We start from the raw sequence: 57671 nt of genomic DNA on the forward strand, positions 1-57671 counted from the left end.
CTACCTTTTTTCAAAAAAAAGGAAATGAAATTATATCTATATAAGCTTAAAGTTTTATTAGGTGGAAGAAAAGAGAAAGTGGGAGGTGGGTAGTAACAAAAAAATAATAAAAACTTTCAGTATTAATTCACAGTTTATAGATATTCAAACAATATCAATTATTTTTCTGTATTTTAATTGCTATAGAAAAAGTATAATGATATCTTTTGTATTATTTTAACTTATAACATTTAAAACTATGTTTTGGAATTCTTTGATTTTCTGGTGGTAGTTTCATATAGTCACCATAATATTTTTTAAATGTTCATCATAACCGTTCATACAAGAATATTTTTTGTTTTCAAAATAAAGCTCAACTACACCACTAAAATACTTTTTATGCATAATAGAATTATCCCATCCTGAACATTCACTTATAAACAAAGCAATATTTTCACAATTTTTACTTGTATATTTTAAACGCCAATTTTTTAATATTTTATCAATTTGTCTATCAAGACAATCGGAACAATAAAGACAAATTTTCTTCATAAAAGCAAATTCTTCTGAGCGTTTAATAAAAGATCTAGTAAGTTTTCTTAAAAATTTTATTTTTTTGCAGTTTTACGAATTAGATCAATGTCATTTGGTACAAAGTCATATATAAAAATATCTAAAAAAAGAGGACATCTTTTATAATCACGATCTTCAATTAAATAATCCTTATTATAAATCTTTGCAAGAAAATAAAAATATTTACAATTTTTATCATAAAGATTTTCTAAGTAAATATTTTCAGTATTTTTCCAATATCTTACAAATTTTTCATATTCATCATAATACATATAAATATCGATATCATCATCCCAAGGGATAAATCCTTTATGTCTTGCGGCTCCGATAAGAGTTCCACCACCTAGAGAATAAACAATGTTATATTTTTTACAAAAATCATCAAAACACTCAAGTAATTTTACTAAAGATTTTTTCTGTTCATCTAAACTTATTTCTTGCATTTATTTAAAATCTCCTCATATTCTTTCAAAGTATCCATTTCATAACAATTTCGAACCTCTTTTGCTTGTATTTTAAGATTTAAAATCGAATCTGAAACTATATTATCCCAATACAATTTTTATCTAATAAATAAATGGGTTGCAAAATTTTTTTTAAATTTTCTTTTATTTTGACACAGTCATTTAAACAAAAATAAGAAATTCCAAGTAAAGCAAGTCCATTTGATATAGAAGTATCAATATGTGTGATCAAATTATCTTTGCATGTAACATACCATTCACCCTTAGTATTTCTTGGAATACAATAATATGTACTTAATATTTGTTTTTCTAAAAAAATATTCTCATTTAAAACTACATCACAATCAATTACAAAACTATCGCTAAAAAAATCACTTGCCTTATAAAAATCATAATTCTCATTAAAAATCAATTGCACACCATATTTTTTCCAAATATTTAAATTGTTCCTTTAAATATCCCACCACTATATAAATTTCATTAATTCCAGCTTCTTTGAGATAAACAATAGTTCGTTCTATATTTGGAACACTGCAAACTTTAAGCATGGCCTTGTGAGTTGTTTTTGTTAATTCTTGAAATCTACTGCTAAAACCAGCAACTAAAATAATAGCATTCAATTTTTCTCCTTTTTTGACCATAAAACCAAATTTATTCCTATAAAAATCAAAACAACTAAAATAATTTGTTTCAAATTAAATTCTTTTTGTATCAATGTAATTCATATTATATAAGAAATATTTAGCATCATAGCTTTTATTATGCCAATATTTGCGATGGTAAAATAATACAAAAAGTAAGATAGTGACCAAGCAAAAATAAGAAAAGATAATAAAATAAAAAAAATCAAATGAAGTTGATTCTAAAGAAACAAAAATCAAATTTTGAGTTAAAATTAGCATTGCATATCCAAAACCAGCGCCTGTTTGTCTTGCATAATAAACACTTATAGTTGGCAAACTCTTCAAAGCAACAGAGCTCAAGATTAATTCTACTCCCCATGAAAGAGCACATAAAAAAGCTGAAATAAACCCTAGAAAATTAAGATTAAATTGGTCAAAATACAAAAAAACAATGCACAAAAAGCTAAAAATATACCAAAAAACCTAATAAATTTGGTTTTTCTTTTAAAAATATAAATGCCAATAAAGTTGCAATCACAGGATATAAACTCGTAATAGAAGAACTAATACTTAATCCTATTATAGAAATTGCATTAATATGGCAATACATAGCTATAGGTCCTGCAAAAAATGGCAATATAAGTTTTTTGTCAAAACTAAAATATTTGTTTAAAAAAAGATAGAAAACTCAAAAACAACCAAGGAATAAATTCTATACAAAAAAAGCAAAACAAAAACTATGTGAGAAGAGTTTGTAAATTTATTTGCAACTTCTATATAAAAAAGACCAGCAAGTGCCCAAAAAAAGCCTGATAAAATTCCTGAAATAAAACCTATTTTATTCATTTAAAAATTTAATTTGATTAATTTTTCATAGGCTCGATTGATTCTTATAAAGCCATAATCTCCATAAAACTCACCATTTTCTTCTTTTAAGGCCGTCCAAAGAGTCCATAAAACATCGCAACAAAAAGCATAAAATCCAAATGTTTCTTTTCTTTTTGAGTAACACTACGATTAAAATAATTTCTAAAAATACTTTTGCTAATTCATCATTTAACCTACTTTCTGTTATAAAATTTGCAAGCTCCCACAATGGATCATTTTTTCCTGAATATTCCCAATCAATAAAATATATTTTATCTTTAACCAAAATATTTTCAGGAACAAGATCATTATGGCAAGGATAAAAACGGATTGGTTGTTTTTGAAAATATAGGGCAATTGTATTGAAAGCTTCTAAAATATAATTCATTTTTTCATGATACTTATAAAAAATATCTTTTTCTTTTAATAAAGAAAAATATTCTTCATAAATATTAAAAATATTTTTAAATTCCAATTTACTCTCGTGAAATTCTTTAAGCTTTAAAGCAATTTGCCTTAAAATATCTTTATTTGCTATGCTTCCAAGATTAAGCGCATATGAGTCATTTAAAAATTTAGTGATTTTAACTCCAGTTATCTCATCAAAATAAACACTTTCTACACTAAATTTATTTTTACTTACCAAATTATCATTATATTTTTCATAACTTCTATTAACAAGTCGATTTGTTTTTAAGTTTGCTAATCTTAAACAATATAGCTCTAAATTAACTTCATGGATAATGATTATAAGATAATTTTGATTCGTCATCACACCAATTTTTTCTATACTATAAATTTTTATCTCTTGGGATGTTAAAAATTTCAATCAAAATATTTTCTATTTTTTTCATATATTTGCCTATATTTCACACCAATATTAATTTTATTTACTATAAAAAATGTTTTTGAAAACAAAAATTTTATCAAAATATTTTAAAAACCTGTAACTATACAGATTATACTACTTATTTTAAAAATTAAACTTTTATAAATATTATATGAACTGTTTTTAATTTTATATAATTTTTTCATTTAAATTATAATAATTTTTTTATATAAAAAACATATTAGACTGAAGTAAAAATATGGTGCGGATGAAAGGACTTGAACCTTCACGCATTGCTGCACCAGATCCTAAGTCTGGCGTGTCTGCCAATTTCACCACATCCGCTAAAGTGGTACGCTCAAGAGGATTCGAACCTCTGACCTACGGCTTAGAAGGCCGTTGCTCTATCCAGCTGAGCTATGAGCGCATAATAATGAAGTATATCAGGCAATGTGGTGCGCCCGATAGGAATCGAACCCATAACCTACAGATCCGAAGTCTGTCGCTCTATCCAGTTGAGCTACGAGCGCTGATGGGGTGAGTGATGGGAATCGAACCCACGACCCTCAGGACCACAATCTGATGCTCTAACCGACTGAGCTACACTCACCATTTATATAAATGGTCGGGGTGAAAGGATTCGAACCTTCGGCCCCTTGGTCCCAAACCAAGTGCGCTAACCAGACTGCGCTACACCCCGATGTATTAAAAATAAAAGCGATATTCTACATAAAAAAAATTTAAAAGTCAAGATAATCTTGATGTCAAAAAGACATCAAGGTATTAAGATTTTGCTTTTTTTGAAGCAATGATATTTAAAATTTCAACCACGAGTGAAAAAGCCATCGCTGTATAAATATAAGCTTTGTCTATATGTATGTCAAAACTTTCGCAAACTAAAACAGCACCAATTAACACTAAAAATACTAATGCTAAAATTTTTATACTTGGATATTTTTCAACAAAATCAGAAATTGGCTTAGACGCAAAGAGCATAACCATCACTGCTATAATCACTGCTATAATCATTATTTCTATATCTTGAGCAATTCCTACAGCTGTAATAACACTATCTAGTGAAAATACTATATCTATAATAGCAATCTCTGCTACTACTATCCAAAGCTTATTGCTTATTTTGACATTAGCGTGATTTTCTTCTTTATGAGAAATATGCTCTTTAATTTCTTTGATTGATTTAAAAATCAAAAACAATCCACCAAGCAATAAAACCAAATCTCTACCAGAAATTTCATTACCCAATACACTAAATAAAGGCGTAACAAGCTTCATTACCCAAAATAACGAAAATAGTAACAATATCCTAGTAATCATCGCAAAAGCAAGACCTAAAATCCTACCTTTATCTCTATATTCAGGTGGTAATTTGCTTACTAAAATAGCTAAAAAGATGATATTGTCTATACCTAAAACAATCTCTAAAGCTGTTAAGGTAAATAAAACAATCCAAGCATCAATGCTAAAAATCCATTCAAACATTTATCTCCCTTGAAAATAAAAATTGTAATTATAGTAATGAAAAATTAATCATTTTCAAAAATTTTTCTAATCGCTAAAGGCAAAAGCTCAAATTCTAAAGAATGAATTTTTTCTTCAAATTCTTTTAAAGTCAAATCATTTTTTTCAAAAGCTTTTTGCGCTATTATAATGCCACCATCAAGTTCTTCATTTACCCAATGAACGCTTACTCCAGCTACTTTCATATCGCTTTCATAGCTTTCTTTAATAGCATTAGCACCCTTAAATAAAGGCAGTAAAGATGGATGAAGGTTTATGGCTTTAATTTGCTGAGTAAATACAGGGCTTAAAATTCTCATAAAACCCGCTAAAATAGTCAAATCAATATCATATTTTTGAATTTCTTCTACTAAAATTTTATCAAAATCTTCTCTAAATTTAAAATTTTTATGCTCAATAATAGTTGTTTTAATACCATATTTCAAAGCTCTTTGTATACCAAAGGCATCTTTTTTATTGCATATACAAAGTGCGACTTCAAAAGTTTTATCTTTAAATGTTTTTTTGTGTAGTTTTTTTAAAATATTTTCTAAATTACTTCCATTACCACTAAAAAGCACAGCAAGTTTTATAAGCATTTTAGTCCCTTAATAAGCTTTAAAGCATCAAAACTATTAAGATTAAATTTATACTTTTTAGCAACTAAAGCATGAGCTAAGACAGAATTTCTTGCTGCACTTAAAGCATCAAATTTTGCACCAAGTAAAGCTGCTATCATACCACTTAAAACATCTCCACTCCCAGCTTTTGCTAAAGCTGCATTAGCACAATTTACCACATAAAGCTTTTCTTTTTGAGTTATGATAGTATTAGCACCCTTTAATACTAAAACACAATCACAACAAGCGCTAAATTTTTTAGCATAATAAAAACGATTTTTTTGTATCTCTTGTGTTGAAATATCTTCACCAAAACACATTTTTAAAAGATAGGCAAATTCTTTAGGATGTGGAGTTATAATGACATCTTTTCGGTTTAAATGTAAAAGTATATGATGACTTTGAAAGCAATTTGCATCTAAAACCAAGGGGATATTGTTTAAAATTTCATCTTGTAAAATATCTAAATTGTCAAGCCCCATACCTAAGGCGATAGCGTTTGCTTTTGAACTTATGCTTGATTTTACCATCAACAAAGGCGAAAAACTATCCTTAGCTACTAAAGAAACAAGTCCAGCACCAAATTCCAAAGCTCCAAGACCAGCCAAAGTACCAGCACTTTTACTTGCTAATATATAAATATGACCAAAATTTCCTTTATGAGAATTAATTTTTCTATCTATAAGCTTTAAATCTTTTTTTTCAAGTAAAAAATTTTGAACTTTTGATTTTAAATTTAAGCCTAAATTTAAACATTTAATTTTACCAACATAAGTTTTAGTAAAATCTTCTAAAAGCTTTTCTTTAACTACTCCCATACACAAAGTAAAATCAGCTTTAAAACACTCACCAAATCCAAGTCCGCTAGGCGTATCACAAGCTATCTTTAAAGCTTTACTTTTGTTAATTTTTATAAAAATTTTTTGCAGATTTTCATCTAAAGCCTTGTTTAAACCGCTGCCAAAAATACAATCAACTATAATGTCATAATACTTAAATTTAGGCTCTTTTTTTAAAAATTTAAAGCCTGCATTTTCTAAAATGCTTTTTTGTTTTTTAAATAAAAAACTTTGCTTATAATCAAAACAATAAGCTTTACATTTTTTAAGATGTCTTATGGCTACAAGCCCATCTGCTCCATTTCCTCCACCGCCAAGCAAAAATAAAATTTTAGCGTTTTTAATTTTTTTACTTTGTTTTTTAATAAATTTTGCAAGATTAATGCCCGCATTTTCCATCATAACAAGCTCATCTAAGCCTTTATCACAAAGCTCTTTTTCAAAAAGGGTGTTATCTTTACATATTGCTTTCATCATTGATCTCATATTTCATAAATTTTTGAGTTTTTGCGCCAAGTTCTTTTAGCTTAACCACCCTTGAAGCTATATTTCCACTACCATGAGTTAGTTTATTTTGCATGCTATCTATATTGGTATTTAATTTTTTAACTCCATCTTTAATTTTTTCAAAATCATCCAAAACCCCTACAAATTTATCATGAAATTTTCCAAGCTCATCAAAAGCCTTTAAAATATTTTCATTGCTTTGGATATTTTTCCATGAAATGTTAATGGTATTTAAAGCCATAAAAAGCGTATTAGGAGTTGTAAGATAGACTTTTTTCTTATAAGCATACTGATAAATTTCAAGATCTACACTAATAACCAAATCTAAAATATTTTGATAAGGTATAAAAAGCAAAACAAATTCATAAGTATGTTTGTCAAATTGCGCATATGGCTTTTTAGCAAGCTCGTCTATTCTAGATTTTAAATTATAAACTAACTCTTTGATAGTATTTTGGCTAAGCTCTTCAAAATTAAAATCATTTGGCAAAGAAAATTTAGCATCTATAATAATACTTTTTTTATTATCTAAAAATACTACTGCATCAGGGATGTAAGTTTTATCTTCATTTTCAAATTTTTCTTGAAGTTTATATTGAACTCCTTGTATTAAACCGCTATTTTCAAGGACTGATTTAAGCTGTAATTCTGCAAAATTACCGCGAATTTTTTTATCGCCTTTTAAAATTTTAGCAAGTTTATCAGCATTTTCTCCCATATTTTGGCTAAATTTAAACATATTGTCTATGTTTGTTTTTAAGCTTATTTCATTTTGCGAAAGTTTTTCACTATATTCTTTAACACTTTTTTTAACAGGTATAAAAATTTCTTCTAAAATTTTTTTAGCATCTTCGTTAAACATAAGCTTATTTTGATTTAAAATATTTACATTTTGTCTTTGTAAATTTTGCTCAAATTCTCGTTTTAACTCAAATAAATTTTGCTTATACTTTTTTTCAAGCTGATCAAGATTTTGCGTGTATTCTTCTTTTAGATTATTGCGTTCTTGCAAATGCGTATTTAATAGTTCTTTTTGGCGTTGTTCTTTTTCTTCTAATCTTGCTTTAATTGCTTCGTATTGAGATAAAATTACTATTTTTTCTTCATTAAGATGAGAAATTTTTTGTAAATTTTCTTTTTTTTCTTGCTCTAAAAGTGTGTTTTGATTTTGCATTAAAGTGTAATTTTGATCTAAAATTTCAATTTTATTTTTTTGATGTTGGTATTTAAATAAAAGCCATATTAAAGATAAAATCAATACACTCAAAAAGGCTATTAAAATATTTTCCATATTAAATCCTTTAGACTTTTTCTAAAAAATAAATATTTTTTTCATTAGCTTCTTTAAACTGCTTCATTTTTGGCAAGAATTCTTTAACCAAGGCTCTAAAATTTTTAAAACCAAAATTTTGCGGGGTGAAATTAGCGTGTTTTCTGTTCATATTAGTTCTTATTTGAGCATATTCAGCACGGCCTTTTTCTTCTATGAGAACTTCTGTGATATTAATTAAATCTTTGATGTATTCTTTAGTACTTAATACTTTTTCATTAGACTCATCTTGATCTAAATAAAAAAATTCACTAAAGGAATTCACATAGGATTTTACAGCTTGTTTTAAACCCATACCTATAACTTGTTTTTTATTTTCTTTAAGCTTTTGTATCAAGCTAGTATAGTCACTATCGCTTGATACTATCACAAAAATATCAATATCTTTTTCATAAAACACACTCATAATTTCTGTGATTAAATACATATCACTTGAATTTTTATTGGCTATAAAATTAAATTGTTGCATAGCAATGATAGAATATTGTGCGATTTGCTCTTTCCAATTTTGTATATTTTTTTGAGTCCAATCTCCATAAATTCTTTTTATAACAATTTCACCATAATCAGAAGCTATATCAAAAATTGATTTTGCATATTTTGAAGGAATATTTTCTGCATCAATAAAAATAGCCACACTTTTATTTTCCATACTTTTCTCCTATATACTTCTCATCCTAAAACTCAAAGCTTTTAGCAAATGGCTTTTTAAAATGTATTTTTCTTGCTCTAAATCCGCAATAGTTCTTGCAACTTTTAAAGTTTTGTCAATACCTCTTTGGGAAAAACCATATGAATTTATAGCTTTGTTTAAAATTTCTTGAGCATTTTTATCTAAAATGCAATACTTTTTAACTTGTTCTTCGTTTAATTTAGCATTAAATTCATCTTGATTTCTTTGTTTTTGAAACAAAAATCCTTCAAAAACCTTTTGACTCATTTGTTTAGAACTTAAACTAGAGGTGTCTTCATATGAAATTTCATCCATGGCAACATAAAGATCGATTCTATCGAGTATAGGAGAAGATATTTTATTTTTATATTTTTTAATTTCACTTTCAGAACATCTACAAGCTTGATGTTTTGAAAACAAATTTCCACAAGGACAAGGATTTTGCGCACACACAAATAAAAATTTAGTCTCATAGACGACTTTATTATTTACTCTAGAAATTAAAATTTTATAATCTTCCAAAGGCTCTCTTAAACTTTCTATAATTTGTCTTGAAAAATGAGGAAATTCATCAAAAAACAATACTCCACCATTTGCTAATGCCACTTCTCCTATTTTTGCACTTTTAGTTCCACCACCAAAAATACTTGCTTTAGTGCTTGTATGATGAGGACTTCTAAAAATTCTACTTGCACTAAAATCATCATCTAAAGAATTTAAGGATTTATAGGCATTTTGAGATAACACTTCTTTTAAACTTTGAGGCGGCATAATGTATGCAATTCTTTTAGCGCACATACTCTTGCCACAACCTGGACTACCTTCAAATAAAATATTATGCATTCCAAGCGCAGCCACCATACAAGCAAATTTAGCATTTTCTTGACCTTTGATATCTTTAAAATCATGGATAAAATTTTCATTTTTAATGTATTTTTGACCATTAATTTCTAAAGCATTCAAAAATAAAGGATGGGCATTGCAAATTCTATAAGCTTGGTAATTTTTTTCCTTAAAAAAATCTACCGCTTGGTTTAAATTTTCTAAAGCATAAATTTCTAAATTGGGTATCATAGAAGCTTTTAGTGCGATATTTTTTGGCACCACAACTTTTGCATATTCAAGCTTTGAACTCAAAAAAAGCAAAAGCGAGAACATACTAGCAGTGCTCTTAATACTTCCATCTAACCCAAGCTCTCCAAATACAAAAAAATCATCTAAATTTTCTTTTTGAAATAAAATCAAAATAGCAATAGCCAAATCAAAATGAGATCCATTTTTAGGTATATCTGAAGGACTTAAATTGATAGTGATTTTTTGTGCTGGGAAAGTAAAATTTTGACTTAATAATGTTGCCTTAACTCTTTCTGTGCTTTCTTTTATGGCACAATTTGGCAAACCTACTATATTAAAACCTGGCAAACCTCTTGTGAAAGTTGATTCTACATCTATGATATCAAGCTCTGTAGAAAAACTCGCACATTTTAGTTTTTTCATTTGATTTTTTTAGTTTTTTTCTTAAATTCTTTATCAAATTTTTTGCGTTTTAAAAAAGAAAGTTTTTCTATAAATAAATGCCCATCAAGATGATCTACCTCATGCTGAATGGCTACTGCTAAAAAATCATGTGCTATTAAAGTCTGTGCTTTTCCAAAGCGATCTTGGTAATCAAGCTTTATATTTTTATAACGCATTACATCTTCATAGTACCCTGGTATGCTTAAGCATCCTTCATTACAAGATATTTTCTCATCATCTAAAGGGATAATAATAGGATTTATAATTTCTATAAGCGTTTGCTTGTCTTTTTGTTCGCCCTCTTCATCTCCAATATCTACCAATAAAGCTCTCAAAGACACATCAACTTGTATAGCAGCTAAACCCACGCCTTTGTTTGCTATCATAGTTTCATACATATCATCTAACAACATATGTAAATTTTCATCAAAATGTTCAACTTTTTGCGATTGCAAAAATAGTCTTGGATTAGGATAAGTTATAATTTCTCTTAACATAATTATCTTTCTATCACCACAAATGGCTCTAAATCTTTACCAGTATTTTTTAAAGCATCGATGCATTTATTTACTAAATCTTGGCTTTTACTATCTTTATTTACCACACCAATTACAAGCTCAATATTAATTTGAATTTCTTTATCTGCTAAGAAAAAATTTGAATTTTCTAATGATTCTAAAAATTTATTACTTAGCTCTTGTGCTTTTTCTAAATTTGTATGCGACATTAGAGCTATAAAGATATTATTACCATAATGAGCTATCAAGTCACTTGAAGAAATATTTTTAGCAAGTATCTTACATACACTTTTTAAAAATGCAATTTTTTCTTTTTGAGTATTAGCTTGCTCTAAAGTTTCATCTTTAACTTTAAAAAATAACAAAGTAGTATGATAGCTGTATTTTAAATTACTCTCTATACTTTTTTCTAAAATTTCTAAAAAATGCTTTTTGTTATATACTCCAAATTTAGAATCAAAATCACTTTGCTCTTCTAAATGTTTATAAATTTGCCTTACTTCATCAAAATTTTCTTTAATTTCATCAGAATATCGTTCTAAAATACTTGAAAACCTTAAAAGATCATTTTCTAAAGCATGAGTAACATTAGAAACTGCCAAATTTCCTGTACTTACAGCAAGCTCTGAATTTCTTTTTTTAAGCATATCTTTCATAGTTTCAAGGTGTTTATATATCATTGCTATATACTGAACTAAAGCTGAAGTCGAACTAAAACTTTTTTTAATATCTTGCTCAATATTTGCGCGTTTTATGCCTTCATCATTTTGTTCAAATTCCGTAATTTCAGTAATTTTTTTCTTAAATGCCAAAGGACGATCATTTAACATTTTTTGAAAATATACCCCATAATTTGTAGGAGTTGGGGGTACATTATCTTTAACAAGTTCAGACAAAATAGATTTTGCAAATTTCTCAAATTCACCGCCGCTAATTTTTTGGATCTTTGGTACGTCTTTTGTTGCAGAAGCTGAATCCGTATTTAAGTCTAACTCAGCAAATAAATCATCATCTAGCATTGCTATTTCCTATTTAAAACTTTTCTCTAAAACCTTATCGATTAAACCATACTCTTTAGCTTCAGCTGCACTCATAAAAAAGTCTCTATCTGTATCTTTTTCGATTTTAGAAAGTTTTTGCTTAGTGTTTTTAGCCAAAATATCATTTAAAATTGATTTTAATCTCAAAATTTCTTTAACTTGAATTTCTATATCAGTTGCTTGACCTCTTGCTCCGCCTAATGGTTGATGTATCATTATTCTAGAATTTGGTAAAGCAAAACGCTTTCCTGGTGTTCCACAACTTAACAAAAAAGCTCCCATAGAAGCAGCTTGACCTATACAAATAGTGCATACATCAGGCTTTATATAGTTCATAGTATCATATATACTAAATCCACTTGTTACAACTCCACCTGGCGAATTGATATAAAGATAGATATCTTTTTGCGGATCTTCTGCTTCTAAAAATAAAAATTGCGCAACGATAGAAGCAGCAAGATCATCATGTATCTCGCCACTTAGCATAATGATTCTATCTTTTAATAATCTTGAGTATATATCATAACTTCTTTCACCTCTACTTGTTTTTTCAACCACATAAGGGATATAAGAACTCATTATTTTTCACTTTCTTTATCAGTTTTTTTCTTATCATTTTTTTTAAATATATCAGCAAAAAGTTTTTCTTCTATCAAAGCCATTTTAATCGCAGGTAAAGCACCTTGTTTTTTATAATTATCCAAATGCTCTTGAGGATTAAAACCATATCTATAAGCTTCAAAATACACTGCTTGTATAAGCTCTTGATCACTTACTTGGATATTTCTAATTTTTGCTAATTCATCAATGATAAAAGTAAGTTTTACACTTTTTTGTGCATCTTCTTTAAAACTTTCTCTTTTTTCTTTATATTTTGCTTCATCTTTAAATTCTTTTAATTCTTCCTCTTTAAGATTTCTTAAAGAATTTCTAAATTGCATATCTGTTTCTTGCTCTACTATATTTTGTGGTAAAGTAAAATCATATTTATTTACTAAAGCTTCTGCAAATTGATTTTTTAGCTCATCATTGATTAATTTAAAAAGTTTTTCATTTTTTATTTGCTCTTTAATTTTAGTATCAAGTTTTTCAGCGCTTAAGTCTTTTTCACCTGGAAGTAAGCTTTTTAAAATTTCTTCATTAATTTCTGGTATTTTAAGTTCTTGAATTTCATGAATTTTTACTTTAAATACTGCATCTTTTCCCGCTAAATGAGTTGCGCCGTATTCTTTTGGGAAAGTAACATTAATATCTTTTTCCTCATCTTTTTTAAGACCTATCATGCCATCTTCAAAACCTGGTATAAATTGTTTTGATCCAATCTCTAGCACATAATTTTGAGCTTTACCTCCATCAAAAGCTTTGCCATCAACAAAACCTTCAAAGTCAAATTTAACAAAATCTTCCTCTTTTATAGCTCTATCTTCTTTTATAGCTTCAGGAGTTGCAAATCTTTTTAAAAGCTCTTCTTTTTTAGCATCAATTTCTTTTTGAGTTACTTTTGGAGTATTATAAGTTGGAATTAATTCTTCATAACCTTCAATTTTTACTTCTGGTTTAAAAGATAAAACCATAGTAGCATCAATACCACCATCTTTTCTCTCAAATTTTTCAAAATACGGCTCACCCACTAAATCTTTAGAATCTTTTTTGATTTCTTTTAAAGCACTATCTACAGCATTTCTTAAAAGATCTTGCTCTGCATCTTTTGTAAGTTCTTTTTCGTATCTTTTAAGCACCGCAGCTACAGGAACTTTTCCTGCTCTAAAACCATCCATTTTAACGCTTTTAGATGCTTTTTTAGCTAATTTCTCAATCTCAGCTTTAATAGCTTCTTGAGTAATTTTTATAGTAGCATTTGCATTTGCAAAATCAAGTAATTTTGCTGTAACTTCCATAATATCTTTCCTCTTTTTTATAAAATAAATTTTTGACAATATACCAAAATTTTCCTTATCACTATCATATAAAAATAAAAATATGTTAAAATTTTCATTTTTATGGAGAAAAAATGCAAGAAAAATTTGAAAATTCAGTAAAAAATATGTTAGAAATTATAGGTGAAAATCCTCAAAGAGAAGGCCTTTTAAAAACTCCTACTAGAGTATTTAAAGCATTTGATTTTTTAACAAGTGGTTATAAGCAAGATCCTAAAAAAATTTTAAACGATGCTTTGTTTGAAAGCTCAAACAACGAAATGGTTTTAGTAAGAGATATAGAATTTTATAGTCTTTGTGAGCATCATTTATTGCCTTTTTTTGGAAGAGTGCATGTAGCTTATATACCTGATAAAAAAGTAGTCGGTCTTTCTAAAATTCCTCGCCTTGTGGAAGTTTTTGCAAGACGCTTGCAAATTCAAGAACAACTCACCGAGCAAATAGCAGAATCTTTAATGAAGCATGTTGGCGCAAAAGGAGTAGGAGTAGTAATAGAAGCAAGACATATGTGCGTTGAAATGCGTGGAGTGCAAAAAGCAAATTCTACTACTAGCACTTCAGCCTTAAGAGGAAGTTTTTTAAAAAGTGAAAAAACTAGACGAGAGTTTTTTTCTTTGATCAATTCATCCAAACAGGTACGATTTTAAATGGGTTTAGAAAAACTTAGAAATAAAATTTCTTCACAAAATCTTTCTAGTGTTTTTGGACAAATTACTAAAATTTCAAGTACTAGTATAGAAATTAATGGTTTAAAAACTAGCATAGGTGATATCATAAAAATAGTCTCTAGCGAAAATGAAAGCAAAGAAGCTATGGCTATGGTTGTAGAAGTAGATGAAAATTTAAGCTATTTAAGCCCATTTGGCTTTGTTGAAGGCTTTAAAATAGGAGATCGTGCATTTATAAATGATGCAGGGATGCAAATAGGAGTAAGTGATGCATTATTAGGGCGCGTGGTAGATCCTTTTATGCATCCAAAAGATGGTAAAGGACCTATAGAGGCAAGTAAATTTATGCCTATTATGCGAGCTCCTATAGATGCTATGAAAAGAGGTTTGATAGAAGAGGTTTTTCCGGTTGGAGTTAAGACTATAGATGCACTTTTAACTTGCGGAGTAGGACAAAAGCTTGGAATTTTTGCAGGCAGCGGGGTTGGAAAATCAACCTTAATGGGCATGATAGTAAAAAATTCAAAAGCTCCTATAAAAGTTATAGCCCTAATAGGCGAACGCGGCAGAGAAATCCCTGAATTTATACAAAAAAATTTAGGTGGAAAACTTGATGATACTGTTATCATAGTGGCTACAAGCGATGATAGTGCATTGATGAGAAAATATGGTGCATTTTGTGCTATGAGTGTGGCTGAATATTTTAAAGAACAAGGCAAAGATGTACTTTTTATAATGGATAGTGTAACGCGTTTTGCTATGGCTCAAAGAGAAATAGGACTTGCTTTAGGTGAACCTCCAACTACTAAAGGATACCCACCTAGTGTTTTAAGTCTTTTACCTCAACTAATGGAACGAGCGGGTAAAGAAGAAGGTAAAGGAACTATAACAGCTTTTTTTACAGTGCTTGTAGATGGTGATGATATGAGCGATCCAATAGCCGATCAAAGCAGATCCATACTTGATGGGCACATAGTTTTAAGCAGAGAACTTACTGATTTTGGAATTTATCCTCCTATAAATATACAAAATTCAGCTTCTAGGGTTATGGGAGATATAATCACCCATGAACACAAAATGAGTGCTAGAAGATTTAAACGCTTGAATTCTTTATTAAAAGAAAATGAAGTTTTATTAAGAATTGGAGCTTATCAAAAAGGTAGCGACAAAGAACTTGATCAAGCTATAGCTAAAAAAGATTTTATGCAACAATTTCTTAGTCAAAATCCAGAAGAAAGTTTTGAATTTGAAGAGACTATCAATATGTTAAAAATGATTGATTCTTAATTATTTGGAATGATTCTTGCTCTTTATCATAAGCAAATTCAAAGTCATGAATAAAAGGATGAATCATGTCAAATACAACTATTTTAGATTTTCAAACCAATTTAAGTTTAAACTATATAGATATTTGTCAAAATATATTTGAAAGAGAAATTTATACTCAAATGTTTCTTGAATGTATTAGCTTTAATCTTACCGAAAACAAAGCCAAATTAAAATACATGAAAATTATTGCATCAAATGATGATTTTATAGTAGAATTTAAAATCAACAATCAAAAAAGATCATTTATTCTTAACGATAAAAGAATGATCAATGAAGAATTTAGATCTCATAGACTAACCCGAGAAGAATACCAAAAAGAAATTGCAAGATTTTATCAAATAGAAAGATATCTTAAATCCCAAAACAATCTTGAAAATTTTTCTCAAGAACTTTTTGCTCATATGAAAAATTTATTTAAAAATATGGATGAGTTTAAAAATTACATTGACATTTTAGAAGAAAAAGAAACAACTCACAACAATTATCTTTCAAAAATTTACAATATCGCTTAATATTAACAAAACTTTGCCGATAATACTTAAGAATCCAAACAAAAGGAGTAAGTTATGGGCGAAGTTACCAACAATCAGGCAAGCTTAATGCTTAATATAGCTACCACTGTAATGAAAAAAACTATGGAAGCAAAAGAAAATGCTGTAATGCAAGCACTCGAAGGCGTAAATGCAAGCACTGCTCCAACTACTACTCCTGCTAATAGTTCAGGATCACTTAACATTTACGCTTAATTTTTTCTCTTCAATTTAAAAATATTGGCATAGCTTTTGCTTAAATTGAGCTAAGCAATATTTTTAAAGAGAAGAGTTATGTTTATTAGTTCAAATATCAATCCATATCAAAATTTTGCAAATTCTACTTTTGTAAAATTAGAAAATTTAGAATCTAAAAAAGATACTACTAGTAATACCACCCAAAATGATCTTACAAAATCCAAGAATGACAATTTTAATGATGATTATAAAACAACCTATGCAAGCGAATTTGGTTTTAGAATAGACGAAAAAGGGTTTTTCGAAAAAGACTTAAATAAAAGTGCCAAAATTCCTTTTGATTATGATATAAACATTAAAAGTCTTAGAGAAATTTCAAAACAACTAATTAAATTGGATGAAAATTTAAATTACAACAAGATTGATTTGCCAAAACTTTTAAATTCATACCATAATACTTTAAAAACTATCAATCCTGAATTTGAAAATAATGATAATTCTTTTCTTAATAGAAGTGCTATTTTAAATTTAAATCAAGGATATAGTTATACTTATAATGGAACAATTTTAAAAGTCTATGAAAATTCTAAAGAACTTCAAGAAGCAAAAGATACCAATAAAAATTTAAATATCCTAATGCTTGATAATAAAATTGGAGATTTTGCTTTTAATTCTAGCGTTGAAAACACTTCAAATAATCCTATAATCAAACCTTATTTAAGTAAAAATGGTGAGGTTACAAAAAGTGGCTTGTTGCTTAATTATATTTATAATGATGTAAAAAGTCAAAATGAACAAAAAGCAAATTTTTTCATGTCTCCTATAGAACTTGATTTTTCCTCTAATGTAAAATTCCAAAAATTAATGAGAGGTGAATTAGATCTAAAAGATTATATCGATGAAAACAATAAGGAAAAAATGAGTTTTGATTTATATCTTTATATAAATGGAGTAAATAAAAACACTACCTCAGAAGACAAACTTTCTGTATTTTTTCAACAATACATTAACTATCAACATAGTATTAATATGGAAGAATTTGCAAATTCTAGTTCTATATATAGCCTTTATGTAGAACAAACTCAAAATACTTTTGAAAAACTCAAAAGCGACTTCAATCATAAAAGCGATCATATTGATCTTGAAAAAATAAACACCCAAAAAACACTTTTAGATACTCTATTTTTAGAAAACAGAAAAAGACAAGCCAATATTAATAAAATTTTACACTCTTATTTAAATGCAATGGCTTAACTTGTGTGTTAAAATATCAACCATATTTTATACAAGTTAAAAACTTGCTCAAAGTTTAAAGTTAAATTTAATATTTTAGTGTATATTACAAAAAAAGATAAAAATTATCCTAATTATAAGGAGTAAAATTTTGAAAGTATATTTAGACAATAATGCAACAACACAACTAGCTCCAGAAGCATACGAGCTTATGAAGCCTTTTTTTGAAGAAAACTATGGAAATCCAAATAGTCTTCATCAATGGGGTAGCGCAACACACCCTGCTTTAAAAGAAGCTATGGATAAGCTTTATGAAGGACTTGGGGCAAATGATTTAGATGATATTATCATCACTTCCTGTGCCACTGAGAGTATAAATTGGGTATTAAAAGGTATATATTTTGATCAAATTTTAAACAAAAATAAAAATGAAATCATAATTTCAAGTGTAGAACATCCTGCGGTAGCTGCAACAGCTATGTTTTTAAAAAATTTAGGTGTTAAGGTTATAGAACTTGGGGTTGATCACGAAGGAATTTCAAGTGTGCAGGATTTAAAAAATGCAATTTCAGATAAAACAGCTCTTGTAAGCATAATGTGGGCAAATAATGAAACAGGAATGATTTTCCCTATAGAAGAAATGACTCAAGTTGCTCACGAACATGGAGCATTATTTCACACAGATGCTACTCAAGCAGTAGGCAAAATAAAAGTAAATTTGACAAAAGCTGGAGTTGATTTTGCTTCATTTTCTGCACATAAATTCCATGGGCCAAAAGGGGTTGGAGGATTATTTATAAAAAAAGGTTTAAAACTTACTCCTTTATTGCACGGTGGAGAACATATGGGAGGCAGAAGAAGTGGAACTTTGAATGTTCCTTATATTGTCGCTATGGCAGAAGCGCTAAGAATAGCAAATAGTATGCTTGATTTTGAAAATTCTCATATTAGAAAATTAAGAGATAAATTAGAAGATTTAATTTTAACTATACCTGATACTAGCGTAGTAGGAGATAGATCAAGAAGAGTACCAAATACTATTTTAGCTAGTATAAAAGGTGTTGAAGGGGAAGCTATGCTTTGGGATTTAAATAAAAATGGCATAGCAGCAAGCACTGGTTCAGCCTGTGCTAGCGAGGCACTTGAAAGCAACCCTATCATGGAAGCAATTGGTGCAGAAAACGATCTAGCTCATACTGCTTTAAGACTTTCTTTATCAAGATTTAACACAGAAAAAGAGATCGATTATGCTGCTGATCAAATAAAAAAAGCAACACAAAGATTAAGACAAATTTCAAGTACTTATGCTTATAAGCCACAAAATAATTAAAGGATAAAAAATGGCAAAAAATAATTTAATTGGCGGATCAATTTGGGATGAATATTCAAATAAAGTTCAAGATAGAATGAATAATCCAAAACATATGGGTGAATTCACAGAAGAAGATGCAAAAAAAACAAATGCGAAATTAATCGTAGCTGATTTTGGAGCTGAAAGTTGTGGTGATGCTGTTAGGCTTTATTGGCTTGTAGATGAAAAAACAGATAAAATTATAGATGCCAAATTTAAAAGCTTTGGTTGTGGAACAGCCATAGCAAGTAGTGATACTATGGTTGAACTCTGCATAGGAAAAACAGTAGATGAGGCTGTTAAAATCACAAATTTAGATGTTGAATTTGCAATGAGAGACAACCCTGAAACTCCAGCTGTTCCACCTCAAAAAATGCATTGTTCTGTTATGGCTTATGATGTTATAAAACAAGCTGCAGCTCAATATAAAGGAATCAATCCTGAAGATTTTGAAGATCAAATTATAGTTTGTGAATGTGCTAGGGTAAGTCTTGGGACAATAAAAGAAGTTATAAGATTAAATGACTTAAAAAGCGTAGAAGAAATCACTCAATATACAAAAGCAGGAGCTTTTTGCAAATCCTGTGTAAAACCTGGCGGTCATGAAAAAAGAGAATACTATCTAGTGGATATACTAGCTCAAACTCGCGCTGAAATGGATAAAGAAAAATTAAAAGAGCAAAGCAAAGGCGATCTTGCTTTCGACGAAATGACCACAGTTGGACAATTAAAAGCCGTAGAAGCTATTTTAGACAATGATGTACGTCCTATGTTACATGGCGATGGTGGGGACTTAGAAGTAATTGATATCCAAAAAAGTGATAATAAAAATATAGACATATATATCCGCTATCTAGGGGCTTGTAGTGGTTGTTCAAGTGGAAGTGGTGCGACTTTATATGCTATTGAAAATATTCTACAAGAAGAATTAAGTCCAAATATACGCGTAATTCCAGTTTAAGTAGTCTTCTACTTAAACTTTTATATAAAAATAAATCTTTTATGATAAAATATTTATTTAATCTATATTAAAAGGTTATTTTTATGCAAAGACTTCAAACTCTTATCAAAAGCGAAACTTTTCCTGGAGTTTTATTAATATTTTTTACAGCACTTGCGCTGATTTTGCAAAATAGTTCATTAACTAATCAATATACAGATTTTTTAAATATTCCCTTTGGATTTCAAGCTGGAAGTTTAGAAATTTTCAAACCCTTATTATTATGGATAAATGATGGTTTGATTGCAATTTTTTTCTTTGCAATTGGACTTGAATTAAAATATGAAATTACAAGAGGGCAATTAAACAGCATAAAAGCTATGACTTTACCTATATTTGCAGCACTAGGGGGGATGATTATCCCTGCTTTAATTTTTGCATTTTTTAATTATAAAGATCCTTTTGCTTTACAAGGTTGGGCTATACCAACTGCGACTGATATAGCTTTTGCAATTGGAATTTTAATGCTTTTAGGAAAAAAAGTACCAATTGCTTTAAAATTATTTTTGCTTTCTTTAGCTATATTTGATGATTTAGGCGCAATTATAATAATAGCATTATTTTACACAAGTGAGCTTTCAGCAGTTGCAATGATTATAGCTTTAATTTGCATGTTAGCACTTTATATCTTAAATCATTTTCATGTGACTAAAAAATCTTTTTATATTATCGTAGCTATTATTTTTTGGATTAGCATGTTAAAAAGCGGAGTTCATGCTACTTTAGCGGGAGTTATCACTGCACTATTTATACCATTAAACACTAAAGATGGAAAATCTTTTTTAAAAGAAATAGAACATGATTTAACACCTTGGGTAAGTTATTTTATACTTCCTATTTTTGCTTTTGCAAACGCTGGAGTAGATTTAAAAAATATGGATGTTAATTTTATGTTTTCTTCTGTTAGTTTAGGGATTATACTAGGACTTTTTGTTGGAAAACAAATAGGGGTATTTTTATTTTCTTACATTAGCATCAGGTTTGGTCTTGCAAAACTTCCACAAAATGTAAATTTCAAACAACTTTATGGAGTGTGTATCCTAACAGGCATTGGCTTTACTATGAGCTTTTTTATCGATGGTTTAGCTTATCAAAATAGCGATATTTTTGCATATTCTGATAAGTTAGCTATCTTAATAGCATCATTTTTAAGCGCGGTGATAGGATATCTTTACTTAAAAATTATTTATCGTTCTTCAAAAACATGAACATAAAAAGATATTTTAATTTTATATCCATAGAAATTCTAGGAGGATTGTTGCTATTAGGTGCGACAATCTTGGCTTTGATATTAAAAAATAGTTCATATGGCAATAGCTATATGGAATTTCTTAGTGTCGAGATAGGTTTAAAGATAGGAAATTGGGAGCTTTTTAAACCTTCATTACTATGGATAAGTGATGGTTTGATTGCGATTTTTTTCTTTGCAATTGGACTTGAATTAAAAAAAGAATTCACGCAAGGAGAATTTAAAACTCTTAGCAATATTATATTACCATTAATAAGTTGGTATAGCGACTCCTATTTTAACGATACTTATACTTTAAAAAATGAGCTTACCTACTGATAATACTTTTACACTAGTGATATTAGCTATGTTAAAACAACGCACTCCAAGCTCATTAAAAGTATTTTTAATTTCACTTGCAATTTTTGATGATATATGGGCTATTTTAATCATAGTCATTTTTATACTAATGAATTTTATACTCCAGCTTTTTATTGCATGTGAAGCAAGGTATTTTATTTTGTAAATAATTTTGTAATTTTACTTGCTTCACTAGCTTTTGATGTGTTTAGTTATTTTTATGTGCGTTTTATCAAATAATTAATTTTTTTTTAAATTAAATTCAGATACAATTGCATATTTAAATTTGGCCCATTCGTCTAGCGGTTAGGACATCGCCCTTTCACGGCGGTAACACGAGTTCGAGTCTCGTATGGGTCACCACTTTTTTGTCATCTAAATAATTTTATAAAAATAAAGAATAGTTTTAATAACCAAAAATCAATAGTATTTTTACAACTAAAGCTACAATCATACAGAATGATTTTCACAGCAAAAAGATTTGCGTAAAAATTATAAATAATCTATATAGTTAAATGCAAAAATGTTTTAAAATAACCATTATAAACAATTTTGCCTATTCACGAAACCTATAATATTTTATAGTGGTATTTTTCTTAAATATAATATACACAATAAAACTTATCCGTTAAATTTTGTAAAATAAATTTTTGCTCTATTTATTCTCGCTATCTTTAAAAGAAAATATAGGCAAACTTAAACCATAATATATCGCTAAAAGTCTTGCTATAGTTCCTACAATCAACGAAGCAAGAATCACCCATAACTCATCAACACCTATCATATATAATATATAATACAAAGCCCCAGTTAAAATCGCTACACCTGCATAAATTTCTTTTTGAAAAACCAAAGGAATTCTAGCACATAAAATATCTCTTAATATCCCTCCAAAAACTCCAGTAATCACAGCAGCACTCACAGCTATTATAAAACCATATCCCATTTGTATTGCAATTTGTGCTCCCAAAACACTAAAAACCACCAAACCTATAGCATCTAACACTAAAAAAAGTTTTTCAAGTCTAATTACATATTTTGAAATTTTTGTTGTAATCATAGCTGCTATGCAAATTAAAATCACATATTCAGGAGTTTTTACCCAAGTTAAAGGATAATGATCAAGTAAAATATCCCTTATAGAACCGCCACCAATTGCAGTTACCAAAGCTATGAAAATTACGCCAAAAAGATCCATCTTATGACGCCCTGCAGCAATAGCTCCAGTCATCGCATCAACGGTGATACCTATAATGTAGAGTATGGTTAAAAGCATGGCGGAAAGACCCTTGAAAAAACAAGGGCTTAGTTATTACTTACGATGTTAATGATATTTTGAGCAACTTTTTTAGCAATAGGCTCAACAAATTCAGCAGGAGAAGTAAATCCTACACAAGAGCAATTAATCTCACCTAAAACATATTTATCTTTACCATTTTCATCTGTGTCTAAAATAAAATCTGCTGTCCAAATCAAAGGTATATCGTAATTTCCAAGTTTTGAACGAATTTCTGGCAAGGTTGCTAAAAACCAATCAACTAATTCTTGCCAATCTTTTGGTTCATCATATCTATACTTTGCACCTGAAAAAAGTGTAGCAGAAAACGCATCAGCACCTTCAGCAGGTTTTTTATGTACCACATAAATTGGAGTATGATAAAGCATTAAAATTCTAATTTCACCTTCTTTAATACGAGGTAAAAAAGTCATATCTACAAGCATACCATTATCGCCAACTATATATTGCTCACAAAAATCCATAAATTCGCCAAGTTCTCTTTCTTCTGTATGATTATCTTTGGCTTCTGTGCATTTGATTTTTGCATTTAATGGCACACTTGTCACTCCTACTGGTAGCTCATCTATCAATCTTACACGCCAAATACCCTCGCCAGTTGAACCACGATTTTGCTTTAAAACTCTCTCACCTTTTGCCAAAGTCTTAACAAAATTTTCTTTAAAAGTTTTAATATCATAGTATGCATAAGTATCTTCAGGTACTAAAGCAGTTTTATTTAGCTTAGTCAAAGCGTCTTTAGCTCCATAACCAATCATCGCATCAGGATGAGGCATACCTATAACACCATCATCACAAAGTTTTCTTAGCATGTCAAAATATTCATTTTCTTCTTTTAAATTTCCTGGATTAATCCTGGAAACATAAGCATCGGCATTATTTTTTACATATTCATAAATTTCATCTTTTTTTTCAAGCTCAAAAAATATCACCTCAGCATTCCATCCTTGATCTTTTAGAGCATTTACCATAGGCATAGTATCTTTTCTATGTCCATCTTCACCTTTGTCGCTTCCTCCTCTAACTTCAAAAAAAACAATATTTTTTTTCATATCAACCCCTTTTTATAAAATATAACAAAATAATAACCAAACAAGCATTAAACTTCATTGATGATTTTTTTTAAATTAGACAAATTTGAATTTGCATTTAACAACAATGCATCTGCCATGACAACTCTAGCCATAGCAGTTACTACTATAGATCCTCTTATACCTACACAAGGATCATGCCTGCCTTTTAACTCACATATGACATTATCACCTTTAATATTTTGAGTTTGCTGTGGCAAAAATATAGAAGGTGTTGGTTTAAAAAATGTTTTAAATTCTATAAAATTTCCATTTGAAATTCCCCCTAAAATTCCACCACTATGATTGCTTAAAAATTTATCATCTTTGATTTCATCATTATTTTGACTACCAAACATATAACTACTTTTGCATCCACTACCAATTTCTATAGCTTTAACTGCATTTATACTCATAATAGCATGAGCAAGCTTAGAATCAAGCTTATCATACAAAGGTTCTCCTAAATTTTTAAAAGGATTTATAATCTTAGTAAAAACTCTTGCTCCTATGCTATCTTTTGCTTTTTTAGCTTTTAAAATCTCATCTTTAAAGCTTTGCTCTAAATCTACATCTAAAGCATAAATTTCGCTCTTTGATGCAAATTCAAAATCAAACTCATCATTTTTTAACTGACTCTCAATCTCCCCAACCCCATAAACACCACTCATAATTTCTATATCAAATTCTTTTAAAAGCATTTGTGCTACAGCTCCTGCTGCAACTCTAGCTATGCTTTCTCTAGCACTTGCTCTTCCACCACCTGCATAATCTCTAATGCCATATTTATGAAAATAAGTATAATCAGCATGAGCAGGTCTAAATAGCTCTTTTAAATTTTCATAATCTTTTGAATGTTGATTTTCATTAAAAACCATTATAGCTATAGGAGTTCCTGTGGTATAACCCTCAAAAACACCGCTTAAAATTTGAGCTTTATCATTTTCTTTACGCGGAGTAGAAAATTTATTTTGTCCTGGCTTTCTTTTATCAAGTTCGTTTTGTAAAAACTCTTCATCAAATTTAACACCAGCTGGCATACCATCTATAACACATCCTATTGCCCTGCCATGTGATTCCCCAAAGCTTGTAAATTTAAATTTTGTTCCAAAGGTATTCATAATTGTCCTAGCTTTTCCAAAGCTATTTTTGCACATTGTTGCTGGGCTTCTTTTTTACTACCTGCTATTGCTCTTGCAAATTCTGCACCTTGAATTTTTACAGCAATTTCAAATTGTTTTTTATGATCTGGACCAAAAGCTCTAATTACAATATATTCTGGAGTTACTGCCATATCTGCTTGAGTGATTTCTTGCAGTTTGGTTTTATAATCTTTAAACAAACTTTGTGTATCAATATGCGGATAAACTTCTTCTAATAATTTTAAAGCTATATGTTTAGTTTTTTCAAAACCTATCTCTAAATACAAAGCCCCCACTAAAGCTTCAAAAGCATCTGAAAGTATTGATGGTTTATTGCGGCCATCGTTGTTTTCTTCTGCAGCCGACATAAAAACGCACGCTCCAAGGTTTAATTTTTGAGCCAAATGTGCAAAAGATTTTTCATTTACCAAAGCAGCTCTTAATTTAGAAAGATTTCCTTCAGAATCTTTTTGAAATTTAAAAAATAAAAATTCCCCTACTACTAAATCCATAACCGCATCGCCCAAAAATTCTAATCTTTCATTATTATAAGGCTTTTTATAACTTTTATGAGTTAAAGCTTCAATTAATAATTTTTCATCTTTAAAAGTATAGTTTAAACACTCTTGAAGTTTTTTAAGCATTATTTAGCCTTTTTTCTTGAAGTTTTAAAGCTGCTTGCCTTGCTAATGTATCACAACGCTCGTTAAACTCATGCCCATTATGTGCTTTTACCCAAATAGCACAAATAGCATGATTTTTTGCCACTTTGATATATTCTTTCCATAAATCCACATTTTTTTTACCCTTAAAATCTTTTTTTATCCAATCTTTTAGCCATTGATTAATACTTTGAACCATTAAATTAGAATCAGTGTATAATTTTATCTCACAAGGTTCTTTTAAAGCTTCTAAAGCTTTGATAATAGCCATTAATTCCATACGATTATTAGTTGTATTTTCACAAGCACCACTATGCTCTTTCATATGATTTTTATAGCTTAATACATAAGCCCATCCACCAAAACCAGGATTATTCAAACATGAGCCATCGGTATAAATTTCAATGCTTTTCAAGTTCTAACCTCATAATAAATCTTGCATGTGTTAAATTCATAACATATTGGACAATGATAAAAAAACAACGGGTGTTGGTTTTTGCAATTATTACAAACATAAGTAAAAAAAAGTCGAGCTTTTATATCATTATCATTTAAAATTTTTAAAATTTTAAATTTTTCATTAGTCAATCTAATAGCTGTTTTTTCAATACCTTTAGCATAAAAAAATTCATGATATTTTAAATCTTTGATATTAAAAGCTTGCGTAAAATTATCAAGCAAATCAATGATATTTTCAAAGCTAGGCATTATTTGCATATCATCTTTATAATAAGCAAAACAAAGCCTTAAAACACTTTCATTATCTTTTGAAAGAGCTAAAATTTCTTGTTTTTTTTCATCTTCGCTTTTAGCACTTGCTTGAATTTTTAAAGCCTTGATTAAAGCTTTTTCAGTATAAATATTTTCTCCAAGCTCAAACAAACACTCTAAAACTTCTAAAACTCTATCATAATCTTTTAATTTCAAATAAACTATTTTTAAAAGTTTTAAGCTTTCTTTGTTGCGTGATTTAATTTTTAAAGCATTAATTAAAGCTTCTATACTTCTTTCTAAAAATCCTGCTTTTAAATACACACTAGCTAAAGAAAAAAAGATATATTCTTTTTGATTTGCGTCATTAGATTTTTGCAAGGCAATCAAATATATACCTACTGCTTTTTCAAATTCTCCGCTTTTAGTAAAAATTTGGGCTAAAAAATTTAAATTTTCTATGCTTAAATTTGCATTTTTTAAAAGTTTCTGATGAGTTGAGTTAATTTCAAATTTTTTGACAAAACGATCTAGTTTATTTTTTTGATCTTTGCTAGCAAACATACGCCATATATAATGCGAACTAGCCACACATAAAACCAAAGCAGTTAAAACAATTAGTCCAAACAAAGGATCTCTATATTCTACAAAGAAAAAATCCATCTAATCTCAACTTAAATTCATAAATTTATAACAATTATAGCTAAATGCTTATATAATTTTCTTTAAGGTTTAAAAATGATAGAACAAACTAGTATAGAGCAACTTTTACAAAAAACAGACATTGTTGATATCATAGCCCATTATGTAGAAGTAAAAAAACAAGGTTCAGGCTATGTATGCGTATGTCCTTTTCATGATGATAAAAATCCAAGTATGCATATTAACCCTATTAAAGGTTTTTATCATTGCTTTGCTTGCAAAGCTGGGGGAAATGTCTTTAAATTTGTAATGGATTATGAAAAATTAAACTTTGTTGAAGCAGTCGAAAAAGTCGCTTCATGGAGTAATTTTTCACTCACTTATACTTCGCAAAAACAAGATAATAAAAAATCTATTATGCATATATTGCCTAGTTTGAATGCCTTTTATAAACAAAATCTAAGTAAAAACAAAGAAGCCTTAGCTTATCTTTACAAAAGAGGCTTAAATGATGAAGATATTAGAAAATTTGAGTTAGGCTATGCTCCTAGTTCAAATGAAACTTTAAGATTATTACAAAATGAACAAATTAATATCCAAGAAGCCTTAGAAGCTGGAGCTATAAAGCAAAATGAAAGTGGAATTTATGCAAGCTTTATTAATCGCATCACTTTTAGCATTTATGATCATAAAAATTTACTCGTAGGCTTTGGAGGTAGAACCTTAGATGAAAGCAATATGGCTAAATATGTCAATTCTCCTCAAAGTAAATTATTTGACAAATCAAGAATTTTTTACGCATTGCATTTAGCAAAAGATGAAATTTACAAACAAAAAGAGATGATAATTTGCGAAGGTTATATGGATGCTATAGCTTTACATAAAGCTGGTTTTACCAATTCTGTAGCAGTTTTAGGCACAGCTTTGGGGGAAAATCATATTCCTTTGATTAAAAGATTACAAGCTAGAGTGATTTTATGTTTTGATAATGATAATGCAGGATTAAATGCTGCTCTTAGATCAGCTCATTTGCTAAGCTTAGCAAAAATTGATGGTAAAGTTGTCTTGATCGAAGGAGGTAAAGACCCTGCAGAACTTGTAGCAACACATCAAGAAAAGCTTTTATTTTCTATACTAGAAAAAGGCATAGAACTAGGCGAATTTTATATAAGAAATTTAATCACTCATTTTGATTTAAATTCGGCATTAAATAAACAACAAGCCTTAGAAGAAGTGCAAAAATACACTTTTTCGCTAGAATCTTTAATAGCAAATTCATATGTTAATTTGGTTGCAAATTTACTTGGAGTAAATCATCAAGACATTAAACTTAGCAAAAATACAAAAACTCAGAATACTTTTTTAAAATTACGCCCACAAAAGCAAAATTTTACCAACAATATAAGCGAATTAGAATTGTTAAAATTTTTACATGAAAATCCAAATTCTATATCTATTTTTAATGCTATAAGTTCGCAAGAATATTTTTTACACCAAGATATCATACAAGCTATTTTAACCCATCAAAATTTTGAAAATGCAAGTATAAGAGAACTTTATGAGTATAAAAATATCAAAGATTTGGCTAATTTGGAAGAATTTTTATATGCAATTTGTAAAATAAATTTAGCTTTTTTTAATAGATTAAAAAATCTTGATTTTACTCAAGCTTTAAAAAAACAAATTTTTAATTTGCTCAACCAAAATTTAGAAAAAATCAAAAAAATCTATCAAAATGAAGAAATTTTTCTTTCTCACTTAAATGAAATTTTAAAAACTATACAAACATTAAAAGACGATGAATTAGAACTTTTTTTTATAAATTTGCAAAGAAATATCAAAAACAAACAAGAGTTTTATGTTCATTATGATGAAACTTTTTAAATTTTAGAAAATAAATTAAAAATCTTTCAATAAAATTATGAAAAAAAATGAAAGGAAAAAATGAAAGCACTAGCACTTTTTAGTGGTGGGCTTGATTCTATGCTTGCTATAAAACTCATTACTTCTCAAGGCATAGAGGTTAAAGCTCTAAATATCAACATAGGATTTGGTGGAACAAGCGATAAAAGCGAGATCATGGCTAAACGCGCTGCTATGGCAGGAGCCAGCTTTGAAATGATAGATGTAAGAAATGCTTATTTACAAGAAGTTTTGTTTAATCCACAATATGGATATGGGAAACATTTTAATCCTTGCATAGATTGTCATGCTTTTATGTTTAAAACTGCTCTTTCTATGTTAAAAGATGAAAATGCTGATTTTATCATCACTGGAGAAGTTTTAGGCCAACGCCCTATGAGTCAAAGAAATGATGCTATGGCAAAGGTTAAAAAACTAGCACTTGATGAAGAAGATCTTATATTGCGTCCTATGTGTGCTAAAAATTTACCTTTAACCAAACCTGAGCGTGAGGGTTGGGTTGATAGGCAAAAACTAGAAAATATCAGCGGACGCAGCAGAAAAAGACAACTTGAACTAGCTGCCAAATTTGGATTTGAAGATTTCGAAAGCCCTGGTGGTGGCTGCTTGCTTACACTTGAAAGCTTTGCTAATAAAATTAAAGATTTCATAAAATTTGATAAAAATATGCAAGTAAATGATGCTCAACTTTTAAAATATGGTCGCCATTTAAGACTTCCAAATGGCTCTAAAATGATTATTGGAAGAAATGAATTAGAAAATCAATTTTTAAAAGAATTAAAAACTCAAAAATACGAAGAATTAAAACTTTTTGATTTAGTAGGAGCTTATTCTTTAGTGGATGAAAATATAAATGATGAGGATTTAAATTTAGCTCTTAGTATAGCACTAACCTATGCTAAAACTAGCCCAAATACTCCTTATAATATAGGCTTTAAAGATAAAATTTTCCAAAGCTTAGCTTTTGAAAGTAAAGATAAAATTCAAGAATTTTTCATCAACTAGCTCTACAAAGGTATTAAAATACCTTTGTATTTTCATTAATATATTAAAATTTGCAAAATGACTTAACTTGCTTTAGCTAAAAATATTTGAACTTTATAATAAGTAATTTTTGCTAGAAAAATTTTAAACAATAACTGAAAAATTAAATTAAAACCACTCTTGTTTTACTTAAAAGATTATATAATTTTATCGACAATTTAAAAGGAGAAAAAATGAAAAAGAAGATGATTACTTTTTTAGCAGTGTTAGGTTTTTCAAGTTTTGCTTGTGCATCAGATGGAATATATGGAACAATAATTGATATTAATGACAACACAAAAACAATTGTAGTAGATACCACTTATGGCCAAAAAATAAACATGAAAGTATTGCCAAATACAGAAATAGATATGGATGATTGTGGAATTTTTGGTATGGATAAAACTGGAACTTTTGCTGACTTAAAAGTGGGCAACTTTATAGAAGCTGAACCTTTCCATTCAAATACTCAACAACCCTTAGATCAAACGCAAAATATTACAGTTAAAGAAATCAAAATAGATTGTAAAAAAAGAGCTTACTAAGATTTTTGATGTAAAATAACTCCAAAAAAGGGGTTATTTTATGAAAATTTTCTTTATTTTATTATTTTTTACTAATTTTGTCTTTGCTTATAAAGTACAAGGTATTTTAAAAAATACCACTCAAAATACTCTTAGCTTGCAAACTAATTTTGATAACAATCTCATCATAACCATACTCCCTCAAACAACAATCAGTATTTATAGCTGTGGAATATTTGGAAATAACAAAAAACAAGGCAATATTCAAGATTTAAAAAGAGGAAGTATAGTAAAAATTAATGGGCAAAAAAATGGTAGTATCATCTTAGCTAAAGATATTTTAGTTGAATGCAAATAAGAGCTTACTAAAAAGCTCTTAAAAACTATTCTTTATTAATTTTTTCTATATATAGACTTTGTGATGGAAAAGCAAAGCTAAGGTTATTTTTTTCTACAATCTTCATAAATTCTAGTAAAATAGCCTGTCTTGCTTCTCTAAAACCTCTAGCATCTACTGCTTTAGTATAAAAATAAACTTCTATATCTATAGAACTTGCACCAAAACCATAGACACTCACATATGCAGCATTTTTGTAACCTTCTAAATCATTAACAGAAACTAAATTTTGTCTATATTTAGCACGACTTCCACCTTTTTTCAAAGCACTATCATCTACTTGAGCTATCAAAGGACTATTCGCTAGTAATTCTTTTATATCCTCAACACATTTTTCTAATTGTTCGGGTTTTGCATCATAAGTAACACCAATAAACATTTTTACATGCCTACCAATTTTTCTTTTACTCCAATTTTTAATATTAGTTCCCATAATGGTAGAATTTGGTAAAAATACCAAAGAATTATCAAAAGTTCTAATCGTAGTCTTTCTAAGACCTACCTCTACTATAGTTCCTTCTACACCAGAAATTTCGACCCAATCGCCTTGATTAAAACTATCGTCAAAAAGCAACAACACTGATGCAAAGAAATTTGCAATGATGTCTTTTGTGGCCAAAGCAACTGCTAAACCACCTATACCCAAAGAAGCAATTAATGCAGATATATTAAACCCTAAATGAGCCAAAATAAACAATACAGCTATAATAATAATAATAAAATATAAAATTTTAATGATTAAATTTACAACTTCTCTCTTACCACTTTTTTCTGCTAATTTTGCAACCACAACCATACCATAGCTATCAAAGATATTAATTGCAAGCCATGCTGTTAAAACTGCATAAACAATATATAAAACATTACTAATTCTAATATCTACAGGAGCTGGATAATAAATAATAGTGAAACAAATTCCTAAAGCATATATAAACAAAAACCATCCAACAGGTCCTTGTAGTTTTTCTAAAAAATGTGTTTTTATGTCAATATTATCCGAATTTTTACCAAACAATCTAATTAAGAAAAAATATAAAATTTTTGCAAGATAAAATTTTAAAGAATAAAAAAATGCTATCACGGCTATAGAAATAACAATTTTACCAAGATTTACACTTTCTACAGATGTTTGTTCATTGATATAATTAATTGCTTTTTGTAATCCCAATTCATTAAATAAAAAATTAGTTTCTAATAAACTAGCGTTATTTCTTAAATATACTAATATCTCATTATAAGATTTTAGAATATTTTTTAGATTGTTTTCGCTCGATTCTAAAGCTTTAAGTTGTTCTATATCAACAATTTTTTCTTTATCTAGGGAAAAATCAAAAGACACATCTTCTTTTAAAGAATCAATACTTTTATCAATCACACTTCTAATTTTATCACTTTGCGCTCCTTGTATAAAAATTGCTTCAAGTGCAAAAATAGAATGATAGAAATGCTCCCCTGATATCAAGGTTAATAGTTTAATTTTTTTATCAACATATTCATAATATCTTTTTTTAACTTCTGCGATTTTGATTTCGTGCTCAAGTTTTTGTTTCATACTTAAAAATTCATTTACTTCTTTATCATCAATCTTTTGAGACACCATTCTTAGTGGAATTTTAGTAAGGATGTTTTGTTTTTGTTTTTCTATCTCTTGAACATTATCCTTAAATTCACTAATATTAGAATCACCATTTTTAAAACTTTCCAACATCAAATTTAGCTCTATATAATTTTGAACTAAAGCAAAAATACTATTTTTATCTTTAAAAGTATGTTTATCTTCTGCATATGAAGCACCTACTAAAAAGATAAACAAAACAGCAATAAAAATTCTTTTCATTTTCCAGTCCTTTCTTGTATTAATGTAAAATTTTCTGATTTAAAACTATATTCATAAATTTCACCTGTTTCAATGATATAGTACCAAGCATGAAGCTCGATTTCATTGTTATTTAAAGCTTCTTCTACACCAGGATAAGTAAGTAAATTTTGCAAAGAATTAACTAAATTCATTTTTTCAGTCATCCAAGCTCTCATAGCTTGATCTTTTTTAGCTATTTTACCAACATCTTCTTTTATAGGCTCAAGCAAAGTGAGCCATTTTTTAACATTTGGAATTTTTTTTAATTCTTCTTCGCTAGCATATAAAGCTGCACACCCTCCACAATTGCTATGGCCACAAACTATAATATTTTTAATATGCAAAGAATTAAAAGCATATTCTATAGCAGAAGTTGTTGCTAAAAAATCATCCCCTACTCTATATGGAGGGACTATATTTCCAATATTTCTAATTACAAAAAGCTCTCCTGGACCTGTATTTGTAATCAAATTTGGTATAACCCTAGAATCAGCACAACCAATAAAAAGAGTATGTGGATTTTGTTTATTTTTTAAACTTTCAAATAACTGAGCATGTTCTTTAAAATCTTCTTGCATAAATTTTAAAGCACCATTAATCAAATTTTTCAAAAATTTCCTTTACAAAATATCATTGTAAAATTATACTAAATATTCCTATTTTGTTTATAAATAGATAAATTTATTTTTTGTTATATTTTTGTAAGATTTTAATCTTTTATTTATCTTTTTTTTGTAAATTTAGAATCTCAAAACTTAAATTTGGAGGAAATTAATGAGTCTTTATGACAGAGATTATTCAAACTCTAAAACCCAAGAATTTGAAAATTACACTAGAAGTGATTTGGGTATTTTTATAAAACAAACTTATCAGCTTTTTGCTGCTTCATTATTAGCTGCTACAGCTGGAGCATATGTAGGAATTTACGCATTAGCTCATCTTTTTGCACAATCTCAAGCAACTTTTTGGATTTTATTTATTGTTGAAATTGGTTTATTGTTTGCATTGCAATGGAAAAAAAGAGAAGCTCCTTTAAATCTTATATTACTTTTTGGATTTACATTTTGTTCTGGGCTTACTCTAACACCTCTTTTATATTCAGTATTAGCAATGCCAAGTGGGGCTGATATTATAGCTCAAGCTTTTGCTTTAACGACAGTGGCTTTTGGAGCACTAAGCGTATTTGCAATGAATACAAAAAAAGACTTTACTATGATGGGTAAAATGCTATTTGTAGCCTTAATAGTAATTGTAGTAGCTTCTTTAATCAATCTATTTTTTCAGAGCTCACTTTTAAGCTTAGCTATATCAGGAATTGGGGCAATATTATTTTCATTTTATATTCTTTATGATACACAAAATATCATAAGAGGAAATTATGAGACACCTATAGAAGGTGCTGTTGCTCTTTATCTTGATTTTGTTAATCTTTTTATTTCTCTTCTTAATATTCTAAGAAGCTTCAATAATAGATAAAATTTGCGAGATTTTTTCTCGCAAATTTATTTTCATCTTTTCAAGTTAATATCAAGCTTTTTAAGTTAAAATACCTTTTTTATAACACAAGGAAGATTTTATGACTACTCTTTTGATTATTTTACAATTTGCTATTGTTGTTATTATTTGTATTGCTGTTTTACTACAAAAAAGCTCTAGCATAGGACTTGGAGCATATAGTGGGAGCAATGAAAGTTTATTTGGGGCAAAAGGCCCTGCAGGATTTTTAGCTAAATTTACTTTTATTATGGGCATATTACTTATCGCAAACACTGTTGCTCTAAGCTATATGTATAACAATTCTAATTCAGATTCTTTGGCTATAAAAGCTGAACAAATTTTACCAAAAACCCCAGAAGTAAATGCAAGTGTGCCTATGGCGCCTATTACTCAAAAAGTAGAAACAAACACTAGCAAATAAAGGAAAAAACATGCTAAATGAGATTTATACTAAACAAAAACAACAATCAGACAAAAGCTTAGAAAGTTTAAAAAAAGACTTCACAACCATTAGAACTGGAAAAGTAAATATCAATATCTTAGATCACGTTCATGTTGATTATTATGGTAGCTTAACTCCTTTAAACCAAGTAGCAACAGTCTTAGCAACAGATGCTTCAACCATAAGCATCACTCCATGGGAGAAAACTATGCTAAAAACAATAGAAAGTGCAATTGCTGCTGCAAATATAGGGGTAAATCCAAATAATGATGGAGAGAGTGTAAAATTATTCTTTCCACCTATGACAAGAGAACAAAGAGAAGAAAATGCCAAAAATGCAAAAGCCATGGGAGAGAAAGCTAAAATAGCTATAAGAAATATCAGAAAAGATGCAAATGATAGCATCAAAAAGCTTGAAAAAGATAAAACAGTTTCCGAAGATGAAGCAAAAAAAGCTTATGACGAAGTTCAAAAATTAACCGACAATTACACTACTAAAATCGACGAATTAGTAAAAAATAAAGAAGCAGAGCTTTTAAAGGTCTAAAATGAATTTAGAGCAAATTTATAAAGATTGTGGTGCTTATTTACAAGGGCATTTTTTATTAAGTTCTGGTAAGCATTCTAAATTTTATCTTCAAAGCGCTAAAGTTTTAGAAGATCCAAAACTTGCCGGAAAATTATGTGATGAGTTAGCTAAAATCATTGCAAGCTACAACATTACTTTTGATACTATTTGCTCTCCTGCTCTTGGTGGAATTTTAGCAGGATACGAACTTGCAAGGGCTTGTAATAAACGCTTTATATTTACCGAACGCGTAGAAGGCATAATGACTCTTAGACGCGGATTTGAAGTAAAACAAGGTGAAAAATTTATAATTTGCGAAGATATTATAACCACAGGTGGTTCTGCATTAGAAAGTGCTAAGATTATTGAAAGTTTAGGTGGCAAAGTTGTCGGTTTTGCAGCATTAGCAAATCGTGGATTTTGTTCTGTTAAAAATTTAAATAACCCTAGAAAAGAAAATGCTAAATTACCTGATGATTTACCTCTTTTTGCGCTAGGAAATTTTGAATTTGAAATTTATGAAAGTAATAATTGCCCGCTATGTATAAACGGAAGTAAAGCTATCAAACCAGGTAGTCGTGGTAATTAATGAAAACAAAAGCAAAGATCGCTTCTCGTTTTTTAAGGTTTAAAGCCTTTTTGATAGATATATTTTTACTTTATGTACCTATTTTGTATTTATTTTATTTTGCTTTAGGCTCAAAAGAAGCTTTTTTAAACAATCAATTTGTTATATTTTTATGTCCTTTGCTTTTTGGACTTTTGCAAACTTTATTTTTAGCAAAATCAGCTCAAAGTCCTGGATTAAAAGCTTATGATTTATATTTAATTGATATAAAGACTGGGAAAAAGTTGAATTTTTCCCAAATCATTTTTAGATATATCATATTTATAATCAGTTTTGGCTTACTTATAGGATTTATAGTAAGTTTTTTAAGAAAAGACACGCTTGCTTTACATGATGTATTAAGCCAAAGCACTATTGTCGTAAAGGTAAAAAATGAATAGAAAAAGAATCTACAACCCAAAATCAAACGAAACACTAAATGATAGAAAAGTATTTAATGGTAATCCTCATGGAATTTTAAATTTCACCAAAGCAAAATATACTTGGGCATTAAAACTTTGGGATTTGATGGAAGCAAACACTTGGTTTCCAAAAGAAGTTGATACCACTAAAGATGCATTAGATTATCGCTGTAATCTCACCACTGCAGAAAAAAGAATGTATGATCTTGTATGGTCTCAGCTCATTTCTATGGATAGTTTTCAAACTAATAATCTAGCGGATAATATCAATCCTTACATAACCGCACCTGAAATCAACGCAGTTTTAGCAAGACAAGCATACGAAGAAGCTAATCACTCAAAATCTTACGCAGTAATGGTTGAGGCAATCTGTGAAAATACAGATTTAATTTATGAAATGGAAAAACATGATGAAACCTTAAGAGAAAAAAATGATTTCATTTCAAGCATTTATGAAGAATTGGCAGGTGAAGTAGATGATAATAAACTTTTACTAGCTATGGTGGCAAACCAAATTTTAGAAGGAGTGTATTTTTATAGTGGTTTTACAGCTATCTATGCTTTGGCTCGCGCAGGTAAAATGCTAGGTTCAGCTCAAATGATACGATTTATCCAAAGAGATGAAATTACTCATTTATTATTATTTCAACATATGATTAATTCAACTCACAAAGAAAGACCAGATTTATTTAACGATACTAATATCAATAAAATTTATGATATGTTTAAAAAAGCAGGAGAGCTTGAAATAAAATGGGGTAAATATATCACTCAAAATCAAATCATGGGATTTACTGATGATATTATAGAAGAATATATACATTATCTTGTAGATCAAAGACTTAGCGCAATCAATCTTGATAAAATTTATAATGCTAAACATCCTATTAAGTGGGTTGATGATTTTTCTAAATTTAATGATCAAAAAAGTAATTTCTTCGAAAGCAAAGTAACCAACTACTCCAAAGGTAGTTTAAGTTTTGATGATTTTTAAATCTCAAAGCTTAAACTATATAAATTAAATTTTTAGTTATTTTTTTATTAATATTTTATATTTATTTAATTTTTTAATATAAAATCACTTATTTTAATTAATTTCTTAGGAGATATTATGGAGTTTTTAGAACTTTTATTAATTCTAATTGCCATAATCTTAATGATAGTAAAACCAGAAAAAGAAAAATTGGCTTTTTCTATACTTGTAGTATCATGGGGTATTATGGTATTTGACTATTTAGGTCGAAAATCTGGCGCAATTTTGGGCTTAATGAATCTATAAGGTGGATAAAATGTGTGATATTAATAAAACTAAATTCTTTTATTTTTTAATGTGTTTAGCAGGATTTTTAATCATATTACTGCCTGTTGGGATTGCAAATTTAATTTTTGGCTATATTCTTGCTGATAGTCCTTGTACTTCTTGTTGGGGTCAAAGAGAATCTATGATTTTCATCGGTGTTGTTGCCTTATTTATAGTGCGTTATGGTTTAAAAGGTAAATTTTTAGCCTTTATGTTAATTGCAACCGCATTTGGCTTATGGCAATCATTTAATCATATTAGTTGGCATGCTCATCGCGATCTTGATCAAGGCTTTGGATTACCTATTTTTGGACTACATACCTATTTTTGGGCTGAAGTAGTATTTTGGGCTGTTGTTTTACTATTGGGCGTTATTTTTGCCTTTGCTCCGAAATTTGGATCTTTTGAAAAAGAAATAAATGGAGAAAAATTCAGAAAACTTACAAAATTTAACTTAGCTGCAATGTTTATTGTGGTATTTATTATAGCTTCAAATGTATTCCAAGCTTTTGTAAGTACTGGACCAATTCCATATAGCGGTCAAGGAGATCCTGTTAGATTTAGTCTTAATCCAAAATATATTATTTGGGATGATTCAGGGTGGAGTAAAAGTTGGAAAAGTGTTTCTTTCCTAGGAAAACGCGATGTTAAAGATCCTGACTTTGCATTTGCTCCAGCCAATGAAAAACTTGGAATCACTTTTGATAACAATATTAGCCACTCTCCCTTTGTAAAAATTGATGAAAATTTAAAAATCATCAATGAAACTAAATTAGACTTTAATAAACCTTTAAACACTATTGATTATATTAATGGTGAATATATAGCTAGTTCAAAATATGATGTATATTTTTTAGATGATAATTTTAGCATTAAAGAAGATTTTATTTTAGATCCATATTTTTCAGCTACCATAAATCCAATCATTGGAATCATTCCTTATCTAGAAGATAAATACATCTTAATGGGATCAAACAAAACATTTTTAAGATTTGCTAAAAATCCAAATGCCGACGATGCCTTACAATATGCTAATTTTATAAAAGGTTTTGATAAATTTGAAGGTCAAGGTAAAGACTTGGGTCGCGGAAGAATAGACACAATAAGGGCTAAATTTAATCATATAGCTAGTATGACAACAGATGGTAATTATATATACACTGCAACAGTTCCAAACAATAAAGATGCAAAAACATTTGTAATTTCTAAAATTTCACTAGCAGATAGAGTTCTTTCAGCAGAATTTACCCCGAAAGCAAAATTAAAAGATAAAGCTAGTTTAGGCGATCTTTATATTACTTCCATGACTTATAAAAATGGCAAACTTTATGCGATGAGTAAAAAATATAATACCATTGCCGTGATTGATCTTAACAAAGAAGAAGTAATTGAAACTTTATCTTTCCCAGAAAATATCACCAACGCAAGAAGCTTATTTTTTAAAGATGGTAAAATACATATTTTATCTTACCAAGATAATACAAATATTCTTTACATGCTAGATTAATTCTTAAGGCTATAAAGCCTTAAGAATTTAAGCTTTATAAATAAAAATTAAGATAAAATAACGCTTTTATTCAAGGGGTTGTTATTGAATCATATATTTGAACAAAAACAATGTCAAACCATGGCAGAAGAAATTAAAAAAAATACCTTTATCAATGAAGAATTATTTAAAGCATTTTGCTCTACACCTAGAGAAATTTTTTCTCCATTAAAAATACATGCTTATAGGCTTGATGCACTTCCTTTAATGGGAAATCAATGGATTAGCTCTCCGCTAACTGTAGCAAAAATGACTATGGCCTTAGAATTTAAAAACGCCGATAGTATATTAGAGATAGGCTGTGGAAGTGGTTATCAAGCTGCGATTTTGAGCAAGCTCATACGAAGAGTTTTTACTATAGAACGCATAGAAAAATTAGCAACTAGTGCTATAGAAAAATTTAAAAAATTAAATTATCAAAATATACATGTAAAATTTGATGATGGCCAAAATGGATGGAAAAATTATGCTCCCTATGATAGAATTTTACTTTCTGCTTATATAGAACATATTCCAGATATTTTATTTGATCAGCTTGAAGATAATGGGATCTTGGTTGCCCCAATGCTCATAGGAAACCAACAATTTATCACAAAATTTACAAAAAAAAATGATGAAATTAACAAAGAGATTTTGGAAGAATGTTTATTTGTACCTATTAAAGATGGCAAAGAGTAATTAAAGTGTTATTTTTAGAACAACAAAACCATATTTATCTATGTATTCATTCTCTTATGTAAATCCAAATTTTTTATAAAAACTATAGGCTTGTTTATTATCTTTATTTACTTTTAAATTTCAAATCATATTCATTTAAAGCTTTAGACATCAAAGTAGAATTAATACCTTGATAAAATATTAAGATTTTAAAAATAACATTTCGATTTTTTTCTCATCAAACACTAAAAAATCATTATTTCATTATAAAAATAATAAATTAACTATTTTTAGATCAAAAAATCTGCAAATCTGAAAGTTCTTTTTTATAGCATATTTGCCAATTTTTAGATAAAAAATAACGAGAATGCTTGATACTATCTTCCCATATAAGTATCAATTTGTTTTGTTTAGATAAATATAATTATTTTTACATAAACTTTCCATATGATATATTCTCCTATAATTACAAAAAAAAGATATGCAATGAGAATAAAATCTTATTTACAAATACTTTTTTCTAATCAGCATGCTTTTTACCTATAAATCTATTCCACAAAATACTCCTCATAGAAATTTTACCAATAAAGATAAATGGAAAAATTTATAAAATTGAGTATATTGCAAAAGTGGATTTAACTAATATTTTACAAATCTCGACACCAAAAATACTATCAATAAAAATCATTCTTTAGAGTTTAACTATCTTGATGATTCTTTTAATCAAATCAATGATAAATACTATAAAAATACATTTACTAGGAATGAAAGCGATTTTGCATTAAATAGAGTAAATTATCATTTATCCCATTTTTTCATAGTTTCTTCTAAAATTTTCTTTAAATAAACAATCTTATCATTTAAAAATTCATTTTAATCATGTTAATCAAAAATGTAACATATCAATAATAATTGTATTTTTCCAAAATAGATAAAGAAAATAGATTTTAGAAAAATTACTCATATTTGCGATAAATTTTAAATCAAAAAAATTACTACCAAACAATGCCAATTATTTTTATATATAAAAATAAACTCAATTAACATGCTACAGCCAAAAAATCACCTGGGTAGCATTAAAAGAAAATTTCAAATCTTCCAAAAAACAAATTTAAATCATAAAATCTTTAATGGGCAAAAATGAAAATCTCAAAATAATAAAAACAGAAAAAATAATTAAACAAACAAAACTTGTTTAATTATTTAAAAGAGTTTGAATTTTTTCTAAATTAACTCTAAAAAATTTGAAATTCAACTCGCTAGATATTTTTAGATCTACAAAAAAAGGATTTTTTAGACATGCTATAAGTAAAAAGTCATCTTTTTTTACTATTTTTTGTATAGAAAAATCTTTGTCTTTAACTTTTTCAAAAATATCATTTGTCGTCCCTATGTCTTGCTTTAAACTCTTGCTACAAAGCAAAATACCACAAAAGAAATTTCCAAATTCATCTTTAAATTTCACATCATACAAAGTAAAATTTTTAAAAACAAAAGAATTTTGAGAATGATAAGTTTTTAAAGCACAACCAAAACCAATTTTTTCAAAATCTTCTTGTTTAAAACCTTGTTTATCAAAACTAGCATTGTTTTGTTTTAAGAATTCTTCACACATTTTAAACACAAGTTCATTACGACCCCACATGAGTTTTTTTCCTAAAATTCTAAAAAACAAAACTCCGGTTAAACTTGCTCCAAACAAAGCAATAATAAAATCTTTGCTAAATTGAAATATCAAAAAAAATACAACCAAAGCTTCAGCAAATGCTAAAATTTGCAAAGCTTTGAGTCTTTTGTTTAAGGCTATTCGTATAGCTTCAAAGTCCATTAAGACTTAGCCTTTTCCATTCTTTTTCTTTGAGTAGGATCTAAATATCTTTTTCTAACCCTTATATTTTGAGGCGTAACTTCTACTAATTCATCTTCTTCTATCCACTCTAATGCTCTTTCAAGGCTTAATTTTCTAGGTGGGACTAATTTTATAGCATCATCGCTTCCACTTGCTCTAACATTGGTTAGATTTTTACCTTTGATAGGATTTACATCTAAATCATTTGGACGAGAATGCTCACCTATAATCATACCTGTATATACTTTTGTTTGAGGCTCTATAAATAACACCCCTCTATCTTGAAGATTAAATAAAGAATATCCCAAAGCTACTCCATTTTCCATAGATACTAAAGCGCCGTTATTTCTTTTTTCAACCGCTCCACTAAATGGACGAAATTCTAAAAAGCTGTGATTCATGACACCTTCGCCTTTAGTATCTGTTAAAAATTGCGATCTAAAGCCTATAAGCCCACGCGCTGGAATTTCAAATTCTAATCTTGTTTGACCATCTCCTGTTGGAGTCATAGTTTTCATTTCAGCTTTTCTTTTTCCAAGTTTTTCTATCACAACCCCTGTAAAATCATCAGGCACATCAATTACCAAATGCTCAAATGGTTCGGTTTTAACCCCATCTTCAACTTTTACTATAACCTCAGGTCTTCCCATGCAAAATTCAAAACCTTCTCTACGCATATTTTCAGCTAAAATAGTTATTTGAAGTTCCCCTCTCCCACTTACTTTAAATTTACCCTCACCCGTATTTTCATATTTCATAGCTATGTTTGTTTTCATTTCAGCTTCTAAGCGTTCTGCTATTTTATTTGATGTTACATGCTTTCCTTCTGTTCCTGCTAGCGGTCCATCATTTACTGAAAAAACTATACTTAAGGTAGGCTCTTCTATGTGCAAAGGATCAAGTGGCAAAATATTGTTTGGATCACATACACTATCTCCTACATCTAAAGCTTCAAAACCTGCTATTGCTACTATATCGCCACAATATGCTTCATCTATGTCCATTTTTTCTAAGCCCATAAAACCTATAAGTTTTGAAACTCTTCCATTTACTTTTGTTCCATCAGCCTTTGCCAAAGTAACGCTTTCATTTTTCTTTACTTTTCCATTAAAAATTCTAGCAATTCCTATTTTTCCTACGAAATTATCATATCCTAGAGTAAAAACTTGAAGCTGCAAAGGATTATCTATGCTTCCACTTGGTGCTGGAACGCGTTCTAATATGGTTTTAAATAATGGCTCCATATTATTGCTATCATCTTCTAAATTTAATTTTGCATAACCATTTTTAGCAGCTGCATATACCACAGCAAAGTCAAGTTGTTCATCGTTTGCTTCTAAAGCCACAAAAAGATCAAAAATTTCATTAATCACGCGTTCTGGGTCTGCTGCTGGTTTGTCTATTTTATTGATAACTACTATTGGTTTAAGTCCTAAAGATAAAGCCTTTTTAACTACAAATTTAGTTTGAGGCATTACTCCTTCTTGAGCATCAACTAAAAGTAAAACCCCATCTACCATTTTTAAAACACGCTCTACTTCACCACCAAAATCAGCATGGCCTGGAGTATCTATGATATTTATTTTAGTGCCTTTATAATCTATAGCCGTATTTTTAGAAAGTATGGTTATACCTCTTTCTTTTTCTATATCATTACTATCCATTACGCGTTCAGCTATTTGTTCGCGTTCGCTAAAAGTTCCTGATTGTTTTAAAAGTTCATCTACCATAGTAGTTTTACCATGATCAACATGCGCTATAACTGCTATATTTCTTATGTTATCCAAATTATTCTCCAAAACTTAAATTTAAAGTAAGATTATATATAAAAAATACTTAAAAATTAAATCTAAAAAATTGGAACACTTATTGCTTTTAGTGCAATAGTTATTATTTTTAAGGAGAAAAATATGTCAAACTTAGATACTCAAATCTTAAACACTAGTTTAGAAAAACAAGGAACTTCAGTTTTAAATAGTGTATATTTTATGGAACTTTTAAATTATTTAGAAGTTGTAAAATCAGAAGAAAAAGAATTAAATTATGCAAAACTATCAGGTCAGATGAGTGAAATTTTAGATGATGCTCACAATGAAAATGCTATCTTAAATGCTAAAAATATAGAAGAATTATTAGTTGTATTTAAAAATTTCAATCTTTCACATGAAAATCTTAAAGTTGATTGCGTAATGCAATTGCAAAATTTATTCCCGAATTTAGCAAAGAGTAATTTTATTATAGGTTAATTTATGTCAAATGTGCAAACAAGCGAGGCTTTAAATTTATTAAGCCTCACTCCAAAAAATGAAAATATCACAAAAGATCAAGAAAAAGGCGATGGAGAAGAATTTTTAAAATCTTTAATCCAAGCAATTGATGAAAAAAGCGCAAGCTTACCAAAAGATTACAAAACTCCAGAAAAAAAAGATGCTAAAGATATAGCTTTATCAAATGACACCAAAACTCTTGATGAAAAAGATGCTTTAAAATTATTTGAAAATGCGAATTTTATGCAGATTCTTTCTTTACTAGAAATATTACAAAGCAATAGTAAAGATATAAAATTAAATAAATTGGTCAAAGATAATTTTGCTTTATTAAGTGTTGAAAAAAACATTCACAAATTAAAAAGTATTAAAAATATTAATGAACTTTTAAATATAGCTAAAGATTTAGGTTTAAATATTAAAAATATAAAATTTGAGCAAATAAAAGATTTAAAAGAAGCTTTTCCGAATTTAGACAAAAAAGGATTTTTTGATATTCCTAAACAAAGCAATACAAATGTTTTTCAAGATTTAATTAATCAAAAGATTTCAAACTATTTAAAAGAAGATCCTGCTAAAAAAAATACTTTTAATAAAACCAAAGAAAACGATTCAATATCATTGCTATCATCAGCTTTAAAAAGCATAGACTTGTCTAAAAAAATTAAAGAGCTTGATAAAAAAGATGATATTAAAAAACTTGACTTAAAAGAACATATCGATGAAAAAATTCAACTTAACAATGAAAAAGAAACAAAAGATAAAAAAATTATCGATAATCCTTTAGAAGCAACCAAAACAAAGACTACTTCTAAATTAAATGATGTAGAAATTATCAATCTTGCTCAAAATTCCAATAAAGATTTAACTCAAGATAAGAAAAAAATTGATAAAAAAATAAACATAGAAGAATTAAAAACAACGGATAATGAAGAAAATTTTGCAAAAAAAATAAGCTCTGTTTTAGAAAATTCAAAAGAATTAAAAACTGAGCCTACCAATACAAAAAATCAAACTTCACAAGTTCAACAAGCTCAGCAAATTCAGCAAGAAAATAAAATAAATTTAGAAACTTTGTTAAATTCTCAAGATAAAACTTTAAAAACTCAAAAAAATGAGCAAAACTCTACCATATTTGATGATATATTTAAAAACACTCAAGAGCATACAAAAAATGATGAGCAAACACCGCAAGAAAATTTAAATTCTTTTGTAAAAGATGTGAATAGAGTATCAAATAATTTTATAAAAAATCAAAACATACCGATGAAAGAAACTTTTAATGATTTTGCTCAAGAATTTAAAGAAAAAGTAGAAAGTTATAAAGCACCTATTACTAGATTTAGCATTACTTTAAATCCTCATAATTTAGGAGAAGTTGAAGTAACATTGGTTCAAAGAGGATCTAATCTAAACATTAGTTTTAACTCAAACCAAAACACGCTAAATCTTTTCATACAACACCAAGCAGAATTTAAAAATGCTTTGGTGAATATGGGATTTACAAACCTGGAAATGAATTTTAGCGATCAAGGAAGAAAAGAACAAAATCAACAACAAAAGCACAAGCAAAGTAACAATCACAAAGAAGATCAGGTGAATTTTGAAAAAGAAATTCAAGAAAAACATAGTTTAGAGATGGTTTTGGCAAAATATTTCTAAATGGAATATTTTTTGCTTAAATAATTAAAAAACTATAAAAAAGGATTTTTATGTCAAATATTAACACTCAAAATTTGCAAAGTCTTTTAGATGCTAATGCAAGAAATATTCAAAGTCCTTTAGCTGCTAGTGCTAGCACAAGAAGTGCTCAAGATGCTTCAAACGATAACACGGATAATACAAGAGATTTAAAAAATACAAAAGATAATTCTCATATAGAAAAGGGCAATGATGGTATAGTAAGCAATCCTGGTGCAGAACTTGATAAAGATGCCTTTTTGAAACTTCTTTTAATAGAACTTCAACATCAAGATCCAACAGATCCTATGGATACAGAAAAAATGCTTACACAAACAGCCCAACTTTCGGCACTTGAAATGCAAGATAATACAAATAAAACCATGACACAATTAGTTTCAGCAATGACTAAACTACAAAATTCTATCGCAGCAAGTACCGGTATGAGTGCATTAGCCGCTGTTGGAAAACTTGCAACAGTTAAAGACAATTATCTCATAGTTGCAGATGATGATATACAATTTCAAATCAATATGTATTTGCCTAAAGAGCCTCAAAAAGGTAATAAAACAAATATTGATACCAAAGAATTTGAACTTAAGAAAAATGGTGAAGATAAGCTTGATATCACAGGTAAAGTAGATAAAGAAGTTGCAAAACCTGGAGATACTATCCATATTAAATTAAAAGATGATAAAGGTCAAGAAGAAACTATTCAAGCTGTAATAGGGGAAGATCAATCATTTAAAATATTAGGTTATAAACCAACTGTTGATATCAAAACCGCAAAAATTGATTCAGCATATAAATCAGATAACGCTCCTGTTACTTTTACAATTTATAACGAGGCCGGAGATCCTGTTAGAACTATGAGTGTTAAGGATATGAGTGCAGGTATGAAACAAATAGTATGGGATAGAACAGACGATAGTGGAAATCCTGTACCATCAGGAAAATACTATGTTAGAGCAAGTTATGTAGCAGATAGCGGAGAAACTGTTAATTCCACTTATGGTGCATATCCTATAACTGGTGTTAAATTTGAAGAAGGTGAAGCTTTAGTCGGTATGGGTGGTAGCTGGGTTAAATGGGAAGATATTAAAGAGATTACAGGATAAAATATGTTTACAGCATTTTATAATGGAGTAAATGGAGTAAAATCTCAAAGTTATAGTATAGACAATACTGCCCATAACATATCCAATGTCAATACTGTAGGTTTTAAATATTCAGATGTCGGATTTAAAGATGTGTTTTATAGTACTTTAACAACCCAATCTTACAATAATGGACAAGTAGGATATGGTTCTGCAGCAGCATCAGCAAATGATATCTTTGAACAAGGTCCTTTAGTAGCAACCGATCATGAATTTGATGTGGCTATAAACGGAAAAGGATTTTTTGGAGTATCAAATGGCAATGGAATTTACTATACTAGAAATGGAGCTTTTAGACCTGATGCTAATGGAAATTTAGTAGATGCTAATGGAAACTATGTCTTAGGAACTATGAATCCATCATTACAAGAAATTCAACTAAGCGATAGAGTTTCAAATATGTTTGGACAACAATTTGATCAAAAGGTTACTACAGCTATCACAGGAAAACCTGGGGAAAATTTCCAAATAGGAGGAGTTAATACCCAAGGTCCAATTTCTGTTCCTAAAAATCTTTATTTACCACCTCAACCAACCCAAAGTATAACTTGGAGTGGAAATTTAGACACAAGCACTAAAACTGAAGCTGTAAAAGTTGATATCAATATTGATAAGATTGCATTTAATAGAAATGAAGATGGTAGTATAAATATTTCAGGTAGCGTTAAAGATGATAAAATATTCGGATTAAAACCCGGCGATAGTATTTATTTTACCATAGCAGATGAAAATGGCTCTACTCAAACTCTAGAAGCTAAATTGGATGAAAATTTTGCTTTTACTTTAGAAAATAAAAAATTAGACAAAATTGATACTACAACTGCCAAGCTTCAAGAAGCACACTTAAGTGTTGAAAAAGAAGTAGCTGATAGCACTGAATTGTCTGCAAAATTAATAAATCCTGATGGTTCTACAAGCTGGGTAAAAGTTAAACTAGATAGAATTTTACCTCAAAATGGAACCAACTTAGAATACAAAGCCGTAGCACAAGTATATGATCAAGATGGAAACAAAACAGGTGGAACCACAGAAGGCTTAATAACTTTTAATGAATCAGGAGCTTTGGTTTCAAGCACATTAACTTCTATAGACAACAATGGAGTAAGAGTAAATATAAATCTTGGTTCATACTATGATCCAAATATACCAAATTCAGGATATGATGGCCTTCATGCATTAAAAAACAAACAACCTTCGGTACATACCAAAACAGATGGCCTTGGAGAAGGATTTTTAAACAATTATGCTATCAATACAGATGGAACTATTATCGCAACCTTTACAAATGGCGAGCAAATTCCTATAGCAAAACTGGCATTATTTAATTTTATGAATGAGCAAGGCTTGGAAAAGCTTGGTGAAAATTTATATGGACAAACTTCAAATAGTGGTGCTCCAACTTTTTTACTAAGCAACAATGGAACCTTTAGTACAGCATCATTTAAAGGTAGCTATTTAGAACAATCTAATGTAGATTTATCTATAGAATTTACCAATCTAATCACTTTACAAAAAGCATATGATTCAAGCAGTAAAAGCATTACTACTGCCGATCAGATGATACAAAAAGCCATTAATATGAAACGCTAATTTTATTTGACGTTTCTTTATTTTGATTTTTTTCTATAATATAACCTATTTCTTGTTCAAAAAATTCAATCACTCTTTGTTGAATCAAAGAATCTTCTTCGTTTTGTTCTAAAAAGAGTTTAAGTTTATCAAAATTTATCTTTTGAGCATAACGCGGATGGGTTTTTAAAAGAAAGGCTATGTTTTTAAGTAAAGAATCTAAACTCATAGCGTTTTTCAAAATTCTTTCTGTGTATTCTTTGGAAATTTGGACTAAAACAGCTTGCCTGCTTTTATCATTAGGATAAATATCTTTAGCCACTTGAGCTAAAACATCCCATATTTGTGGTTTTATATTTTTACTAGTTGCTATTACTGCTGCAAAAGATTTTGCTCTAAATTCTAAAGATAAATGACTTGGAACAAAAATTTCTCTAAATTTAGATAAAAAGTTTGCAAATAAATTCATCATTTTACACCTCAATGTTTTTTAAGATATTTTAAGCTATCATTTTGTTCGCCTTCTCTTAGACCTGTGCAATGCTATTTTTAAGCACCGCTTCAGGGTGGGAACACAGCAGAGCACTTGATCTTAGTGTGTGCCGCAGTCATCTGGGAGAGGGTTTTAAATTTTAAAATACTCTTGAATATTCTCGCATATCTTAAAGAAATTTACCCCATTAATTGTTGGATTTTCCTTAAAATTATCAAACATTCCATTAAAGCCGCTTTCTAATTCTTTAGACTTTACCCCATAACTTATAGATAAAGCTGCCTCTATAAATGCTGCAAGTTTATCACAATATTTTAAAGCCTTACCATCAATAGCTTTAAAATGATCTTCATTAACTGCATCCAAACTTCCACTATAAATGCTTGGCTTATTATTGAAAATACGATTTTCAAATTCATTCTTTATAAATACATTATCAGATTTTTCTCTAATACCTAATATATAGCTAAATTCTTCTTTTAAAGAATGTGGTATAAAAGGTAAAATCTTCTCATTTATAAGCTTCATCTCATATTCATTAATAATTTCATTTAAACCATCTATGCCATATTTCACAGGAGATATAATATCTCTTGTCAAACTCTCTGGCAAATCATGAAATAAAGCACAATAAAAATTACTTTCTAACCTACCATCGCAAGCATTTATTTTTAAAGAATAAAAATAACTTAAAATCGCCACTACAAGCATATGACCTAAAACTGCAGTTTCTGGAATCCTTGGAGTTTGAGCCCAACGCTTTTGAAAACGCAAACGCCCGCTTAAGTCAATGATTTTTGCTATTTTTTGATTTAGAGCAATTTTTCTAGCTCCAATTAACTCATAATAATCTTCTAATTCTTCTTCAACCTTAGTTTTAATCTCATCAATATCATGTAAAAAAGAACTAGTTTGATACACTATATTAAATTCCCATTTTGTAGCAAAATACGAAGCAGCCTTTAAAATAAGTCTTTCTTTTGCATGATCTTGCCCTTTTAAAAAATTTTCATATCTTGCTAAAAATTGACCATTTTCTATATCTTGTATCATAGGAGAAATTTTACTCAATACCCAAGCACTCATTTGCTCATTTTTAGCACGCATAATCTCATGATACACATCAGGACGGATGTCAGTTACTACAACTCTACTTAAAAATTCAAAAATCCCCGCTTCTATGATAAAACGCATATTAACATCTTTTTCCATCTTAGCCATAAAATATGCGATAATAAATTTATGCGCTTGTTTATCAAGCTCAACTAAATTTGTCATTCTAGGATAATCATTCCATCTTGAAATAGATGCAGCTTTAAAAATATGTTCTATTAACTCTACACTAATCATTATTTGCCTTTTTAATTGTGATTTTACTTTATTTTATATTCTTTAGCAAATTTTATTTGATTAAATTTCAGTGGCTTAATAATTTTAATTCGTAAAAATCACATTTCTATACTTTATATCCACTCTTTAGAATATTCTAAATATTTTTTATTTTTATTCAAAACCACCAAAGCTTCTTTAGCTCTTGTTAATGCAACATATGTTTTGAAATCATTTTGTATGTTATTTATATCTTCGCTTACAAAAATAATGATTTTATTTTCCATACCTTTAAAACTATTTATAGTAGATATTGTTATTTCATCATTATCTAATGAAAAATCTTCTTTGCTACTAAACATATCTTTCGTATTGATACCTTTATTGCTTAAAAAAAATTTTACATCATTGCCTATATTTTTATTTAACACTAAAATAGTTATATCTTTGGGTTTATATTTTTCATTTATAAAACTCTTGCAATAATATAAAATTTTTATATATAAATTATCTTTATTTATATTCTCCCAAATTAATGGTTGAAAATCTAATATATTCTCATTGATAGTAGTTTGTAAACTTAAAAAATCACCAAAATTTTTATCAGGATGCTCTATTAAATATTTTTTTAAAAACAACTCGAAGAAATTATTTGTTTTTTGAATTAAATTCGGCAAACGCCAAGATCTTTTTGATTCTTTTAAAATACCCCATATACCTTTAAATTGATATCCATATCCACCCATACTCTCTTTAATCCAAGAAACATCTCGATTGTATAAATTTTGTTTATCGTCTGCTACCAACAAAATTTCATTGTTTTCGCTTAAAAAATAAAGCAAAATATCAAACCATTCTTTTTTAAAGTCCTGAGCCTCATCGATTAAGATAGCGTCATATTTTCTATTTTTAACATTTTGACAATCATTTTGCAGTTTTAGCACTAATTCAATTAAATTTTTCTCATATTCTTCAAAGCTTCCATTAGATTTTACTTCTAGTCCATTTTCTTCTACAAATAATTTCGCAAAACCATGAAAATGATTATATTCTATAAGATTCCAATCAAAATCTTTAAATGTATTATTAAGTTGATCTTTTATATATCTTTTCAGTGTTTTATTAAAACAAACAATTAACACTTTTTTATCAGCATTTGCTATATTTACTGCCTTTTGCGCCACAACAAGAGTTTTTCCACTTCCAGCACTACCTTTTACCCTTCTCCATGAATTTGGTGTATGCTCTATAAGTCTTTTTTGCTGTTGTGTTAAATATATTTTTTCTCCTAATTCTTTTTTATGTTTCTCTGGCGATATAAAATTTTTTATTTGCTTGTAATGTTTTAACATGATATTTGGATAATTTGATACAAAAGCAACTAAGTCATTTTTCTTATCAAAACCAAAAATTTTAATCCCATCTTCACCTAAAAAATTAACCACATCTTGTGTAATGGAATGATGGAAATAATGAATACAAACAACAGGGGTTTGTTTAAAAATATTAAATTGCTCTTTGTATCTTTTTAATTGAGAATTTGGATTAGCTATCTCGATCTTTTTGTCTTTAAAATATTTATAGTATTTATCTTTTTCTTCATCTTTTTCATATCTTTCTATTTTCCAATCTTTGATTTCAATAATAAATATACCTTTATTTTTATGACAAAGAATAATATCTGGTCTATTACCATTTAAATTAGGTTGAATATAAATTTCAAAATCATCTGATAAATTTTCAACTAAAAAATTGATTAAAAATTTTTCACCATCTGTTGATATATATTTTAAATTTGCTACTATTTGCATTCTAGACCTTTAATGTTTATTCCCAATAATAAGCATCTTTTTAATCTTTTACACAATCGGTTGTAAAAATTTTGTTTAAAATAACTCAAGATAAATTTTTTCTCCTATAGTAATTTTTTCATTATGATAGATACTAAATTTATTTCCTTTTAAATCGAGTGCAATTTCATAAAATTCACCATAAAAATTACACTCTAAAACCAAAGCTTGCAATGAAGTTTGATTTTTAGAAATTTTAAGATCATTTGGACGCAAAATTCCATTTTTTTTCTTCAAATACTCTTTAAAAGCAAAATCACTAATTTTAGCCTTATCAATATAAAAAGCTTCTCCTAAAAATCTTGCACTTTCGATATTTTTAGGAAAATAATACAAATTGTAAGCATCATTATAATCTAAAATTTTCCCATCCTTAATCAGGGCTATATTATCAGATAAATAAAAAGCATCTTCTTTATCGTGTGTTACAAAAATCGCACTAAGCTTGTGAGTTTTTAAAATATTTTTGATTTCTTTACGCATTTTTACACTTAAAGTATGATTTAAATTTGAAAAAGGCTCATCAAAAAGTACTAGTTTTGGCCTTGCAACTATAGTCCTTGCTAAAGCTACTCTTTGAGCTTGTCCACCACTTAGCTCATTAGGATAGCGACACAAAAGCTCATTTAAATTTAAAATTTCCAAAAGTTCATCTAGTATTTTATTTTGTTCATTTTTATTTAAATGTGAAATTCCAAAACAAATATTTTCTTTTACATTTAAATGAGGGAATAAAGCATAATCTTGAAATAAAACCCCAACATCTCTTTGTTGAGGAGGTAAATATAAATTTTTTGAAGCAACTAGCTTATCTTTTATATAAATTTCTCCTTCATTAATTTCAAAAAATCCAGCTATACATCCAAGCAAAGAACTTTTTCCACAGCCACTCTCGCCCAAAATGCTTAAAATCTCACCTTCTTGCAAACTAAGAGAAATACCTTTTAACACACTTGTGTTTGAAAATGATTTGTGTAAATTTTCTATTTTTAACACTTGCACGAATTTTCCTTTTGGTTATTTTTATCTTGTAAATAATGCATCAAAAAAGTAGGAATGATTCCAAATATAACAATCACCAAAGAAGGTAAAGAAACATTGTAGATTAATTCTGTTTCACTATATGCAAAGACCAAAGAAGATAAGGTTTGAAAACCTGATGGTGAAAGTATGGTTGAAATAGGAAGTTCTTTTAAAATATCTACACAAATTATCACCACAGCCAAAGCCAAATAGTGCTTCATTAAAGGAAAATGAATTTGAGTAAAAATTCTAAATGGACTACTTTTTAATGTTAAATTAGCATAGTCTATGTTTTTAGAAATTCTTTCATATCCTGATTGAGTAGCAAATATACCAGAAGCTAAAAATCTCACAAAATATCCAAAAAATAAAACCAAAAATCCCCCACCAACTGCATACTTAAAAGATAAAAAATCAAAAAACGAATTTAAACCACCAAGTATCACTAAAATTCCAACAGCCACAACAGCTCCAGGTAAAGAATATCCAAGAGTAGTAACCCAAAGAACAAATTTTGAAATTTTATTATCATTTAATCTTGTAACAAAGCACAAATAAAAAGCTACAAAAACTATGCAAAATGAACTCACCAATGATACGCTTAAGCTGTAAAAAGCAGGAGTAAGGGTATTGTAAAAATTTTGTATAAAATCAAATTTAGCCCAATAAATTAGCCAAACTATAGGCACAACAAAAGCTAAAAATCCCAATACAAAACACCATAAAAAAGCTAAAAATGATTTAAAACCTTTAAGCTCATCTTTTGGAGTGGCTATAAAGACATTTTGGGTAAAAGTTTTTCTTCCTCTTTGAATTTTTTCTAACAACATCAACAAAGCTATAAAAACAAGCAATCCAACGCTTAAAGCCACAGCACTAATTTCATCGCCACCACTTCCCCAAGTCCTAAAAATTCCAGCGCTAAAAGTATCTACTCCAAAATACGCTACCAAACCATAATCACTCAAAGTTTCCATAGCTACTAAAAATAAAGCGCCGACTATACCTACTCTACAAAAAGGCAAAATAACTTTAAAGAATGTCTTTAAATTTGAAGCTTTAAGGGTTTTTGCACTTAAAATGATATTTCCAAGTCCATAAGAAAAGGTGTTCTTAGCAAAAAAATACACATAAGGATAAAGAGCAAATGATAAAATCACTACCACTCCATATGTATTCATAATATCTATACGCTTATTTACTCCTAGTATACTTGGTATAATGCCTTCAAATTCAAACAAGTCAATCCACACAAAACCCATTACATAAGAAGGGATAGCCAAAGGTAATATCAAAAACCATTCAAAAAATTTAGAACCAAAAAATTTATAAAACGATATCAAATACGCACTAATTAACCCAAGTATCAAACAAAGTGCCAAAGTACCAAATAAAATCAAAGCACTGCCATAAATATAACGAGGTAAAACATTTTTGCTTAGATGTTTTAAAGTATCAAGATCTATAAAAGGGATATGAAAGATGATAGCGATTATAGGTAATATTATAATTACACAGAAAAAAAAGGTGGCTAAAGACCACCTTAAACTTAAAAATTTCAAATTTTTAATTTTCCTTTATTTCCATTGAACTTCATCAAATATTTCTAAAGCCTCTTTGGCATTACCCCAATAAGCTTCAAAATTTGGTTTTTCTATTTTAAATTCGCCCCAAGATTGCAAAATTTTAGCAGGTTTTACTTCTTTATTTACTGGATACTCATAATTTTGATTTGTTAAAATCTCTTGTGCTTCTTTTGAAAGCATAAACTCTATAAATTTAATCGCAGCCTCTTGATTTTTAGAAGTTTTTAAAACACCTATACCACTTACATTTATATGAGTTCCCCTACCTTCTTGGTTTGGAAAAATCACTTTTACTGAATTAGCTGCTTCGATATCCTTTGGATTTTTAGAGTTTGCTAAATGTCCAAGATAATAACTATTAGACAAAGCGACATCACCTTCTTTTGCATAGATTGCACGGATTTGATCGCGATCTCCACCTTTTGGAATTCTAGCAAGATTTTCCGCTACACCTTTAGCCCATGCTTTTGCTTTTTCTTCTCCTAAAGTATCTATCATAGCACTTAGCAAGGAAATATTATAGACATTATTTGAGCTTCTTACTAAAACTCTACCTTTAAATTTTGGATTTGCCAAATCTTCATAAGTTTTAATTTCTCCATCTTTAATCCTATCTTTTGATGCAATGATAACTCTAGCTCTTGTAGTAAAAGCATACCATTCATTGTTTTTACCTCTTAGCTCTTTTGGAGAAAGTTTTTCCAAAGTAGGAGAACTAACAGAAATAAAAAGATTATTTGTGCGCACCTGCTCTAAATTTCCAGCATCTGCAGTCATAAACAAATCCGCTTTTGAATTTTTACCCTCAACCTCTAATCTTTTTGCAAGTTCATTAGCTTTTGCTTGTACTACATTGACACTAATACCAGTTTTTTCTTTAAAAAGTTTAAAAATACCTTTATCAGAATCATAGTGACGATGAGAATAAATCGTAAGTTCTTGAGCACTTAAACTCACAGCAGCCAACAAGGATAATAAAACTATTTTTGCTTTCATTATGAAATTTTCCTTTGTAATTTTTTGAAATTGATAAGAATTATTGTATTTATTTTGTCTTTATATTTACTTAAATTAACACGCATAATCATTTTTGTGTGTAATTTTATAAAATTAACATTAATCAAGATATTTTAACTCTTATTTTTATACAATTTTTCAGACATATTTCAAAATAAAAGGATTAAAAATGACTCAAGAACAAATTCAAATCATCAAAGATTGTGTGCCTATTTTGCAAAAAAATGGAGAAGATTTAACAAAAGAATTTTATAAAATCATGTTCGAAGAATATCCTCAAGTAAAACCTATGTTTAATATGGAAAAACAAGCTTCAGGTGAACAACCAAAAGCCTTAGCAATGGCTATTTTAACAGCTGCAAAAAATGTAGAAAATTTAGAAAATATGAGAGCTTTTGTAGATAAAGTTGCAATTACTCATACCAATTTAAATGTCAAAGAAGAACACTATCCTATAGTAGGTGCTTGTCTTTTAAAAGCTATTAAAGTAGTATTAAATGCAGATGAAGCTACTCTTAAAGCTTGGGAAGAAGCTTATAAAGTCATTGCTAAATTTTATATTGACATAGAAAAAGAAATTTATGCTAAAAATAAATAATTCTAGGCTTTGAAACCAAAGCCTCTTTTAAACATCTTTTTGGTTAAAACTATTTTATTTTTAAAATTTTTCAACCACTTCTTTAGCAATAGTTTTTATATCTCCTTTTAACTCTTGAATTTGTCCATTTTGCGCGAGTAAAATTCTATCGGCTATATCAAAATAAATATCATCATGAGTAATGGCAAATATAGTAATACCTTTTTGTTTTAAAAGCGGCAAAAGCTTAGTGTAGAAAAATTTTCTGAACATAGGATCTTGATCGGCTGCCCACTCATCAAGTATTAAAATGTCTTTTTTCTCAAGCAAAGCATTAAGCATGGCAAGACGCTTTTTTTGTCCAGCAGAAAGCTTTGTGGTACTAAATTTTTCTTCTACAATTTCAATCTTACTATCAAGCTCTAAAATTTTAAGCCAATAGTCTAAATCATCTTGTGAAAATTTCTCATCCTTTAAAATTTGTGTAAATAAATGAAAGTCGCTAAATATCGCACTAATTAATGCTCTATACTTATAAATATTTTCCGATGTTATTTGCTCATCATCAAGAAAAATTTTTCCTTTAAAATCTGCAAAAAGCCCAGCTAAAATCATAGAAAAAGTTGATTTTCCACTGCCATTTTTACCGATTAAAAAAACACATTCTCCTTTTTTTAACTCAAAATTTACAGGCCAGAGTGTAAATTTTTCATTATATGCAAAAGAAATATCTTTTAAGATTATTTTATTCCAGTGTATTTTATTTTCTATAAATTTAAAATCTGATTTATACTCTTGTAAATTTAAATTTAAAATTTTATCTAAAGCTATTTTTGCCATAAGCAAGGTTGGAAAGCTTCCTATCATCGATACTAATGGTGTTCTTAAAAATAACACACTTAAAGCAATAGTTGTAGCATTTTCAATACTAGTAAGATCATATGCCAAAGCCATATAAAATTCCACTCCAACTAAAGCAAGCATTGCACTATTACTCCAATTATTTGATAAAATGTGCAATGTATTGCCTATAGTTGAACTTTTTTTCTTTTTTAAAGCATTAGTTTGAAATTCATTTTCATAGTATTGTTTTGCTCTTAAAGGATTTAAAGTAAGCTCGTTGTGTCCTTGAAGTATATTTTGATAATTTTTTTGCAAAGCATCATCATTATCTCTTGCTCTTTTAAAGTACAAATAAACCTTACTCATTAAAAAATGATTGATAATAAATACACAAACTATCCATACCAAGCA

The 57671-nt window shown here is 28.5% G+C and carries 62 protein-coding genes, 6 tRNA genes and 1 other RNA gene (1 of these 69 running past the window's edge); 30 read left to right on the forward strand and 39 right to left on the reverse strand.

Annotated elements, in window-relative coordinates; all coding sequences use genetic code 11:
- Positions 1-273: 273 nt before the first annotated feature.
- From FPD38_RS00010 to tig, 22 genes are all read right to left on the reverse strand, one after another.
- Entirely contained in the window at positions 274-531 is a 258-nt protein-coding gene (locus FPD38_RS00010; RefSeq protein WP_147554785.1) for a LicD family protein, read from the reverse strand.
- A 56-nt stretch (positions 532-587) separates the two neighbouring features.
- Positions 588-995: a LicD family protein gene (locus FPD38_RS00015; protein WP_147554786.1), complete on the reverse strand. Its 408-nt coding sequence runs from the start codon at positions 993-995 to the stop codon at positions 588-590.
- A 97-nt stretch (positions 996-1092) separates the two neighbouring features.
- Complete coding sequence (locus tag FPD38_RS00020; RefSeq protein WP_187153058.1) at positions 1093-1434, reverse strand: glycosyltransferase family protein; 342 nt, start codon at positions 1432-1434, stop codon at positions 1093-1095.
- Positions 1418-1636: an NTP transferase domain-containing protein gene (locus FPD38_RS00025; RefSeq protein WP_187153059.1), complete on the reverse strand. Its 219-nt coding sequence runs from the start codon at positions 1634-1636 to the stop codon at positions 1418-1420. Before FPD38_RS00025 ends, FPD38_RS00020 begins: the two co-directional genes overlap by 17 nt.
- Positions 1637-1711: 75 nt before the next feature.
- Entirely contained in the window at positions 1712-1999 is a 288-nt protein-coding gene (locus FPD38_RS00030; RefSeq protein WP_147554789.1) for a hypothetical protein, read from the reverse strand.
- A 103-nt stretch (positions 2000-2102) separates the two neighbouring features.
- Complete coding sequence (locus tag FPD38_RS00035; RefSeq protein WP_147554790.1) at positions 2103-2276, reverse strand: EamA family transporter; 174 nt, start codon at positions 2274-2276, stop codon at positions 2103-2105.
- Positions 2277-2555: 279 nt separating this feature from the next.
- On the reverse strand, positions 2556-3335 hold the full coding sequence (locus tag FPD38_RS00040) for a choline/ethanolamine kinase family protein (protein ID WP_147554791.1): 780 nt from the start codon (positions 3333-3335) through the stop codon (positions 2556-2558).
- 260 nt (positions 3336-3595) lie between these two features.
- Positions 3596-3680 (reverse strand) — tRNA-Leu (locus tag FPD38_RS00045).
- Between the two features lie 5 nt (positions 3681-3685).
- Positions 3686-3762: transfer RNA gene (locus FPD38_RS00050), tRNA-Arg, on the reverse strand.
- Between the two features lie 26 nt (positions 3763-3788).
- Positions 3789-3865 (reverse strand) — tRNA-Arg (locus tag FPD38_RS00055).
- A 3-nt stretch (positions 3866-3868) separates the two neighbouring features.
- A tRNA-His gene (locus FPD38_RS00060) sits at positions 3869-3945 on the reverse strand.
- A gap of 12 nt (positions 3946-3957) precedes the next feature.
- Positions 3958-4035 (reverse strand) — tRNA-Pro (locus FPD38_RS00065).
- 83 nt (positions 4036-4118) lie between these two features.
- On the reverse strand, positions 4119-4835 hold the full coding sequence (locus FPD38_RS00070) for a TerC family protein (protein ID WP_147554792.1): 717 nt from the start codon (positions 4833-4835) through the stop codon (positions 4119-4121).
- A gap of 44 nt (positions 4836-4879) precedes the next feature.
- On the reverse strand, positions 4880-5452 hold the full coding sequence (gene purN, locus FPD38_RS00075; RefSeq protein ID WP_039666124.1) for a phosphoribosylglycinamide formyltransferase: 573 nt from the start codon (positions 5450-5452) through the stop codon (positions 4880-4882).
- Entirely contained in the window at positions 5443-6786 is a 1344-nt protein-coding gene (locus FPD38_RS00080; protein WP_147554793.1) for an NAD(P)H-hydrate dehydratase, read from the reverse strand. Before FPD38_RS00080 ends, purN begins: the two co-directional genes overlap by 10 nt.
- Positions 6770-8110 carry a DNA recombination protein RmuC gene (locus FPD38_RS00085; protein ID WP_147554794.1) on the reverse strand — a complete coding sequence of 447 codons (1341 nt, stop codon included), beginning with the start codon at positions 8108-8110 and terminating at the stop codon, positions 6770-6772. The genes FPD38_RS00080 and FPD38_RS00085 overlap by 17 nt, the downstream gene beginning before the upstream one ends.
- Before the next feature lie 10 nt (positions 8111-8120).
- A complete protein-coding gene (locus tag FPD38_RS00090; RefSeq protein ID WP_147554795.1) occupies positions 8121-8801 on the reverse strand; it encodes an NYN domain-containing protein in 681 nt (226 codons plus the stop codon).
- Between the two features lie 9 nt (positions 8802-8810).
- A complete protein-coding gene (locus tag FPD38_RS00095; RefSeq protein ID WP_039666127.1) occupies positions 8811-10319 on the reverse strand; it encodes a YifB family Mg chelatase-like AAA ATPase in 1509 nt (502 codons plus the stop codon).
- The gene (gene def, locus FPD38_RS00100) at positions 10316-10837 is read right to left on the reverse strand and encodes a peptide deformylase (RefSeq protein ID WP_147554796.1); all 522 of its coding nucleotides are present in this window, start codon (positions 10835-10837) and stop codon (positions 10316-10318) included. The genes FPD38_RS00095 and def overlap by 4 nt, the downstream gene beginning before the upstream one ends.
- Before the next feature lie 2 nt (positions 10838-10839).
- Positions 10840-11877, reverse strand: coding sequence for a GGDEF domain-containing protein (locus FPD38_RS00105; RefSeq protein ID WP_147554797.1), 1038 nt, complete (start codon positions 11875-11877; stop codon positions 10840-10842).
- A 9-nt stretch (positions 11878-11886) separates the two neighbouring features.
- Entirely contained in the window at positions 11887-12477 is a 591-nt protein-coding gene (gene clpP / locus FPD38_RS00110) for an ATP-dependent Clp endopeptidase proteolytic subunit ClpP (RefSeq protein WP_147554798.1), read from the reverse strand.
- Entirely contained in the window at positions 12477-13796 is a 1320-nt protein-coding gene (gene tig, locus FPD38_RS00115; RefSeq protein WP_147554799.1) for a trigger factor, read from the reverse strand. The genes clpP and tig overlap by 1 nt, the downstream gene beginning before the upstream one ends.
- A gap of 113 nt (positions 13797-13909) precedes the next feature.
- On the opposite strand from tig, the gene folE reads away from it, so the two are divergent.
- The 11 genes from folE (at position 13910) to FPD38_RS00170 (ending at position 22095) form a co-directional block, all read left to right on the forward strand.
- Positions 13910-14482, forward strand: coding sequence for a GTP cyclohydrolase I FolE (gene folE, locus FPD38_RS00120; RefSeq protein WP_147554800.1), 573 nt, complete (start codon positions 13910-13912; stop codon positions 14480-14482).
- Positions 14483-15790 (forward strand): flagellar protein export ATPase FliI, encoded by a 1308-nt coding sequence (gene fliI, locus FPD38_RS00125; RefSeq protein ID WP_147554801.1) that lies wholly within the window; start codon positions 14483-14485, stop codon positions 15788-15790. It begins immediately after the preceding gene.
- Between the two features lie 65 nt (positions 15791-15855).
- The gene (locus FPD38_RS00130; RefSeq protein ID WP_147554802.1) at positions 15856-16344 is read left to right on the forward strand and encodes a hypothetical protein; all 489 of its coding nucleotides are present in this window, start codon (positions 15856-15858) and stop codon (positions 16342-16344) included.
- Between the two features lie 54 nt (positions 16345-16398).
- Positions 16399-16578 (forward strand): putative motility protein, encoded by a 180-nt coding sequence (locus tag FPD38_RS00135; protein WP_147554803.1) that lies wholly within the window; start codon positions 16399-16401, stop codon positions 16576-16578.
- 78 nt (positions 16579-16656) lie between these two features.
- A complete protein-coding gene (locus FPD38_RS00140; protein WP_147554804.1) occupies positions 16657-17814 on the forward strand; it encodes a Cj0814-related protein in 1158 nt (385 codons plus the stop codon).
- Between the two features lie 130 nt (positions 17815-17944).
- Positions 17945-19123, forward strand: a complete 1179-nt coding sequence (locus FPD38_RS00145; protein ID WP_147554805.1) for a NifS family cysteine desulfurase — start codon at positions 17945-17947, stop codon at positions 19121-19123.
- Between the two features lie 10 nt (positions 19124-19133).
- Positions 19134-20105 carry an iron-sulfur cluster assembly scaffold protein gene (locus FPD38_RS00150; protein WP_147554806.1) on the forward strand — a complete coding sequence of 324 codons (972 nt, stop codon included), beginning with the start codon at positions 19134-19136 and terminating at the stop codon, positions 20103-20105.
- A gap of 83 nt (positions 20106-20188) precedes the next feature.
- The gene (gene nhaA / locus FPD38_RS00155; protein ID WP_147554807.1) at positions 20189-21352 is read left to right on the forward strand and encodes a Na+/H+ antiporter NhaA; all 1164 of its coding nucleotides are present in this window, start codon (positions 20189-20191) and stop codon (positions 21350-21352) included.
- Positions 21353-21402: 50 nt separating this feature from the next.
- On the forward strand, positions 21403-21711 hold the full coding sequence (locus tag FPD38_RS00160) for a Na+/H+ antiporter NhaA (RefSeq protein ID WP_187153060.1): 309 nt from the start codon (positions 21403-21405) through the stop codon (positions 21709-21711).
- A complete protein-coding gene (locus FPD38_RS00165; RefSeq protein ID WP_147554809.1) occupies positions 21695-21898 on the forward strand; it encodes a Na+/H+ antiporter NhaA in 204 nt (67 codons plus the stop codon). Before FPD38_RS00160 ends, FPD38_RS00165 begins: the two co-directional genes overlap by 17 nt.
- Before the next feature lie 122 nt (positions 21899-22020).
- A tRNA-Glu gene (locus FPD38_RS00170) sits at positions 22021-22095 on the forward strand.
- Between the two features lie 292 nt (positions 22096-22387).
- Here FPD38_RS00170 and FPD38_RS00175 read toward each other — a convergent pair.
- The 6 genes from FPD38_RS00175 to FPD38_RS00200 are packed head-to-tail and all read right to left on the reverse strand — an operon-like array spanning position 22388 to position 27277.
- Positions 22388-23008 carry a trimeric intracellular cation channel family protein gene (locus FPD38_RS00175; RefSeq protein ID WP_147554810.1) on the reverse strand — a complete coding sequence of 207 codons (621 nt, stop codon included), beginning with the start codon at positions 23006-23008 and terminating at the stop codon, positions 22388-22390.
- Positions 23009-23037: 29 nt separating this feature from the next.
- Positions 23038-24081 (reverse strand): Cj0069 family protein, encoded by a 1044-nt coding sequence (locus tag FPD38_RS00180; protein WP_147554811.1) that lies wholly within the window; start codon positions 24079-24081, stop codon positions 23038-23040.
- A gap of 47 nt (positions 24082-24128) precedes the next feature.
- Positions 24129-25220 (reverse strand): chorismate synthase, encoded by a 1092-nt coding sequence (gene aroC / locus FPD38_RS00185; RefSeq protein ID WP_147554812.1) that lies wholly within the window; start codon positions 25218-25220, stop codon positions 24129-24131.
- The gene (rnc, locus tag FPD38_RS00190) at positions 25217-25885 is read right to left on the reverse strand and encodes a ribonuclease III (protein ID WP_147554813.1); all 669 of its coding nucleotides are present in this window, start codon (positions 25883-25885) and stop codon (positions 25217-25219) included. Before rnc ends, aroC begins: the two co-directional genes overlap by 4 nt.
- On the reverse strand, positions 25878-26318 hold the full coding sequence (gene rnhA / locus FPD38_RS00195; RefSeq protein WP_147554814.1) for a ribonuclease HI: 441 nt from the start codon (positions 26316-26318) through the stop codon (positions 25878-25880). The genes rnc and rnhA overlap by 8 nt, the downstream gene beginning before the upstream one ends.
- Positions 26315-27277, reverse strand: coding sequence for a hypothetical protein (locus tag FPD38_RS00200; protein ID WP_147554815.1), 963 nt, complete (start codon positions 27275-27277; stop codon positions 26315-26317). Before FPD38_RS00200 ends, rnhA begins: the two co-directional genes overlap by 4 nt.
- 75 nt (positions 27278-27352) lie before the next feature.
- Here FPD38_RS00200 and dnaG point away from each other — a divergent pair, with 75 nt between their 5' ends.
- From dnaG to FPD38_RS00220, 4 genes are all read left to right on the forward strand, one after another.
- Positions 27353-29140: a DNA primase gene (gene dnaG, locus FPD38_RS00205; RefSeq protein ID WP_147554816.1), complete on the forward strand. Its 1788-nt coding sequence runs from the start codon at positions 27353-27355 to the stop codon at positions 29138-29140.
- A 60-nt stretch (positions 29141-29200) separates the two neighbouring features.
- Positions 29201-30184, forward strand: a complete 984-nt coding sequence (locus tag FPD38_RS00210) for an MnmA/TRMU family protein (protein ID WP_147554817.1) — start codon at positions 29201-29203, stop codon at positions 30182-30184.
- A gap of 212 nt (positions 30185-30396) precedes the next feature.
- Positions 30397-30747: a hypothetical protein gene (locus tag FPD38_RS00215; protein ID WP_187153061.1), complete on the forward strand. Its 351-nt coding sequence runs from the start codon at positions 30397-30399 to the stop codon at positions 30745-30747.
- A gap of 40 nt (positions 30748-30787) precedes the next feature.
- Positions 30788-31084: a hypothetical protein gene (locus tag FPD38_RS00220; RefSeq protein ID WP_147554818.1), complete on the forward strand. Its 297-nt coding sequence runs from the start codon at positions 30788-30790 to the stop codon at positions 31082-31084.
- Positions 31085-31109: 25 nt separating this feature from the next.
- Here FPD38_RS00220 and FPD38_RS00225 read toward each other — a convergent pair whose 3' ends face one another.
- Both FPD38_RS00225 and FPD38_RS00230 read right to left on the reverse strand, forming a co-directional pair.
- Positions 31110-32960 (reverse strand): mechanosensitive ion channel family protein, encoded by a 1851-nt coding sequence (locus FPD38_RS00225; RefSeq protein ID WP_147554819.1) that lies wholly within the window; start codon positions 32958-32960, stop codon positions 31110-31112.
- Positions 32957-33592, reverse strand: coding sequence for a carbonic anhydrase (locus FPD38_RS00230; protein WP_147554820.1), 636 nt, complete (start codon positions 33590-33592; stop codon positions 32957-32959). Before FPD38_RS00230 ends, FPD38_RS00225 begins: the two co-directional genes overlap by 4 nt.
- 163 nt (positions 33593-33755) lie before the next feature.
- Between FPD38_RS00230 and FPD38_RS00235 the strand changes: the two genes are divergently transcribed.
- The 9 genes from FPD38_RS00235 (at position 33756) to FPD38_RS00275 (ending at position 40041) form a co-directional block, all read left to right on the forward strand.
- Complete coding sequence (locus tag FPD38_RS00235) at positions 33756-34457, forward strand: Bax inhibitor-1/YccA family protein (protein WP_147554821.1); 702 nt, start codon at positions 33756-33758, stop codon at positions 34455-34457.
- A gap of 100 nt (positions 34458-34557) precedes the next feature.
- Positions 34558-34899, forward strand: coding sequence for a preprotein translocase subunit SecG (gene secG / locus FPD38_RS00240; protein WP_147554822.1), 342 nt, complete (start codon positions 34558-34560; stop codon positions 34897-34899).
- A gap of 10 nt (positions 34900-34909) precedes the next feature.
- Entirely contained in the window at positions 34910-35467 is a 558-nt protein-coding gene (gene frr / locus FPD38_RS00245) for a ribosome recycling factor (protein ID WP_147554823.1), read from the forward strand.
- A 1-nt stretch (position 35468) separates the two neighbouring features.
- The gene (gene pyrE, locus FPD38_RS00250; RefSeq protein ID WP_147554824.1) at positions 35469-36077 is read left to right on the forward strand and encodes an orotate phosphoribosyltransferase; all 609 of its coding nucleotides are present in this window, start codon (positions 35469-35471) and stop codon (positions 36075-36077) included.
- Positions 36077-36496, forward strand: a complete 420-nt coding sequence (locus tag FPD38_RS00255; RefSeq protein WP_147554825.1) for an RDD family protein — start codon at positions 36077-36079, stop codon at positions 36494-36496. Before pyrE ends, FPD38_RS00255 begins: the two co-directional genes overlap by 1 nt.
- Positions 36489-37511 (forward strand): ribonucleotide-diphosphate reductase subunit beta, encoded by a 1023-nt coding sequence (locus FPD38_RS00260; RefSeq protein WP_147554826.1) that lies wholly within the window; start codon positions 36489-36491, stop codon positions 37509-37511. The genes FPD38_RS00255 and FPD38_RS00260 overlap by 8 nt, the downstream gene beginning before the upstream one ends.
- Before the next feature lie 117 nt (positions 37512-37628).
- On the forward strand, positions 37629-37796 hold the full coding sequence (dba, locus tag FPD38_RS00265; protein WP_147554827.1) for a disulfide bond formation protein Dba: 168 nt from the start codon (positions 37629-37631) through the stop codon (positions 37794-37796).
- 10 nt (positions 37797-37806) lie between these two features.
- On the forward strand, positions 37807-39324 hold the full coding sequence (dsbI, locus tag FPD38_RS00270) for a disulfide bond formation protein DsbI (protein WP_147554828.1): 1518 nt from the start codon (positions 37807-37809) through the stop codon (positions 39322-39324).
- 93 nt (positions 39325-39417) lie between these two features.
- A complete protein-coding gene (locus FPD38_RS00275; protein ID WP_410002915.1) occupies positions 39418-40041 on the forward strand; it encodes a protein-L-isoaspartate(D-aspartate) O-methyltransferase in 624 nt (207 codons plus the stop codon).
- 1174 nt (positions 40042-41215) lie between these two features.
- On the opposite strand, the gene FPD38_RS00280 is transcribed toward FPD38_RS00275, so the two are convergent.
- Both FPD38_RS00280 and typA read right to left on the reverse strand, forming a co-directional pair.
- Entirely contained in the window at positions 41216-41848 is a 633-nt protein-coding gene (locus FPD38_RS00280) for a poly(A) polymerase (RefSeq protein ID WP_147554830.1), read from the reverse strand.
- Positions 41848-43656, reverse strand: a complete 1809-nt coding sequence (gene typA / locus FPD38_RS00285; protein WP_147554831.1) for a translational GTPase TypA — start codon at positions 43654-43656, stop codon at positions 41848-41850. The genes FPD38_RS00280 and typA overlap by 1 nt, the downstream gene beginning before the upstream one ends.
- A gap of 123 nt (positions 43657-43779) precedes the next feature.
- On the opposite strand from typA, the gene FPD38_RS00290 reads away from it, so the two are divergent.
- The 4 genes from FPD38_RS00290 to FPD38_RS00305 are packed head-to-tail and all read left to right on the forward strand — an operon-like array spanning position 43780 to position 48563.
- Positions 43780-44115, forward strand: a complete 336-nt coding sequence (locus FPD38_RS00290) for a hypothetical protein (protein ID WP_147554832.1) — start codon at positions 43780-43782, stop codon at positions 44113-44115.
- A gap of 3 nt (positions 44116-44118) precedes the next feature.
- On the forward strand, positions 44119-45798 hold the full coding sequence (locus tag FPD38_RS00295; protein WP_147554833.1) for a flagellar hook-length control protein FliK: 1680 nt from the start codon (positions 44119-44121) through the stop codon (positions 45796-45798).
- 50 nt (positions 45799-45848) lie between these two features.
- A complete protein-coding gene (locus FPD38_RS08090) occupies positions 45849-46934 on the forward strand; it encodes a flagellar hook capping FlgD N-terminal domain-containing protein (protein WP_187153062.1) in 1086 nt (361 codons plus the stop codon).
- 3 nt (positions 46935-46937) lie between these two features.
- A complete protein-coding gene (locus FPD38_RS00305; RefSeq protein WP_147554834.1) occupies positions 46938-48563 on the forward strand; it encodes a flagellar hook protein FlgE in 1626 nt (541 codons plus the stop codon).
- Here FPD38_RS00305 and FPD38_RS00310 read toward each other — a convergent pair.
- Positions 48547-49014 (reverse strand): hypothetical protein, encoded by a 468-nt coding sequence (locus FPD38_RS00310; protein ID WP_147554835.1) that lies wholly within the window; start codon positions 49012-49014, stop codon positions 48547-48549. The genes FPD38_RS00305 and FPD38_RS00310 overlap by 17 nt on opposite strands.
- A gap of 52 nt (positions 49015-49066) precedes the next feature.
- Here FPD38_RS00310 and ffs point away from each other — a divergent pair.
- Positions 49067-49164, forward strand: an RNA gene (gene ffs / locus FPD38_RS00315) — signal recognition particle sRNA small type.
- Between the two features lie 3 nt (positions 49165-49167).
- Here the strand turns inward: ffs and FPD38_RS00320 are convergent.
- The 5 genes from FPD38_RS00320 to FPD38_RS00340 all read right to left on the reverse strand — a co-directional run bounded on the left by FPD38_RS00320 (position 49168) and on the right by FPD38_RS00340 (position 55819).
- Positions 49168-50385 carry an HD domain-containing protein gene (locus FPD38_RS00320; protein WP_147554836.1) on the reverse strand — a complete coding sequence of 406 codons (1218 nt, stop codon included), beginning with the start codon at positions 50383-50385 and terminating at the stop codon, positions 49168-49170.
- Positions 50386-50498: 113 nt separating this feature from the next.
- Positions 50499-52175, reverse strand: a complete 1677-nt coding sequence (locus tag FPD38_RS00325; RefSeq protein WP_147554837.1) for a UvrD-helicase domain-containing protein — start codon at positions 52173-52175, stop codon at positions 50499-50501.
- A 75-nt stretch (positions 52176-52250) separates the two neighbouring features.
- Entirely contained in the window at positions 52251-53216 is a 966-nt protein-coding gene (locus FPD38_RS00330) for an ABC transporter ATP-binding protein (protein WP_147554838.1), read from the reverse strand.
- A complete protein-coding gene (locus FPD38_RS00335) occupies positions 53204-54799 on the reverse strand; it encodes an ABC transporter permease (protein ID WP_147554839.1) in 1596 nt (531 codons plus the stop codon). The genes FPD38_RS00330 and FPD38_RS00335 overlap by 13 nt, the downstream gene beginning before the upstream one ends.
- Positions 54800-54814: 15 nt before the next feature.
- Positions 54815-55819: an extracellular solute-binding protein gene (locus FPD38_RS00340; RefSeq protein WP_147554840.1), complete on the reverse strand. Its 1005-nt coding sequence runs from the start codon at positions 55817-55819 to the stop codon at positions 54815-54817.
- A gap of 190 nt (positions 55820-56009) precedes the next feature.
- Here FPD38_RS00340 and cgb point away from each other — a divergent pair, with 190 nt between their 5' ends.
- Complete coding sequence (cgb, locus tag FPD38_RS00345) at positions 56010-56438, forward strand: single-domain globin Cgb (protein ID WP_147554841.1); 429 nt, start codon at positions 56010-56012, stop codon at positions 56436-56438.
- Between the two features lie 60 nt (positions 56439-56498).
- Here the strand turns inward: cgb and FPD38_RS00350 are convergent, their stop codons facing one another.
- Positions 56499-57671: the 3' portion of a multidrug ABC transporter permease/ATP-binding protein gene (locus tag FPD38_RS00350; RefSeq protein ID WP_147554842.1), read on the reverse strand. Its footprint extends 456 nt past the window's final position; only the last 1173 of its 1629 coding nucleotides appear in the window; its start codon lies off the right edge, out of view; its stop codon occupies positions 56499-56501.

The organism is Campylobacter volucris (assembly GCF_008011665.1).
GTDB classification, from domain to species: domain Bacteria; phylum Campylobacterota; class Campylobacteria; order Campylobacterales; family Campylobacteraceae; genus Campylobacter_D; species Campylobacter_D volucris_A.

Coding starts and splice junctions, on each gene's coding strand:
- FPD38_RS00010 (WP_147554785.1), bottom strand. CDS start 531: ATGAAGAAAATTTGTCTTTATTGTTCCGATTGTCTTGATAGACAAATT.
- FPD38_RS00015 (WP_147554786.1), bottom strand. CDS start 995: ATGCAAGAAATAAGTTTAGATGAACAGAAAAAATCTTTAGTAAAATTA.
- FPD38_RS00070 (WP_147554792.1), bottom strand. CDS start 4,835: ATGTTTGAATGGATTTTTAGCATTGATGCTTGGATTGTTTTATTTACC.
- purN (WP_039666124.1), bottom strand. CDS start 5,452: ATGCTTATAAAACTTGCTGTGCTTTTTAGTGGTAATGGAAGTAATTTA.
- FPD38_RS00080 (WP_147554793.1), bottom strand. CDS start 6,786: ATGAAAGCAATATGTAAAGATAACACCCTTTTTGAAAAAGAGCTTTGT.
- FPD38_RS00085 (WP_147554794.1), bottom strand. CDS start 8,110: ATGGAAAATATTTTAATAGCCTTTTTGAGTGTATTGATTTTATCTTTA.
- FPD38_RS00090 (WP_147554795.1), bottom strand. CDS start 8,801: ATGGAAAATAAAAGTGTGGCTATTTTTATTGATGCAGAAAATATTCCT.
- FPD38_RS00095 (WP_039666127.1), bottom strand. CDS start 10,319: ATGAAAAAACTAAAATGTGCGAGTTTTTCTACAGAGCTTGATATCATA.
- def (WP_147554796.1), bottom strand. CDS start 10,837: ATGTTAAGAGAAATTATAACTTATCCTAATCCAAGACTATTTTTGCAA.
- FPD38_RS00105 (WP_147554797.1), bottom strand. CDS start 11,877: ATGCTAGATGATGATTTATTTGCTGAGTTAGACTTAAATACGGATTCA.
- clpP (WP_147554798.1), bottom strand. CDS start 12,477: ATGAGTTCTTATATCCCTTATGTGGTTGAAAAAACAAGTAGAGGTGAA.
- tig (WP_147554799.1), bottom strand. CDS start 13,796: ATGGAAGTTACAGCAAAATTACTTGATTTTGCAAATGCAAATGCTACT.
- folE (WP_147554800.1), top strand. CDS start 13,910: ATGCAAGAAAAATTTGAAAATTCAGTAAAAAATATGTTAGAAATTATA.
- fliI (WP_147554801.1), top strand. CDS start 14,483: ATGGGTTTAGAAAAACTTAGAAATAAAATTTCTTCACAAAATCTTTCT.
- FPD38_RS00130 (WP_147554802.1), top strand. CDS start 15,856: ATGTCAAATACAACTATTTTAGATTTTCAAACCAATTTAAGTTTAAAC.
- FPD38_RS00135 (WP_147554803.1), top strand. CDS start 16,399: ATGGGCGAAGTTACCAACAATCAGGCAAGCTTAATGCTTAATATAGCT.
- FPD38_RS00140 (WP_147554804.1), top strand. CDS start 16,657: ATGTTTATTAGTTCAAATATCAATCCATATCAAAATTTTGCAAATTCT.
- FPD38_RS00150 (WP_147554806.1), top strand. CDS start 19,134: ATGGCAAAAAATAATTTAATTGGCGGATCAATTTGGGATGAATATTCA.
- nhaA (WP_147554807.1), top strand. CDS start 20,189: ATGCAAAGACTTCAAACTCTTATCAAAAGCGAAACTTTTCCTGGAGTT.
- FPD38_RS00165 (WP_147554809.1), top strand. CDS start 21,695: ATGAGCTTACCTACTGATAATACTTTTACACTAGTGATATTAGCTATG.
- FPD38_RS00175 (WP_147554810.1), bottom strand. CDS start 23,008: ATGCTTTTAACCATACTCTACATTATAGGTATCACCGTTGATGCGATG.
- FPD38_RS00180 (WP_147554811.1), bottom strand. CDS start 24,081: ATGAAAAAAAATATTGTTTTTTTTGAAGTTAGAGGAGGAAGCGACAAA.
- aroC (WP_147554812.1), bottom strand. CDS start 25,220: ATGAATACCTTTGGAACAAAATTTAAATTTACAAGCTTTGGGGAATCA.
- rnc (WP_147554813.1), bottom strand. CDS start 25,885: ATGCTTAAAAAACTTCAAGAGTGTTTAAACTATACTTTTAAAGATGAA.
- FPD38_RS00200 (WP_147554815.1), bottom strand. CDS start 27,277: ATGGATTTTTTCTTTGTAGAATATAGAGATCCTTTGTTTGGACTAATT.
- dnaG (WP_147554816.1), top strand. CDS start 27,353: ATGATAGAACAAACTAGTATAGAGCAACTTTTACAAAAAACAGACATT.
- FPD38_RS00210 (WP_147554817.1), top strand. CDS start 29,201: ATGAAAGCACTAGCACTTTTTAGTGGTGGGCTTGATTCTATGCTTGCT.
- FPD38_RS00215 (WP_187153061.1), top strand. CDS start 30,397: ATGAAAAAGAAGATGATTACTTTTTTAGCAGTGTTAGGTTTTTCAAGT.
- FPD38_RS00220 (WP_147554818.1), top strand. CDS start 30,788: ATGAAAATTTTCTTTATTTTATTATTTTTTACTAATTTTGTCTTTGCT.
- FPD38_RS00225 (WP_147554819.1), bottom strand. CDS start 32,960: ATGAAAAGAATTTTTATTGCTGTTTTGTTTATCTTTTTAGTAGGTGCT.
- FPD38_RS00235 (WP_147554821.1), top strand. CDS start 33,756: ATGAGTCTTTATGACAGAGATTATTCAAACTCTAAAACCCAAGAATTT.
- secG (WP_147554822.1), top strand. CDS start 34,558: ATGACTACTCTTTTGATTATTTTACAATTTGCTATTGTTGTTATTATT.
- frr (WP_147554823.1), top strand. CDS start 34,910: ATGCTAAATGAGATTTATACTAAACAAAAACAACAATCAGACAAAAGC.
- pyrE (WP_147554824.1), top strand. CDS start 35,469: ATGAATTTAGAGCAAATTTATAAAGATTGTGGTGCTTATTTACAAGGG.
- FPD38_RS00255 (WP_147554825.1), top strand. CDS start 36,077: ATGAAAACAAAAGCAAAGATCGCTTCTCGTTTTTTAAGGTTTAAAGCC.
- FPD38_RS00260 (WP_147554826.1), top strand. CDS start 36,489: ATGAATAGAAAAAGAATCTACAACCCAAAATCAAACGAAACACTAAAT.
- dba (WP_147554827.1), top strand. CDS start 37,629: ATGGAGTTTTTAGAACTTTTATTAATTCTAATTGCCATAATCTTAATG.
- dsbI (WP_147554828.1), top strand. CDS start 37,807: ATGTGTGATATTAATAAAACTAAATTCTTTTATTTTTTAATGTGTTTA.
- FPD38_RS00280 (WP_147554830.1), bottom strand. CDS start 41,848: ATGGACTTTGAAGCTATACGAATAGCCTTAAACAAAAGACTCAAAGCT.
- FPD38_RS00290 (WP_147554832.1), top strand. CDS start 43,780: ATGTCAAACTTAGATACTCAAATCTTAAACACTAGTTTAGAAAAACAA.
- FPD38_RS00295 (WP_147554833.1), top strand. CDS start 44,119: ATGTCAAATGTGCAAACAAGCGAGGCTTTAAATTTATTAAGCCTCACT.
- FPD38_RS08090 (WP_187153062.1), top strand. CDS start 45,849: ATGTCAAATATTAACACTCAAAATTTGCAAAGTCTTTTAGATGCTAAT.
- FPD38_RS00305 (WP_147554834.1), top strand. CDS start 46,938: ATGTTTACAGCATTTTATAATGGAGTAAATGGAGTAAAATCTCAAAGT.
- FPD38_RS00310 (WP_147554835.1), bottom strand. CDS start 49,014: ATGATGAATTTATTTGCAAACTTTTTATCTAAATTTAGAGAAATTTTT.
- FPD38_RS00320 (WP_147554836.1), bottom strand. CDS start 50,385: ATGATTAGTGTAGAGTTAATAGAACATATTTTTAAAGCTGCATCTATT.
- FPD38_RS00325 (WP_147554837.1), bottom strand. CDS start 52,175: ATGCAAATAGTAGCAAATTTAAAATATATATCAACAGATGGTGAAAAA.
- FPD38_RS00340 (WP_147554840.1), bottom strand. CDS start 55,819: ATGAAAGCAAAAATAGTTTTATTATCCTTGTTGGCTGCTGTGAGTTTA.
- cgb (WP_147554841.1), top strand. CDS start 56,010: ATGACTCAAGAACAAATTCAAATCATCAAAGATTGTGTGCCTATTTTG.